Source organism: Pseudoalteromonas sp. RWi3 (assembly GCF_054960735.1).
Genome location: NZ_JBHNYL010000002.1, coordinates 346029 through 403699, shown reverse-complemented (window position 1 = coordinate 403699; position 57671 = coordinate 346029). Strand labels below are relative to the sequence as shown.

Below are 57671 nucleotides of genomic sequence, written 5' to 3'. Positions count from 1 at the left end.
AAGGCAGTAATGCTGAGTTACAACTTGTTGACGAACGCATTGTTGGCCGCGCCCCTACTACATTGAACGACCCAGAAGCTGCGGCTCTTCCTTTAACCAGTATTACTGCATGGGAGCTTTTATTTGACCGCCTTCAAGTTTCAAAAAATCACTCGGCAAAACCGGCATCACTTTTAGTCATTGGTGCTGCAGGAGGTGTGGGTTCTATTTTAGTGCAGCTAGCAAAACAGCTTACTAATTTAACCGTTGTGGCTACAGCATCACGCGCTCAAAGTGTTGATTGGCTAAATAAGTTAGGTGTCGACGAAGTGTTTGATCACACACAAAGCTTAGATGAACAACGCACCCAACGTAACATGGATGAGTTTGACTATATAATTAGCTTAACGCATACAGATCAGCATCTTGATGAGATTATTAATGTTATTAAACCACAAGGTAAGCTGGCGTTAATCGACGACCCTGCCAGCTTTGATATTTTAAAATTAAAACGTAAGAGTATTTCACTTCACTGGGAGTTTATGTACACCCGCTCGATGTACCAAACCGACGACATAATAGCTCAACATCAGCTACTTACTGAATTGGCAGAGTTAGTTGATAACGGCACTATTAAAACGACCTTAGGCCAACACCTAGGAAAAATCAGCGTTGAGAATTTAGTCAAAGCGCACCAAATTTTAGAATCTCATCAGTCACGCGGTAAACTAGTACTAGAAGGGTTTTAAGGCAGCGTTTTTAAGTCATTATTGTAATGCCTCAATCCCTGAGGCATTAGCTTTACTGCCCACACTACAGGTTAGTTGCTTTTTTGTTTCGAATTAAGTTTGCTACTGGTTTTTCAAAATAGGTGTACGACACAAAGGCGACCATTATACTTGCAACCAAAGAAATGAATAACTTGAGCTCCACCGATACACTCAGTTTATTGACCAATAAAGTGATTGGCATATGCAATAAATACAATGAATATGAAATCTTACCTAATAAATCACCTACCCCGTTAGCTAATACTCGATTGTTATCCGGTACTAAAAATACAATGGCAAAAAACACACTCGACATCACAAAAAGTACTTCATAACTTAGCCACATTCTATATTTAGCATCACTCGTTACGGGTGAAAAAGCCGGGTAAAGTAAAGGAATTAAGCAAAGCGTTAGTACAAAGCCATGGCTTTTTAAGTAATTAGGAATTGTTAAAGTTGAATAATTTAGCCCAAAAATAACACCTATAAAAAAGTAAGGTAAACTCCTAATGGTGTTAAAAAAGTTGTACGGGATGCCATTAACATCACTACTTATTCTGGGGAAATTAGTTAAAAATAATAAAATCATTACTGCAATGCTAACGATATAAATATACCCAAGACGATTTTTAGCAAGCGCCCAAAATATAATGAAAACAAAATAAAAATGTACCTCAGGCGGTATTGACCATAACACGCTCTCGCCATGCAAAAATAACATATGGCCAATTAGCACGTTAACGTTAGCAATGTCATACAACAGAGAGAAATCTAACAAGGTAAAAATAAAAGAGCCTAATACAACCGCTAAATATAACGGTACTACCCTTGCTGCGCGAGCCAAAAAGTAGAGTTTTACGGTTGTTTTATTGAACGCTTTTTGTGAGTACAGGTGCGACATTAAAAAACCACTTAACATAAAAAACAGCATCACACCGTAAGCACCTGAACCACCGCCTAATGCGCCATCAAACCATTGAGTAATATCACTAAAATGGGTAATAAAAACAATAATTGCAGCGAGTCCTCGCAGCGAATTCAATTTTCTGATTTGCAAAATAGCTCCTTAATTTGCATCTTTAAGCCATTTTTTAACGGGTTCAACCCACTGCGGTATTGGAGTATAAAAAGCCCCATGCTCTTTAGATGTACTTATCGCAATTTCAGTAAAATGCGTAACCTGTTTACTACGATCAATCAAAAACTGACATGAACCCACTTCATCCGAGGTTTCGTAAATTGATAAAACATTGCCGTACATTTTTAAACTGGGTTGGTTACCCACATAGCGACCACAAGCCGCCAAAAGAATAAAATTTACCTCTGCATTCGCTAACAAATTTGATGTCTCGATAGTAATCGCGCCACCACGAGAAAAGCCAATCAGTGAAATATTACTCGCAGAAACCCCCTGTGCGATGAGCAAACGAACATCGCTGACGAGTTTTTGGGCAAACGCTTTAGGCTCGGTATTTTTAGCTCTGTGATATGCAATCAGATTATAATCAGTATCGGCTAAGGCTTTTATTATCATTGGAAATTCATACTTTCCCCACCGAGCGTTAACAGGTGTCGGGTTAGTGCCCTCAACAATTAAGCCATGAGAATAAAATACATATTTTTGCGAACCTTCTATTTTGTCGGGAAAGTGATCAAACACGTTTGTTGCAAAGAGCGTTGAGGGGAAAAATGCAATAAACAGTAGTTTAATATTCGTCCAAAACATGTTGCTAGCCGAATTGGCGTCAAAGACCATAAAAATACACTCTCCATATTTATATAATTAATTATAAAACAATACCCTAACCGAGGTTTTTTACCAACAGGCGCTGACTAACTGATTGCTTGTTTGCAAATTTGGTACTCAATTAAACAGCATTTAACTTACCTTTATTTTATTGCGCCAGCAAAGTGCAGTAACTTAAAAAGTTTCACCGTTTTAGTGCTTCTGTGGTTTTTGGGGCTCTTCCAAAGAAAATAAGCCATTGATTTAAAGTAAGTAAAAATAATTTAATGGCTGGCATGGATCTTTCATTAGTAATGATAAGTCTTTTGAAACGTTTCATACTTTTAAAAGATGAGTGGCTAGGGATTTATATAACCTAGCTACATAACATGCGAAATTATACCTCTTCTACAGGGAGCACGAGCAATGACTAATTTTTACCACACTCTGTATCTATTATGGCGCTTAGATGTAAGCGTTTGGCATGTCCATGAAGCAAACGACACACATACAACATCCGAAAAGGAGCGTCGACATGTTAAATAACGTCCCTCATCTAGATGAAGTGCTACAAAAACTCAGTGGTTATCAACTAACAATTACTGAAGCGGCTGAGCAGTATGATTTACCAAAGCGGGTAATATATAAAGCGTTACGACAGCAACAAGCTAAAAATACGAAACAAAAAGCGTACTTAATCGCAGTAAAAAAGCGTTTGCAGCAAACATTGCAAACTGTAGAGCTAGAATTAGCAAATTTAAATTGATCAAAAACGTATAAATTTCACTATAGTTATACAAAACCTAAAAATGTTGTCTCATAATGATTAAAGCAGTAGAAGTAAACTTTGATGGCCTTGTAGGCCCGACTCACAATTACGCAGGATTATCATACGGTAACGTCGCATCACTAAATAATGCGACAAGTTATTCCAATCCTAAAGAGGCGGTGCTGCAAGGTCTCGCTAAAATGAAAGCCATGCATGATAAAGGCTTAACCCAAGGTGTGTTCGCTCCTCATGCAAGGCCCGATGTGGATGTGTTACGCCACCTCGGTTTTAGTGGCAGCGATACAGATGTAATAAGCAAAGCCTTTAAGGTTGACCCAATCCTGCTACGCGCATGTTATTCAGCGTCAGCAATGTGGACAGCAAATGCCGCAACTGTCTCTCCCTCTGCAGATACTCTCAATGGGAAAGTGCATTTTACTGCCGCGAATTTAAATAATAAATTTCATCGCTCTTTAGAGCCTGCAACGACTACTCGCTTATTAAAAGCTATGTTTAACAATGACAATTACTTTAGTCATCACACTCATCTTCCTGAACAAGGTTTTTTTGGCGATGAAGGTGCAGCAAACCACACTCGATTAGCGGATGATCATGCAAGCACTGGGCTTGAAATGTTTGTATATGGTGCCAGCGCATTTAATAGCGCGTTACCAAAACCCGCCAAGTTTCCAGCACGTCAAACCCTTGAGGCCTCACAAGCCATCTGCCGGTTACATGAACTAAAGCCCACCAGCCAAATTTTGTTACAGCAAAATCCAGATGTAATCGATCAAGGTGTGTTCCATAATGATGTTATTGCCGTGGGTAACGCAAATGTCCTACTGTGCCACGAACAAGCCTTTATTAATCAGCCACAAGCTATTGAACAAATAAAGCGTGCTTATTTAGGCGAAAAAACACTGCATATCATTGAGGTGCCAACAGCTAAAGTAAGCATCCAAGACGCTGTTTCAAGCTACCTTTTTAATAGCCAACTTGTGAGTTTAAATAATGGCAACATGCTGCTAGTAGCGCCGCAAGAATGCCAAAATAACAACGCCGTAAATACCTTTATAAATGAAATGATCATAGCGGATAACCCGGTTAATCAGGTTCAATTTTTTGATTTAAAGCAAAGTATGCAAAATGGAGGCGGGCCTGCTTGCTTACGGTTACGTGTTGCACTTAATCAACAAGAACTCGCAGCAGTTAACCCAGAGGTTATCTTAACAGATGATAAATACCACCAGCTGTGTGCATGGGCCAACGACAACTACCGCGATAGACTGACCAGTGATGATTTTGCAGATCCGAACCTACTACTGGAAAGCCGACAAGCGCTCGACGAATTAACGCAAATATTAAAACTGGGCTCTGTATATTCATTCCAGCGTTAACTTGTACTGAGTGTTGATTTTAACGCTCTATCTAGGACTATCGCTGTTAGTAATACGTAACTTACAGCGATATAAAAAGGTTTTTTAGCAGTAATCATTACGATTTTGTAATGTTATAAGCCATTCATATAAGCCATTTTCATAGCGTTTTAAACGTTGTTGGTGCTTATTTGTAATCGTATAGAAAGGCGCCACACAAATAAACTTCTCACCTGTAATAATCACACCTTTTATGCCACATATTGAATAAGGACGAATATGGTTAATTTGTTTAGCCGAAAAAATAATTTGCTCGCTTAAAATAGAAAGCGTATGCACACCATGCTTACATATAGTGAGTGTTTTTTTGCCATTACCAAGCAATACAACAATAACCGCTGTTACTAACACAGTTAAACTATAGGTTAGTATGTTCAGCCAACCATCAGGGCTGATTAGGTTAACCAATAATATCAATAAATTGATGAGTACTAACGTCATTAATGTGTTTACTTCACCTTGTTTTTCTAAATCTAAGACGTTCATTTTTATTCCTGATTTTATGGGGCTGGCGCTAACACCGTAAAATTACCCAACAAATGTGGAGCAAAAATGTAGAAATGGCGAATATGGTTTAAGCAAATACGAGTAATGAGTTTCATCAGCAAATATAAGTGCTAACCATTATCTAGGCCTCCAATTAAACCGACTAATACCAATTCGCTTAATTAAGTGATCTATTATGATTAAGTATTATTGCGAATTGGTATAAATCTAATAGCTATTAATCAACCTTAATTCAAGTTGTGTTAAGTATTAACTTCTATACTGACGCCAACACTGAGAAGGAAATGGTTAAATTATGAACATCAAAACAACAATTTTAAGTAGCACTATTTTAGTTGCACTCACGGCATGTGGTGGTTCAGACAATATTGATTCGCCAACAACTCCGCAATCGGCAAAATTTAGCTTGGGTGTTTCCGATGCACCGGTTAGTGGCTTACGCGAGGTTAACGTTGTATTTAACTCTATTACCCTAAGACAAGCTAATGGCGCAGAAGATATTACCTTTGAAACACGCCAGACAGATGACCAAACTAAACCTGAAATGGTAAATTTGCTTGATTACACTGGCGATGATGTTTTCTCATTACTAGATGATGAAGACGTTCCAACTGGGCAATATTCATGGATCCGTGCCGATGTTATTAATGGCGATGAAAACAACATTACTATGACCTCACACGTTATGTATGAAGACGGAAGCATTGCACCTTTGGTTGTAAAACGTAAGGGTAACGACGGTATTGGTGAGATTCAACTTGACGGCTTTACTCTAAATCAAACTGATAATGATTTTGTACTTGAATTCGACTTGAAGAAGTCGCTTGTAAATCCACAAAACAGCGATGAAATATTCTTAAAACCTCGCGGCGTTCGTTTAGAAAACTTAGCTGAGTCAGAAGAAATTGAAGGTACTATAAGCGACGCACTTATTGCCAACTGCGAAACAGACAATATCGCACTGGCTGCTGAAGATGGCTCATTTGATCATGCTGTTTACCTTTATAGCAATGATGTAGCCGAGCCACTGGATAATTACGAAGTAACCGAAGATGAAACTCCTGCTGATGCGCCTTTAGCGACAGCCAATGTGGTATTTGATAGTGACGACAATGAATATGAGTTTGAGCTTGCCTTCATTACTGCTGGTGATTACCAATTAGCTTATACCTGTGCAGCACATATTGATGATGCTGAACTACGCGATGAGGCATTTACACTGTATCAAGTTAAACCGGTTACGGTAACTGCGGGTGATGATCTTGACGTGACTTTTACTGTTAGTCAGTAACAATAAAATTTGCTCTGTTTAAGTAAAAAAGCCCATCAGTTAACGCTGGCGGGCTTTTTTATCTACGCTCTTGTACCCATTATGGAACGCCGGCTCTGCAATGTGCAGCGTACGTTGCGAAAATATTAAAAGCTTACCTTTCACGTTTTAATTTCTTTGATTATTGCTGTAACTCAGCACAATATAAAAATAAGCAAACCTCCATAGCTCCTAGCTTACAGGCCCCTACTTTACATAAGCTAGCTCAAATTTAACCATCAAATAAAAGTCGCGCGAGTATGTGGCGATAACGCATTTAAAACTATTTCATTTCACATATCCAAAATTAGCCACTTAAATTTTTATAGTTATATTTTCTTAACATTAGCTTATTCAATTTGAGTTAATCGAGGGATGTTAATGTGATCAACACGCTCTAATTAAAGTTAATTAGTATCACACTATTTTGAATATGTAATTAAGGAGAAATAAACATGGTCGAAGCAAAAATAGTACTTATTACAGGTGCCTCAAGCGGTATTGGAGAAGCTACAGCAAAAACATTAGTTAAAAATGGCCATAAAGTCATTTTAACCGCACGCAGCAAAGACAAATTAACAGCTCTTGTAGATGAGTTAGGGGCTGAAAATGCCTATGCTATTACTGCTGACGCAACTGACTTTAATGAGTTAGAAAATGTCGTAAAAAAAGGCGTTGAACACTATGGCCGCCTTGATGTCGCTTTTGCTAATGCGGGAATGGGTGTCAATAAGAGTGGCACCGAAAACGGCGACGTCGATGAATGGCGCCAAATGTTAGATATCAATATCAACGCGCTACTTTATACTGCTAAACTTACTCTGCCCCACTTACGTGAAACCACTGGGCATTTTATTTTAACCAGTTCAGCTGCGGGTCGAGTAACCATACCTGGGTCGATTTACGGTGCAACAAAGTGGTTTGCGTATGGCTTTGGTCAAAATTTAGCTGAAGAAATGAAACAGTGGCAAGGCCGCTGTACTACAATAGCACCAGGCATGGTAAATACCCCATTCTTTGATGAAGCCAAACCAGACAAACTCGACCCAAATGATGTAGCCGAAGCGGTTTTATTTGCTATTGGAGCCAATCCTCGCTGTAACGTACGCGAGTTATTTTTAATGCCAACAAACTAGTATAAATAGTAGATAGGCTATAAACCTATCTACCACTTCTCCTTTATTAATCACCAAAAGCATGAGTGTCTGTTACAAAAAATTTTAATGAATAACTACTAAAAATCACTTTTTTTTGTCTATGCTTAGAGTAGTTCAATCCAATGATAGGACATCACTTAATGGCTCTGCATAATACCCAAAATTTGCCACCTGTTCAGTATGTGACTAACGACACGTTACATCAACTTTTTGATGCTATCGATTCTATCTCGGTGCAAGGCTATGATGAGCAACGCCGTGTTATATATTGGAACAAAGGCAGCGAAATACTGTATGGGTTTACTTGCCAAGAAGCGATGGACAAAAAGCTCGAAGATTTGATTATTCCAGCGCCTATGCAAGAACCGGTTATAAAAGCACACAGTGACTGGGTTAATCTAGGGATTGAAATTCCTGCTGCAGAACTCACCTTAACTCATAAAGATGGCAGTGAGGTTGCGGTATTTTCAAGCCATGTCATGCTAACAAATGAATACAACACCAAACAAATGTATTGCATTGATATTGATTTGTCTGAAGTGCATAAAGCACAAGCCGAAGCGACATTTAATGCCACCATGTTACAAACACTATTTGAAGCCATCCCTGACTTATTTTTTGTTTTAGAGCACGACGGTACAATTACCGACTACCACGCAAGTGATAAAAATGACCTGTACGTGTCACCTGCACAGTTTATTGGTAAAAAAATGGCTGAGGTGTTACCTGAAAAAGTGGCACAAATGTTTGACCTGCATATCGAAAAAGCAATCACACTTGGAGGCATGGTCAGTTTTGAATATGATTTAAGCATGCCTGATGGGATTTATTATTACGAAGCGAGGGTACGCTTGCTGCCCAAAACAAACCAAATAATGATGATCATTCGTGATATTACCCAGCCGCACCGCTCAGCAGAGCTCATTCGTCGTCAAGCGCACTTTGACCACTTAACCGCATTGCCTAATCGTTTTTTATCCCTTGACCGGTTGTCACAGTTACTGGGGGCTATTCAAAAAAAACATGAAAAAGCAGCTGTTTTGTTTTTAGATTTAGACGACTTCAAAAAAGTAAATGACTCTTTAGGGCATGAAGTGGGTGACAAAATCTTAATAGAAGCAGCACATAGATTACAACATGCTTTAAAAGAAGGAGACACCGTAGGTCGATTAGGCGGCGATGAGTTTATTGTTTTAATTTCTAATTTAAATGATGAAAGTAATGCCAAATCGATTGCTGAGCGCCTACTCAACGCGTTTAGGAAACCTTTTAAACTAGAGGGTAGAGAATTAATACTTACACTCAGTATCGGCATTGCTATTTCACCAAAAGATGGAACAACAGCCTCCATGTTATTGCGCAATTCTGATACAGCGATGTATCAAGCAAAAGCGCAAGGTCGAAATACATTCTCATTTTTTACAGCGCAAATGAATGCCACTATGCAGCGCCGTTTTGAAATAGAAGTGCACATGCGCAGCGCACTTAAAAAAAATGAGCTTGAAGTCTATTACCAGCCCCAAATAAATGTAAAAACAAACAAAGTTATTGGTGCTGAAGCATTACTGCGTTGGCATAACGAAAAGCTGGGTACGATCACCCCTGAAGAATTTATACCGATTGCTGAGCAAACAGGTTTGATCATACCTATGGGTATGTTTGTTATTGAACAAGCTCTAAAGTTTTTAAACGAGTGGCAAGCCATGAATAAACAAAACTACACCATGGCAGTTAATTTATCACCGTGCCAATTTAGGGATTCTGAACTGGTCAATACAATCATACATGCATTGCATAAATACGAGGTTAAAAACGAGCATTTAGAATTAGAAATCACCGAGGGAGTATTAATGAATGGCCAAGACTCTATACGTGACGCACTAACAAAAATTGATGAACTAGGTATAAAATTGTCAATGGATGACTTTGGCACAGGGTATTCATCTTTAAGTTATTTGCGCCAATACTCGTTTGATGTATTAAAAATTGATCGCAGCTTCATTAGTGCTATCACCGACGATAAGGCTGATTTTAATTTAGTAAAAGCCGCGATTGCCATGTCACATAGCCTAGAGATTAAGGTCGTGGCAGAAGGCGTTGAAACCAAAGAGCAACTTGATTTACTCAACACGCTTGAGTGCGACATCGCACAGGGATTTTATTTAAGTAGGCCCTTACAGGCTTCTCAGATGCTTACTTTTTCATTAACGTAGCGCTCGAGCACTCCAATATTGATAAAAGTGAGTGCTTTGGCGTGTTCAGTTAAACCCCTGTACTATCCGTTATTTTGTATGTATGCCAATGCAGTCATTGACTTGTAACTCACATTTGGATGCATAACATGAGTAGGCTCAGGATCGACGATGTCTATCGGTATATCATTACTACGTGCAATGTCCAATGCCATTTGGGTTATGTTGACACTAAACGACGTCCCCATAAATACGATTTTATCAGCATCAAGCATACGTTGTTGCGCCTCACTGATGCGATAAAGCTCCGTGTAGAACTCATCAAATAATAACACATAGGGTTTTAATGATTGGTTGATCACAGGCTGGTGATTTTCAATTTTAAACAACTCAAGCAATGAATCATGCAAACGGCTTTCATCTACGTTATCCCAAGGGGTCGTTTGTTGTATTACCTCATCACCCTGATGATGAAACAACGTCATTTGATCAAGCCGCCCATGAATAGCAATGTAATCTTTATTCCCAGCTTTTCCGTCCAAACCATCAATATTTTGGGTGATTAAGTTTTTATCACTCAGCCAATGATGCACCTCATTAGGGCCATGGTTACGATAAGTCGCAAAACGATGGTAATACCACGCTAAAAATTCACGTGGGTTACTTTGATACATTGCCCGTGTCGCCATCTCCATTGGCGTATAATTTTTACTACCAATAGTCCAAAAACCATCTTCACCACGAAAGGTCGGGATACCACTTGCTGCACTCACCCCTGCCCCTGTAATATACAGTGTATTCATTGTGAATCCCTTACGGTATATGCTGACACAGAATTGATAACCTGTTGGGTGTTGTTCATACCCCCCACGGTGTATAACACACCTTGGTGTTCTAATAGACCGCGGTGATCCATACTGGCGGTGTCCATTGGGGGGAGTATCTCCCAACGATTACCCTTGATATCAAAACGCCATACATGCGCACTTGCAGGCGCAGGCTTACCGTTATATCCCATCCCATTGTAATTATAGGGGTTGGGTGAACCACCCAACATATAAATTAACCCATTAAAGTGCGTAGCCGCCATACGGTAATGGGCGATACCTGTGGGGTGAGGCAGTGTTCGCCAGTCAATTTTAAGCGGATTGGTGTGATCTATCGTGCCTTTTAAACACTGAGCAACTGCTGCAAATGAGCGCCGTTTATCTGGATTAGCCTGTGTTTTTACGCCATCACAAATCACAATTGTATTATCACTGATTGCAGCCGCTTGACCAAACACCGGCTCCCCTAAAAATGGCGAGGCTTGTTGCCACGTATCTGTTTGCGTATCGTAAACCTGTACAAGGTTTACATTACCATCATTATGCCAACCACTAACGAGGTATATATAACGCTGTTTATATTCAAGCGCTACACTATCATCAACAGGCACCGGCATAGAGGCAAGTTGAGTGTAACTGTCGTTTTTTAAATCATAACGATAGACATCTGGGCTGGATATTTCTGTGTGATCACTACTTACCGTATAGCCGCCAAATACATAAGCGTATTCGCCAAGGCCAACAGCGGTGCTGGCTAAACGCCCTTTTGGCTGCAAACTACTAGGCACAGATGATTTTGCCTGCCATTGTTCATCACCCAGCTTTAACGCCCATACTTTGTTATGCACGCTATGGTGACCTTTATTTGCACCTAAACCCATAAAACTTAAAAAGTAAGGCTGTTTATCTACAATAACTTTAGCGACTGCGTTGTTAGCAACAGGCTCTGGCAAGGCTGGTAAACTTGCTAAAGCAAGGGAGATTAATAGGCTCATATAAACCACTCAATAATAAATGTAATTTAAGAATATCACTTTGCATTTGTCGTTCACATATCCTTAAACGATATTTGCTTTAATACACTACCAATCAAACGTGTAGTATTGACATATTACCCGTTCCCGATTTGTGTATGTTTTACTAGAAATCGACAATGCGTAGGATACTTTCCCTACGCTTATTTACACACAAAAACGGAGCATAAAATGGCTAAAGTACTTATGATCACGGGTGACTTTGTAGAAGACTATGAAAACATGGTGCCTTTTCAAGCGTTATTAGCAATGGGACATGATGTTGATGCTGTATGCCCTGATAAAAAAGCCAGTGATACCATAGCAACCTCAATCCATGATTTTGAGGGCGATCAAACTTATACAGAAAAACGTGGTCACAACTTTGCACTCAACGCGACGTTCGCCAATGTAAATGCCGCTGATTACGATGCTTTGTATTTACCTGGTGGCCGTGCCCCTGAATATTTACGTTTAAACCCTGCTGTGATTGAAATCATCCAAGATTTTGCCAAGGCAGACAAACCAATCGCCTCTATTTGCCATGGCCCGCAATTATTAACAGCTGCTGGTGTTATTGAAGGGAAAAAAGTATCTGCTTACCCTGCATGCCAACCTGAAGTAAAAATGGCCGGTGCAGAATATGTTGAACTACCTATGGACGGCGCAATAACCGACGGCCAATTAGTCACTGCGCCTGCATGGCCTGCCCACCCTGCCATGTTAAAGCAATTTGTGGCATTGTTATAAACATAATATCAACGTATAAAGCATCAAGGGGTGAATGAGATGTGCCAACTTTTTATAAATGCTGACAGCCGATTATGGACATGTCGTACCAAATCTTTACGCATTGATGGCGTAGTCACCTCTATTCGTCTCGAAGAGTTCTTTTGGGATATTTTAGCTGAAGTGGCGTTTCGTGACCAAATGACCGTTAATCAAATGATCACCAAACTATACCTTGAATCCCTAGATGCTGACCATGATATTGGCAACTTTACGTCCTTCTTGCGGGTTTGTTGCTCACGCTATTTATCGCTGGTGGCAGATGGCGATATAACGCGTGAGGAAACAGCGGCTCTTAACGATATCGATGCCAAACAGGTTTTACAGCAGGAACAACTTCGAGCAACACTTCGCAAAACACGCTTTGAAGACTCACCTATAAAACCAGCTATAAACTGATCTGAGAACATAAATGTCACACTTATCACTTATTGCCTCGTTAAAAGACCTAGTAGGCGCGCGGCATGTACTAACTTCTGAACGCGCAACAGCCCCGTACCGTAAAGGCTTTAGAGAAGGTCATGGCCCGGCACTTGCAGTTGTAAAGCCTGAGACGTTATTACAGCAATGGCATATTTTGCACGCCTGCGTAGACGCGGGAGTGATTATTATTATGCAAGCTGCTAATACAGGGTTAACGGGTGGCTCTACTCCTACTGAAAACTGCGACCGTAATACAGTGATCATTAACACCACGCGTATTAAAGATATCCAGGTACTGCCCGCACAGCAACAAATTGTCGCATTGCCAGGTGCCAGCTTATTCTCATTAGAAAAAGCACTCGCACCGTTTGGACGAGTACCACATTCAGTCATCGGTTCATCATGTATTGGGGCATCAGTTGTCGGCGGTGTTTGCAATAACTCCGGAGGCGCACTGGTAGAACGAGGTCCAGCCTACACAGAGCTGGCCTTGTATGCACAAATAAACGCCGATGGCACAGTCAGCTTAGTTAACAACCTTGATATTGAGCTTGGCACCACGCCCGAGCAAATACTCACTAACTTACAAAATAAAAATTATACTCAGTCTGATATCAAAACCACCTCAAAACAAGCATCCGACCGCGACTACGCCGATTGGGTAAGAAAAACAGATCAAGATACGCCAGCACGTTTCAACGCAGATCCTAGGCGCTTACATCAAGCCAGTGGCTGTGCAGGTAAACTCGCGGTATTTGCTGTGCGTGTAGACACCTTTGCTAAAAATGAGCTTGAACATACATTTTATTTGGGCACTAACTCCAGCAGCGCATTGCAAGCTGTACGTAAAACAGTACTTGAGCAAGCCACCAGCCTGCCAGTTTATGCTGAGTATTTACATCGTGATATGTTTGAACTTGCTGATGATTATGGCCGCGACACCGTGCTTTTAATCAAGAACTTAGGCACTAACTGGCTGCCCAAATTTTTCAATATAAAACGCCAGTTGGATACAGTTTGCCAAAAACTGCCTTTGTTACCAAAAAACGCCGTCGATAAGCTCGTTTACCGATTTAGCAAGCTATTCCCAAGCCAAACGCCTCAAACACTAAAACAGTATAATACGCAATATCAACATCAATTAATCTTGACCGTTAAAGGCAATGCTTATCAACACACCTTAGCGTTACTTGAGCAAGTACAAAAAGAATATCAGCTCGACTTTTTTCAGTGCAGCGAACAAGAAACTAAAGCAGCCTATTTACTGCGTTTTGCAGCCGCAGGCGCTGCTGTGCAATACGCCAAAATAAATCACCACCAAGTAGAAGATATACTCGCACTGGATATTGCCTTAAAACGTAACGACACCGATTGGTTTGAAAAACTGCCACCTAGCATCACCAATAAGCTCATTAGCAAACTCTATTACGGCCACTTTTTATGCCACGTATTTCATCAAGATTACTTAGTAAAAAAAGGTGAAGACTGCGCAGCAGTTAAAACCGCCCTGCTTGAGCTATTAGAGCAACGCGGCGCTGAATATCCAGCGGAACACAACGTAGGGCATCATTACCATGCAAAACCCGCACTGGCTGATAATTACCGCAATTTAGACCCAACCAACACCTTAAATGCAGGCATCGGCGGTATGTCTAAAAAACGTGATTACGCTGAGTGAGTTTTTGGCAATGAGTCCATGCTTAAAAGCGTACAGTACTCAATAGCTTCAGTACGGTGCACTAAAAGTTAGCCCGTCAACCTGACATATTTCTCTGCCAGTTCATCGATACTTTCGCGATGATTAGGATCAGGTTTAATACAATCAATGGGACATACACTCACGCAAGTCGGCTTGTTGTAGTGGTCAACGCATTCAGTGCATTTCTCTGGGTCTATCTGGTAAATTTTAGCACCCATGTAAATGGCTTCATTTGGGCACTCGGGGTCACACATGTCACAGTTAATGCATTTACTATTTATGAGTAAAGCCATGATTTAATCACTAACCACGGCTTTTTTAAACGGATTGCGGGTATCTTGGTTTTCATCAAGATTACGCATTAAAATGGCGTGTTCTAAATCAATACTTTCTGGCAGTGGTATTTTTACAACGTGGCCTGACCCTTTTGCATCAGTAATTTCCTCGCCTTTTTTGTTTTTCATCGTTTGTAGCGTGAAGTTAAAATTACCAAGCGGTGTCATTAATTCCAGTGAATGCCCCACGCAAAACTTATTTTTTACGTCAATCTGCACTAACCCATCTTCATCTCGGCCAAGCACTTCACCAACAAACTGCTGTTTATCAGAGACCGAGTGGCCGTATTCATAGTTTTGGTAGTCTTGATGGGCGTGGCGCTTTAAAAAGCCTTCCGTGTAACCACGATGTGCCAAGCTTTCAAGTGTTTTAAATAAGTCTGCATCAAACGGCTTACCTGCAACGGCATCGTCAATTGCTTTACGATAAACCTGTGCAGTACGGGCTACGTAATAAAATGACTTAGTACGCCCTTCTATTTTTAAACTGTGCACGCCCATTTTTGTTAATTGTTCAACGTATTGCACGGCGCGTAAATCTTTCGAATTCATGATGTAAGTACCGTGCTCATCCTCAAACGCAGGCATGTACTCACCTGGGCGGCCTTGTTCTTCAAGCATAAATACGTCGTTACTTGGAGTACCCTCCCCTAACGTAGGTATAACTGCTTTAGGGTCAATTTTATGTACCATTTCACCGGTTTCGTTTTCAGTGCCAGGTTTTACGTCGTATTCCCAGCGGCATGCATTGGTGCAAGTGCCTTGGTTAGGGTCGCGTTTATTTATGTAACCTGAGAGCAAGCAGCGCCCTGAATAAGCCATGCATAACGCACCATGCACAAATACTTCTAATTCTGTTTCAGGGCATAATTCACGAATTTCAGCAATTTCTTCAAGTGATAACTCGCGCGATAAAATAACGCGCTCTATGCCTTGCTTTGCCCAAAACTTAACGCTGGCGTAATTAACTGCGTTGGCTTGCACTGATAAATGAATGGGCATATCAGGCCATTTATCTCGCACTAACATAATTAAGCCCGGATCAGACATGATCAAGGCATCTGGCCCCATCGCAATAACCGGTTCAATATCACGTAAATACGATTTCACTTTGGCGTTATGTGGCGCAATATTGGATACCACATAAAACTTTTTACCTTGTGCGTGAGCTTCGTTAATGCCTGTTTTAAGGGTATCGAGATCAAATTCATTATTTCGCACCCGTAAACTGTAACGAGGCTGCCCCGCATACACGGCATCTGCACCGTAGGCGAATGCGTAACGCATATTTTTTAAACTGCCTGCTGGCGATAGCAACTCAGGCACAAAAAGATCTGGGGTAGATGAATTAGGGGTAGAAATAGCTGACGGCATGCGCGCTCCATACATCGAACTGAGTGCAAATCAGTTGCATGAAAATTGAGATTAAATGAAGCGCGAGAGTGTATGGTGTTTAAGGTAGCTTTATGTTGATCAGAATCAACAAAAGCCATTTTTGTCTTAATTTGTTTTTATTATCCCCATACGCTAAATTACATAAAACGTGAAGACATAAATTTATGTTGATTTTACCCGATTTGTTAGACATAATTTGTGTTAATAGTTATGTAGCAATTTAGAGGAATAAGTATGTTTATTTCGGTCTACAGTCCTGATGAAGAGAAATGGACTTAACTCCATCAATATTAAAAAGAAGAGGCTTTGGCCTCTTCTTTTATTACTAGTTGAGGATAAAAATTGAGTATTAAACCAATTTTTCTATTCATACTAACCTTAGCCGCTTTGGTCTTATTTAATCATTCATTCCCAATACCGGCCCCAATTCTAGCGTCTATTATTGCTTCAACTGTTGCTATCCTCGGTTTTACATTACAAAAACAAATATCTAGAGAAAAAAATGCTTTAGATTTTGAAGCTTCTTACAAGCACAATAAAGAGATCGTGAAGGCATTTAGAGCTACTCGGGAACTTCGATTAGCAAAAAACCTACCCATAAGTAAATATATTCATCATTCAGATAACTTAGACTTGCTGTTGAATGAATGGGAAAGTGTAGCTAATGGTATATTAGCCAAAACATTTGATGAAAAACTTCTGTATCGGGCGTATGGTTCAACTGTAGTGATTATGTATGAATCATTTCAGCCTTATATTATTTATTCACAACAAGAAAACCCCAAGTATTTCTTGATGTTTACTCGTTTAGCGATCAAATGGAAAATTCAACGATTAAAAGAAAAAGCAATTCAATCTAGCCTGTTACAAACTAGTTTACGTGAATTGCATACAACAGCAACCAATTTAGACTTGATCCTTGATAAAAGCTCACCTCATAATTCTTGCAAACAACAAAAAATCAAAGAATTATCTCAAAGGGAAAAAGAGCTAATAAATACGACTAAAAATCTAACATAGGTTCTGTGAATAAATACGAACCCAAACAAAGCATCAGTTGAAATTAATCAGTCACTAAACTGAAATCAAGCTAGTTTTTAATAAAACTAGGATTTCTTGCCTAAAACGCGTATAATTCGCGCCCGTTAATATTCACACTTTTACTTAAAAATTATTGGAGCATAAAGATGGCTTTAGAGCGTACTTTCTCAATCGTAAAACCTGATGCAGTAGCTAAAAACCACATTGGCGCTATCTACAACCGTTTCGAAACTGCTGGCCTTAAAATCGTTGCAGCTAAAATGGTTCACCTTTCACAAGAGAAAGCTGAAGGTTTCTATGCTGAGCACAGCGAGCGTCCTTTCTTTGGTGCTTTAGTTTCTTTCATGACATCTGGCCCAGTAATGGTTACCGTTCTTGAAGGCGAAAACGCTGTTCTTAAAAACCGCGAAATCATGGGTGCTACTAACCCTGCTGAAGCACTAGCTGGTACTTTACGTGCAGACTACGCTGATAGCATCGACGAAAATGCTGTTCACGGTTCTGACGCTGTTGAATCTGCTGCTCGCGAAATCGCTTACTTCTTCGCTGACGAAGAGCTTTGCCCACGTACTCGTTAATTCGAACGCGCTGTGCAAAATAAAAAGGGCTTTCGGGCCCTTTTTTAGTGATTAGCTAAGCAATTTAAAATGTTTAGCTAATGACTAAACTGGTCGAATTGTGTACAATTCATCCCCGTAAATTTTATCACCACCGTCACTGATTGAGGTTGTTTCATGACCGAGCAAAAAAAGATTAACTTATTAGATTTAAACCGAGATGCAATGCGCGAGTTATTTGTGTCATTCGGTGAAAAGCCATTTCGTGGCGATCAGGTGATGAAATGGATTTATCATTTTGGCGTTGATAACTTTGACGACATGAGCAACGTAAACAAAAAGCTAAAAGAAAAGCTAAAAAACGAATGTGAAATCGTCGCGCCTGAGATCTCAGTACGCCAACAAGCAAGTGACGGAACTATTAAGTACGCTTTAGTACTTGAAGGCGGTCAAGAGGTTGAAGCTGTTTGGATCCCAGAAAAAGAGCGTGCAACGTTGTGTGTATCATCACAAGTTGGCTGCGCCCTTGAATGTACTTTTTGTTCAACAGCTCAACAGGGCTTTAACCGTAACCTAAAAGTGTCAGAAATCATCGGTCAAGTTTGGCGCGTTGCCAAGGATATCGGCCTTGATGGCAATAGTGAAAAGCGCCCAGTCACTAACGTGGTAATGATGGGCATGGGTGAACCATTACTCAACGTTAAAAACGTAGTTCCAGCAATGGAACTAATGATGGACGATTGGGGTTTTGGTTTATCTAAACGCCGCGTAACGTTAAGTACCTCAGGAGTAGTACCTGCACTTGATTTGTTAAAAGAAAAAATCGACGTTGCTTTAGCTATTTCGCTTCATGCGCCAGATAACGCACTGCGTGATATTTTAGTACCAATTAATAAAAAGTACCCAATTGAAGAGTTTTTAGCTGCCTGTCGTCGTTACATTGATGGCTCTAAAGCCAACAAAGACGTTACTATTGAATACGTTATGCTTAATGGCGTGAACGACAGCACTGATCAAGCGCACGCACTGGTTAAAACGCTTAAGGGCACACCATCTAAAGTAAACTTAATTCCATTCAACCCTTTCCCAGGTAATGAATACACCCGTTCAAGCAACAGTCGTATAGACCGTTTTTCTAAGGTGTTACAAGCTGGCGGCATTACATGTATTGTACGCCGTACTCGAGGGGACGATATCGATGCTGCTTGTGGTCAATTAGCGGGTGATGTGGTTGACCGTACTAAGCGTATGGCGAAAAAGAAAATGCGTGATGAAAACGCAATTTCGGTCAATATCCAGCAAGCCTAACGGCTCAAGCCCTAAAGTACTTGTGTTTAAACATTAAAATTTGAAAAAGTTGATGCAACACAAGTGCTTTTCGGTAAGATAGGCTGATATGGATAATAATAAGAGATAAGGTAATGCGATCTTTACTTGCTTTAGCGGCCAGTGTCATTGTGCTAAGTGGCTGTGTGACTGAAAACAGTTACGAAGGCAATGATAAACCCGTTGTCGAGAACACCATCAATAATACTGGCGCAGCGCGCACACGTATTGCACTTGCATTAGAATACCTCAATACCGGCAACAGCTCTCAGGCCAAGTATAACTTAGAACGCGCAGCCTCATTTGCGCCAGACTTGCCTGAAGTACACTACTCGTTTGCTTATTATTATCAACAAGTCGGTGAAGACAGCCTAGCAGATGACGCCTATCAAAAAGCGCTAAAAATTAATCCTAATGATCCAAATACTCGTAATAACTATGGAGTGTTTTTATGTGGTATTAATGAATACGATCGCGCAACTGAACAATTTATAAAAGCCATTGAAATCCCAAGTTATATCCGTGTTGCAGAAAGTTATGAAAACTTGGCCTTATGTGCAATTGAATTTAACGACTTTGAACAAGCTGAGAAGTACTTTCTTTCTGCAATCAAGCACAGCTCGATGCGCGCATCCTCAATTATTAGCTTGTCTGCGCTGTATTACGCAAAAAGTGATTTACATAAAGCACAAGAATTACTCACTCGATATGAAAAATCAGGTCAAGTCTCGCCACGCTCACTACTTTTGAATTATTTAATTGATCAACGTATGGGCCATATAGAAAAAGCCCAGGCCACCGCTGCAACCATATTACAAACGTACCCTGTGTCAAATGAAGCCGTTTTAATTCGCGAACAACGCTTAAAACAAAGTGAATTTGAAATTCTACGATTTAAATATCGCCAAGCAAAACTTGATGAGTTTAAGTCTGAAAATTCAACTGTTATGGTGAATGCAAACCCGAAAATGCGCATTGTAAAAAAGAAAAAGGCGCCTCAATTTGCAGCAGCAAAAGTAGAGCTTGCAACTGAGTCGACAAAAGCTACACAAAATGACTCATCTACTCGCACAGCAGAAGACGCCAGCGCTTCAGTTACCAAAATACAATCAAACAGTGAAGAACCACAAAAACCGCAAACAAATGAAGCAACCTTGATCCCTGCAAGTATTCATATCGATGACACGCCAATTGATACTAACGCGGTAATAGGTGCATTAACCGCTGTAGCAACCACAGCTCCCTTGTCTTCTCAAGAAAGCGAGCCTGTTCTTGCAAAAACAAACTCTAATGCACAAGCCGTTTTTTCTGCGCTATCGGTGGCAAATTTAAATAATGAAAAGCAGGCCCCAACACCTGCCTCTGATGGTTTTTTTACGTCAAATGTAGAAACGTTAGGCGTGTCTGCTTCTACGCCTGCAAAACCCAGAGTAGCTAAACCAACTCGCACCGCAAACGAGCCAAAAGATGGGGTTAAAATTGTTTCATTTGGTGCACCAAAAACCGAACAAATGCTAAGTGCACAAACGGATGTCAAGACAACGCAACCGAGGCAAAATGATGCTCAATCAGTAGGTGAGCAAGTTGAGTTTTATCAACCAGTAAAAAATGCAGCTGTGTTTGCATCACGAAATAACCGCCAAGCTACAGTACAATTTAATACAATTGACCCGATTGACGAAGCACCACTGTTAAACTCACGGTTATCACCTCCTGCTATTCCGTTTCATATTTTACAGGCCGGTGAAAACCTATTTAGCATTTCAGTACGATACAATGTTAGACTACAAAAATTACTCCAATGGAATGGGTTAAGAGAATCTGATCGACTGGTCAATGGAACTAAAATTTACCTTAATAACCCCAATATATTTTATAAAATAAACGCAGGCGATACTTTGTATAGTATTGCCACAGAGCGTCGCTTGTTAATTGATCAGTTAATGCGATGGAATAAATTAAGCCCAGATATTGCTCTCAAACCTGGGCATAGACTCTTACTAGTGGATCCCGAATCATACGCATTATGAATGATGAAAATACAGAATCAACTCAACCAAGCTTAGGCCAAACATTAAAAACAGGCCGTGAAGCGGCAGGTGTTAGCCTTGAACAATTGGCTGAAAAATTAAAACTATCGGTGTTGCAGTTACAGCATTTAGAGAATGACGAACACCACTTACTCGGCCCTGCAACTTTTGTAAAAGGGTATGCTAAATGTTATTGCCGCGAGTTTAATTTAGACAGCGCAGCCGTAATGGCATTATTTCCTGAAAGCCAGGAGACCATAAAAAAATCGAATATGCAGAGCTTCTCAAAGCGCACTGAAAAAGAAGCACATGACAGTCGATTAATGCTTGTCAGTTATATTATTTTAGCTATAGCAATTGGCTCATCAGCATTGTGGTGGTGGCAAAATTCAACCCCATTAAACCAACAAACTGTAACCAAGCCATTGATTGATTTGAGCGTAAGCGACATAACGCAACCAGAGCCTCAACAAGTTAACACTGACGAAGCAGAATCAATTCAACCTGAGCTTGAATACAAAGCTCCTGAACAGCCAACAAAAGTGCTTGAACAGCCAGTTACTGAGCCAGCGCAACAAGAACAAAATGGCTTAAGTACGGTTGTAATGTTGTTTAACGAAGATAGCTGGGTAGAAATACATGACGGTGAAGGCGAAAAAGTCGCTTTTGGCGTAAAAAAAGCAGGCTATGAAATGACCGTAACAGGCACGCCTCCTTTTTCAGTGGTATTAGGAAAACACCAAGTAGTTGAAATTACACTCAATGGTGAAGCCATCGATATTTCGAACTTTCCTAAGAATCGTTTAGCCAAATTTAATTTACCATTAGCAGAGTAGTCGCTATGTTTTCAGAATCTCCAATCAAACGCAGAAAATCAACCCGTATTAATGTCGGAAATGTCCCTATTGGTGATGGCGCACCTATTGCTGTGCAGTCAATGACCAACACCGATACCATGGATATTGATGCCACTGTAGCTCAAATTCAAGCGATTCAAGATGCGGGAGCCGATATTGTTCGCGTATCCGTGCCAACCATGGCTGCCGCTGAAGCATTTAAAAGCATTAAAGAGCAAGTGACTATTCCACTTGTGACCGATATTCACTTTGATTACCGCATCGCTTTAAAAGTAGCGCAGTATGGCGCTGATTGTTTGCGTATAAACCCAGGTAATATCGGCAGTGAAGAACGTATTCGCGCTGTGGTCGATTCTGCACGTGAGCACAATATTCCGATTCGTATTGGGGTAAATGGCGGTTCTCTTGAGCGTGACTTGCAAGAGAAATACGGTGAACCAACGCCTGAAGCATTACTTGAATCAGCCATGCGCCATGTTGAAATTTTACAACGTTTGGACTTTGATCAATTCAAAATCTCAGTAAAAGCGTCCGATGTATTTTTAGCTGTTGGCGCATATCGCTTGCTGGCTAAAGAAATCGATCAGCCATTACATTTAGGTATCACTGAAGCTGGCGGAATGCGCTCAGGTTCAGTTAAATCGGCTGTTGGTTTGGGTATGTTACTCGCAGAAGGCATTGGCGACACATTGCGCGTATCACTAGCCGCAGACCCCGTACAAGAAATTAAAGTCGGCTTTGATATTTTAAAATCATTGCGTATCCGCTCTCGTGGTATTAACTTTATCGCCTGCCCAAGCTGTTCGCGCCAAGAGTTTGATGTTGTAAGCACCATGAACCAACTTGAAGAGCGCCTTGAAGATATTATAGAACCCGTTTCGGTTTCAGTCATTGGTTGTGTAGTTAACGGCCCAGGCGAAGCTCTCGTTAGCGACATTGGTTTAGCCGGCGCAAATCGTCGTTCTGGTTTATATATCAATGGCGAGCGCCAAAAAGCGCGAATCGATAATAATAATATTGTCGATCAACTTGAAGGCTATGTGCGTGATTTTATCGCGCAGAAAGAGCAACAGACCCCAATCGACGTTAAAATCGTCGAATAAAGTTAATATAGTCGGCAAACTGGGTGGTTTGCCGCACGCATGCCAGCTATAATAGCGGGTCAATTTTTAGCATTTTTGTTGTCGCACCCCTGTGCGCAAATACAGTTTTTAGGATTTATCAGTGGCAAAACAAATTCAGGCAATACGTGGAATGAACGATTGTCTGCCGGGCGACACCCAAGTTTGGCAGAAAGTAGAAAGCATTTTACGCGAGACGGTCGCATCGTTCGGTTATCAAGAAATTCGTTTTCCAATTGTAGAATCAACCGATCTTTTTAAACGCTCTATTGGTGAAGTAACCGATATCGTAGAAAAAGAAATGTACACTTTTGCAGATAACAATGGCGATAGCCTAACGCTTCGCCCAGAAGGCACTGCAGTGTGTGTGCGTGCTGGTAACCAAAACGGATTACTGTATAACCAAGAGCAACGCTTATGGTACATGGGTCCAATGTTTAGACACGAACGTCCTCAAAAAGGCCGTTATCGTCAATTTCACCAATTTGGTTTAGAAACATTCGGCATTGCAACAGCCGATATTGACGCAGAAGTTATCTTGCTTACTGCGCAACTATGGAAACAATTTGGTATCAGTGACCATGTTCGCTTAGAACTTAACTCACTGGGTTCAAATGAAGCCCGTGCAGAGTACCGTGATGCGCTAATTAGCTATTTAGAACAGCATGTTGACGTATTAGATGAAGATTCTAAGCGTCGCATGCACTCAAATCCATTGCGTGTACTTGACAGCAAAAATCCAGATGTTCAAGCCATCTTAGTCGATGCACCAAAACTGTCAGAACATTTAGATGCTGAATCAAAAGAACATTTTGAAAATTTATGTGAACGTTTAGACGCTGCAGGCGTCATATACACGGTAAATGAACGACTCGTTCGTGGTTTAGATTACTACAACCGAACTGTATTTGAGTGGGTTACCGACAGCCTAGGCGCGCAAGGCACTGTATGTGCTGGCGGTCGTTATGATGGGTTAGTTGAGCAATTAGGTGGTAAAGCATCGCCCGCTGTTGGATTCGCCATGGGCCTTGAGCGTTTGGTATTACTGTTACAAGCATTAGAATGTGTAGGTGACATACGCCGCAACGCTGATGTATATTTGGCTGCAATGGGTGATAAGGCAAGTATTCAGGCCCCACTAATCGCAGCTCAACTACGTGCCGATGTACCAGGACTTAGAGTCATGGTTCACGCTGGCGCTGGTAACTTTAAAAAACAGCTTAAACGCGCAGATAAAAGTGACGCAGTTGTAGCACTTATTATCGGTGAAGATGAATTAGAACAAGGCGTAGTGACTGTTAAATATTTACGTGAACGTAAAGAACAAGTCACCTTAGAATTAGAACAAGTTAAAACGCTTTTAGCTGAGCTAGTACAAAGCTAAAACACTAGAGGTAATAATGGATATTTATTCAACAGAAGAACAACAAGCAGAAGCAATTAAACGGTTTTTCCGCGAAAATGGCGTATCACTTGCGCTAGGTATAGTTATCGGTTTAGGCGGTTTATACGGCTGGAAAGCATATAACCAACACCAAATTACAACAGCAGAAAGTGCATCTGATGCTTACACTACATTAGTAGAAAGTGGTGAAGTATTAGGCGCAGCCGATACATTTATTGCTGAAAATAAAGACTCTAATTACAGCGTACTTGCGTCATTTGTTGCAGCAAAAGAAGCGGTAGAAAAAGGTCAACTTGACGTAGCAAGAGAGAAATTAACTTGGGTTATGGCAAATGTTGATAATGCTGACTTAAAAGCAACAGCAGTTACGCGTTTAGCGCGTGTACAAGTTGCTCAAAAACAATACGATGATGCATTAGCTACATTAGACAAAACACAAAACGACGCATACAAAGCGGCTGTTGCCGAAATTAAAGGCGATATATATTTAGCGCAAGGGAACGCTGAGCAAGCACGCCTTGCTTATCAAACAGCAGCCGATGCAGGTGGCCTTGAAAACAACCCATTATTGCAAATCAAACTTGATGACTTAGCAGTAACTAGCCCAGCGGCATAAGGGGTTACCATGAAAAAGTTAACAGCGGCAAGTATTGCTTTATGTATGGCCACCCTTGTTGGTTGCTCATCAAGTGATGACGAAGAAGAACTTGTATTGCCTGAAATCGTTAATCAGTTTGAAACTAACGTCGTGTGGCAAGAAAGCATTGGTGATGGAGTAGAACATTACTTTTCTCGCTTAACACCTGCAATTTATAAAGATCACGTTTTTGTAGCCAGTCGTGATGGTGATATAGAAGCGCTATCAGTTGAAACTGGCGATACGCTCTGGGAAACAGACGTACGTGAGAATTCTACATTTTGGCCATGGGAAAGTGATATCAGCGCCAAGTTATCTGGTGGTATACTACAAGCCTACGGCAAATTATTTGTTGGTTCAGAGCATGGTTTTTTAATTGCCCTTGATCGTGAAACCGGTGAAGTAGTATGGCGTAAAAACGTACCAGGTGAAGTACTTGCTTCTCCTGCTGCCGGTGATGGATTAATTTTTGTTAATTTAGGTTCGGGCAAACTACTTGCGCTTCATCCAGATACCGGTGAAGAGCGTTGGAGTCACGAGCAAGAAGTCCCCCCATTGACACTTCGCGGTCAAAGTTCACCGACTGTGGCTAATGGCGGTGTTCTGGTTGGGCTTGAAACTGGAAAGCTAAGCGTACTTATTTCTGAAAGTGGTTATTCTGCATGGAGTGCTGAAATAGCGACGCCTAAAGGTGCATCTGAGTTTGAACGTCTTGTTGATGTTGACACTCGCCCACTTATTAGCGGCCCATATGCCTATGCTATCGCCTATAATGGTAACTTAGCAGCGGTTGATATTCGCTCTGGTAATGTTGTGTGGAAACGTGAATACAGCAGCTACCGTGAAATAGCGATGGACGCTTTGACTATCTACGTTGTTGATAGCGATGGTGTTGTATACGCATTAGATAAAACCTCTGGCATTGAACGCTGGAGTCAACCCGCTCTTCGTGGTTGGTATTTGACAGGGCCTGCGGTAGCAGGGAATTATTTAGCATTAGGTGACCAAGAAGGTAACTTACACTGGCTAAATAAAGAATCAGGCGAGCTTGTATCGCGCGAAGACTTCGACAGCTCAGGCTTTTTTGTTGAGCCAGTTGTTGCAGACGATAAACTGATTTTATACACCCGAGATGGTGAAGTTAGTGCGGTAACCATACCTAACTAACACACTAATCTACATGTATTTTTACAAGGCTTCGCACTGCGAAGCCTTTTGTTGTTTTTTAAAGAGGTAGTTTATGCTTCCCGTGATCGCTCTAGTTGGGCGACCCAATGTGGGCAAATCCACATTATTTAACCGTTTAACACGTACTCGTGATGCACTCGTTGCCGATTTTCCAGGCTTAACACGAGATAGAAAATATGGCCAAGCTAACTATGATGGCTATGAATTTATCGTGGTAGACACGGGCGGTATTGATGGTTCTGAAGAAGGTATTGAAATCGAAATGGCCGATCAGTCGCTACTAGCGATTGAAGAAGCGGATATCGTATTGTTCTTAGTTGATGCCCGTGTGGGTATGACGGTTGCCGATCAAGCCATTGCAAATCACTTGCGCAAGCAAGAGAAGAAAAGCTTTGTTGTTGCCAATAAAACCGATGGTATTGATGCTGATTCAAATTGTGCAGAATTTTACCAATTATCATTAGGTGAAGTGCACCATATCGCAGCAGCTCATGGCCGTGGTATTACACTTCTGCTAGAGCACACTTTACAACCTGTAATCGCTCAGCTAAGTGCAGAGAACGATGATGGTGAAGACAACGATGACGAACTCATTGATTTATATTCTGAAGAAGACGGTGAAGCAGAACAACAAGCGTTTGCAGATAAACCGGTCAAATTAGCAATCATTGGTCGTCCAAATGTAGGTAAGTCAACACTCACAAACCGCATACTTGGTGAAGAACGTGTAATTGTTTACGATATGCCAGGCACAACCCGTGACTCGGTTTATATCCCGATGACACGCAACGACAAAGAGTACATACTAATTGATACCGCGGGTGTGCGTAAGCGCAAAAAAGTAAGCGATGTCGTTGAAAAGTTCTCTGTAATCAAAACGCTTCAAGCTATTGAAGATTCTAACGTCGTACTTGTGGTTGTTGATGCACGCGAAGGTATTTCAGATCAAGACTTGAGCTTACTTGGTTTTGCATTGAACTCTGGTCGTTCATTGGTAATTGCAGTAAACAAATGGGATGGCCTAGACACCTACGTAAAAGATCGCATCAAATCAGAGCTTGATCGTCGTTTAGGTTTTATTGACTTTGCTCGTATCCACTTTATCTCAGCGTTACACGGTACGGGGGTTGGTCATTTATTTGAATCAATTGATGAAGCGTACGAGTCAGCGACTAAGCGTATCAGTACTGCTATGCTGCGCCGAATTATGGATATGGCACAAGCAGACCACCAGCCACCACTTGTACGTGGTCGTCGTGTGAAGCTTAAATATGCCCACGCCGGTGGTTATAACCCGCCACGTATCGTCATTCACGGTAACCAAGTTCACGACTTACCTGATAGCTATAAACGCTACTTGATGAACTACTACCGTAAAGCGTTAAAAATTATGGGCACGCCAATCAAAATTGAATTTAGAGAAGGCGACAACCCGTTTGCTGGGCGTACAAACAAAGTAACGCTTTCGCAAAAACGTAAGATACGCGCGTTTAGTAAAGAAAATCGTAACAAATAGTAGGCTTTTCAGCGCAATTTAAAAACCTTGTTGAGTAAACTCGCAAGGTTTTTTTATGAATAAAATTAATAGTTTAGTACTTTATTTTTCGCAAATACGCTAAAACTGTGCTTTATTTAAAAGATAAATGAACACCAGTGAGCTGTATATGGAATTAATGAGCCAGGTTATCTATGTTGATGACGTTGAAGAAACCTTAGACTTTTATTACCAAGCATTTGGCTTTGTTACTTTTTCGCTAAGTGAAAATGCTGAATATGGTGAGCTGTCTACGGGTAATATAAAAATAGCATTTGCAGCGCACCCCTACGCGCAAGCGCATTTTAAACAAGGGTATATTCGCGCGCATCCAAAGCAACCTGCACTAGGCTTTGAACTTAAGTTTAGCTGCACAAACCTCAATGAAAGTTATGATAAAGCCGTACTTGCTGGTGCCGAGCCACTTAGCCCTCCAAGCTTAAGAGAAGCGCAACATTTTGCATATGTACGGGCAATAGAGGGAACGTTAATTTGCCTATACCAAGCATGAGCTGTCACCCTTCATCGAAATACCATGAAAGCTTAACCAAGTAGACATATTAGAAACACCGTTTTGTCATCAACTTTAGTTAATCTATACCCAACTAAACAAGGAGATGACAATGAACACATTACTACTGAGTTTATTACTACTTACCCCTACTGACATCGCATTAGATAAACAGATAAAACAGCAAACCACACAGACTATGAAAGCGTTAAATACAACCCAAAAATTACAACTCAAAGCACAAATTGCAACTACTTTACAAAAGGCAGAGCCGGTATTTTCAATCAAAGTGGATAAGAATACGTTGGCAAAAGTACACAATAAAGAACAGCCACTAACACAAGAGTAGTGGCTAATTAATCTATTGATTAACCACTTTTAGCCAATAGCCTCGTTAAAATTTCGGGCACAAACTTTCGCTGAGCAGTAATTGCGTAAAACAGCTCATAGGCATCAGTTAGTCGCTGATACTGCGATAAAATACCCTGCTCTATTTCATCTTTAATAACAACTGGCGGAAGTACCGAAAAAGCACCACTGTCGCGTACAAGTAGACGTAACATTGCCATATCATCTGCTTCGGCTTTAATTTCAGGCTTGTATTGCCACTGAGCACACAGTGCATTAAATGAGTCTCTAATTGCCGATGTTTTACTAGGTAGTACCCATTGCGCATTTTCATAACCAACGGGAAAGTTACTCATTACTTTTTTATTGGCAGGTCCAACAATCGCTAATGGTTGGCGTGACACAAGTTGACTCTGCCACAGCTGATCGTAATGCTCTGTTCCCACAGGTTTATTTGTTAATACAAGATCTAACTCATGCTCTGCTAAGCCATTCAATAAGCCATCCATACGCCTTGCGGTGAGTGAAAAACTAATGTCAGGGTCATTCAACAGCGGGTTTATAAACTCTTCAATAAAGTTACGCGAAAGCGTATTAAGTACGCCAATCGACAAATGCTGCTTCTGCGCAATGACTCCCTTCGTTAAAAAAGAAGATAACTCTTCGCCTGTATTAAAGATATCGTTTGCGTATGTCAGAACACGCTTGCCCATATCCGTTAAATTTAAGCTGCGCCCTTTGCGCTCAAATAAACTGACATTCATAGTTTGCTCGAGCTGTTTTATTTGGCTGGATAAGGCTGATTGAGATACGTGTAATTCTTTTGCAACGTGGGTTAAATTGCCCTGTAACGCTACGCGCCAGAAATAATATAAATGATGGTAATTAAGACGGCCCATATATAGTTAACTAAAACAGAACAATTGATTAGATTATATCTATTTTTCTTTGATTTACAACTTTGCCATACTGGCTCCATTATTAAAAGGAGTCGACAATGAATGAATTAATTATGTCATTATTGGTTTTAACAATCCCCATTAGCCTAATAATGACAGCGTATAAAGTAGGCGTTAAAACTCAACCAAGCGATGGGAAACATCTATTTTATTTGCTCATTGCCAATACGGCTTTACTAGCAATTGTTGCTGTAGCACACACTGTATTCTCATTTAGCCCCCATTCATTTTTATCTTTATCGCCCACACGGCTTATCATGCTTGCGCTGATTGTGTTTATAGGGACAAGCCTGGTCAAATTCTGTCAAAATTACATGGCTGGAGAGCCCCGCATTAATCATTTTTGGCGCTGGTTACTCACTACATTGTCTGCAGTAACCTTGGTGGTGGTCAGTAATCATTTAGTGCTGTTTTGGCTCGGCTGGGTATGTATTAGCTTGGCATTGCATCAACTCCTTATGTTTTACCCAAACAGACCCCGTGCAGCACTCGCAGCGCACAAAAAGTTCATTGTGGCTCGTGTAGCCGAAACCTGCTTACTACTGGCCTTCGCTTTACTTTATAACGTTCATAACACGTGGTTTATTAGCGATTTGAGCCTTGCCTATGCCAACAACAGCGGCCCGCTCAGCGTCAGTGAACAACTTGCGGGCGTGCTCATTGCGATTGCTGCGCTAATAAAATGTGCCCAGTTGCCTCTACATGGTTGGCTAATACAAGTAGTAGAATCGCCAACGCCGGTGAGTGCATTACTGCACGCTGGTGTAATTAACCTTGGGGGTTTTTTACTTATCTTATTTGCCCCTTTGATTATGCAAGCAACGATTGCACAGTGGTTAGTATTAGTTGTTGCAGGTTTAACCACAGTTATCAGTGCGCTAGTAATGACAACACGAGTCAGTGTTAAAGTAAGAATGGCTTGGTCTACCAGCGCGCAAATGGGGTTAATGTTATTAGAATGCGCGCTAGGGCTATTTGAACTAGCCTTGCTCCACTTAGTCACCCACTCCATGTACAAGGCCTATGCTTTTTTAAACGCGGGCAATGCGATAAATGAAGATATAAAGCGCCGTCATGCTCCGGAACACGTACCCACTACAGCAAATTGGTTACTGGGTTTTGGTGTGTCTTCAGTGCTTGTTGGTTTAGCTTGGTATCTCAGTGGGTACAGCGGGGCTATAAGTATTTGGTTATTATTAACGTGTGCTTTGACAATGCTCATCGCAACAAAACATGGTACTACAAATGGCTCAGTCATCATCTCCATGATTATGGTAGCTGTGATAGCAACACTTAGCTATATAAGTTTGAAAGCCGTTTTCACTCTAGCTATCGGCACCACTGTTTGGCGAGAAGCTGCTTTCAGCCCTGCTGATAACTGGGCTACCCTGCTCATAGTTATGTTAATAGGATTGAGCTATCTACTAAAAAATCAAAGTAAACACCCTAAGGTAAAAGCACTCTCAACTCTGTTATTTGCAGGATTATATTTGGATGAATGGTTTACCCGCTTCACATTAAAAGTTTGGCCTATTCGCCTACCCGTTAATGCACAATCTAACACCAAAAACCACTCTAAAATAGTGACAATAATGGAGTCAAATTCATGAATACGGCTGTTGCACAGTTCAAAAAAACCACTCTCAGCGCAAAGTATAAAGAGATGTTAAACACAGTATGTGGCTATATTGCACCTAGCTGGCCGTTAGACCAAATGATTGCCGTAAACCCATTTTGGCAAATGCGTACTATGCCGATAGAGCACGTTGCTGCGCGCATTGGCACACTTAGCAATGCCAAACTACAAATGCCCAAAGCGTATTACCAAGAAAAATATAAACAGCATGCTATTACCGATAAACATCTGCAGGATGCCGCCTTTGTACTTGGCGTCGATATGACGATTGAGCAGCTGAAAGACTCTCTTAATATTGAATTACCAGTTAAGCATTGGCATAACATTTCAGATTTGCTTGATACCCAACGAGACCCTCATAAAATGGCTTGGCATGATGAAATCATTCAGCAAATTAGTCAGTTTTGTGCAGCCCATTATCAGCAACTTGGCCCCATGCTGCATCGCAATGATGTGTCGCAGGTTGACGACCTTTACGCTCATTGGCTAAAAGTAATCAAAGCTGACAAGGGTGTGAGCATTATTATGGATGAAAAACACCTTAACCATTATTTTGCTAAGCTGCCAGACACAGCAGATGAATTAATTGCCATGGCAATTGATTGCTTGGAAATAAACGAAGACACCTTAGAATATTATGCTCACTCATTATTACTCGATATTAATGGCTGGGCATCCTGGCTTGCTTATCTACGTTGGCAGGGAGATTTGTATCAGCAGCCTCATGAGGAAATGCATCAGTTACTGGCAATTCGCATGGCATGGGATGTGGTTATGTGGCAATACGTTGAGCAACATGACTCCAAAAGCTTTCAATTACTGCGTTCGCAATGGCGACACGAAAAAGCCGAGCTATTTGAGCGTTTAAACAATCATAAAATAGCACAACAACCAGGATGGGTATGGGCTAAAGCTCATGAGTTAAGTTATCAACAATCACTGAATGAAACCCTAATTAATTCAAGCAAAGCCGCTGCGGCCAAAGCGCAACTGCAAGCGGTATTTTGTATCGATGTACGCTCCGAAGTTATGAGACGTGCCCTAGAAGCACAAAGTCAAACAATTGAAACCTACGGTTTTGCTGGTTTTTTTGGTTTACCTATTGAGTATCAAGCAAATGCAAGCGCGCTAAAGCGCCCGCAATTGCCTGGTTTATTAAAACCAATCATTCAAGTCAGTGAGCAAAAAAGCAACCATAAAACAACTGCAGAGCGCAGCTTAACAGCCGCATGGCAAAACTGGTCTAAAGCAGCTCCTTCAGCATTTTCGATGGTTGAATCAATGGGTTGGCTCTATGCACTTAAGTTGATAAAAAACTCCTTTTTAGCAAACAATACGTCAAACCACCACTCCCATGACACTCAGTGGCAACTGAGTAAAGACAGCATTCAACTCAATACAGAGGACAAAACTGAGCTTGCTTACACCGTGCTTAATGCAATGGGGCTTACTGAATATGCAGAAAAAATATTACTCGTAGGACACGGCAGCCACAGTACCAATAACTTACATGCTGCTGGCCTTGATTGCGGCGCATGTGGAGGGCAGACAGGGGAAGTAAATGTGCGTGTATTAGCGTCATTACTTAATGAACCCGATGTACGTAAGCAACTACAAAACCGTGGTATATCATTGCCTGATGATTGCCAATTTGTAGCCGCTTTGCACAATACTACAACTGATGAAATCACCCTTTTTGATTCATCACTCAATCCAACCATGTCGCAATGGCTGCGAACAGCCACTAAACGAGCTCAACAAGAACGTTTGCAATACATCGAACCACATTTAGCGAGCGCCTCGCCGAGTCAAATCAATCAAGCTTACCAAAAACGGGCGAACGATTGGTCACAGGTTCGCCCTGAATGGGGACTAGCAAATAACGCCGCATTTATTGTGGCACCGCGTAACTGGACCCGCGACGCTGACTTAAAAGGGCGCAGCTTTTTACATGACTACCAATGGCAACATGACACCGAGTTTAGCTTATTAGAATTGATAATGACCGCGCCCATGATTGTTACAAACTGGATTAACACCCAGTATAACGCCTCCGTGACTGATAACTTTAAGTACGGTAGTGGCAACAAAGTATTACACAATGCGGTTGGCGGTAATATAGGTGTATTTGAAGGCAATGGTGGCGACTTACGTATTGGTCTTGCCATGCAATCTCTGCACGATGGTAACCAATGGATGCATGAGCCTTTAAGACTGAGTGTTTATATTGCTGCACCGCGTGATGCAATCTTTGCCATTTATCAAAAACACGACATGATTAAAGACCTAGTAGATAACGATTGGTTAACATTATTACGTTGGGGAGATAACAATGAAATTGAACGTTTGAACAATGACACATGGCATAGCCTAGTAGCTGGGGCCAATTAAACATGCAGCGTATTGTTATTGCAACTAAGCACGAAAAAGGACGTTTGGTTGCACCTGTACTAGCCCCATTAGGCTATGATTTGAGCGAAACAGATACCTTTGATACAGATTCTTTAGGTACATTTAGTGGTGAAATTGCACGAACATGTTCACCAGAACAGGCAGCATATTTAAAAGCCAAACAAGCATGCCTAAAAAGTGATACTGAATTTGGTCTTGGCAGTGAAGGTAGTTTTACCAGCGGCCCTTATTTTGGCTTAATGACGCATAACACAGAAATACTATGTTTATATCAACGAAGCACAGATAGAACTATTTATGCCCAAGCATCAGGCGCTTTTGCCCCACGAGGTTTAACAATTGATGAACAAACAACCTCTGAAACGGTGGCACAAACATGTGCAAAATTTGAAGATCAGCACTGGATATTAACCTTGCCTAATGCTTTGGAAAAAGGGCTGAGCCTGTGCCAACTTCAAGCACGATTGAATGATTATAAACCACAATCAGGGCATATCACGCCAGACTTAAGAGCAATGAACAGTCCGCAACGACAACTAATGATTATTAAGGCTGCAAAGGATTTAGTAAGGCGGCTTAACGCCAAATGCCCTGAGTGTGATACAGCAAACTTTGTAATTAAAAAGGCGCTACCAGGGCTAATATGTGGCCAATGCTCACTACCGACCAAGCAAATTAAAACGTATGTAAGCCACTGTGATCATTGCCAGTTTAGCTTATCAGTACCCAGTAAAAACACAGAAGGAGACCCGACATATTGTCAACTCTGCAACCCTTAACGATTCCCCTATTTGTACTGATAACTTAGCCTGAACACTGGCTAATTTAATTACCTGACAACGCTTTTTCAATCAAAGGCACTAGAGGCGCTGGTAATGTAATATTGCCAGCCAAAACAAAGTCATGTGCCTTTGGTGACATTTTTTGCCATGTACGCTGTAAAATACCTATCCACTTTTGCTCATCATAATCTGGCTTTGTTTGGGCAAAGGCCAACATGTAATGTTCAATAAACACGAGACTTGCGATATCTTCGACTAGTTGGCTGTCAGGGTTGGCTTTTATCTGCTTTTTTGCCACAGCGTTATAAACTCGTTGGCATGCGTTGTCATCAAACCCAACTTGTTGCATTAGCTCAACAACTCGACCAGCATGAAAACCATACAGCGCCGTGCGCCATTGATAATAGCCTTGTTTACCTAGAGCAAAATCACTGCGTGGTGACTGCCAACGTTCAATATGCTGCCCGCGAACGGCAATATACATCAACTCATCGGCGCTTGGCATAAACCGATTTAGCATGTTTGTCATGCGATCTGAATATAATCGCTCTTTTGGCCACATCGCGTTTTTATGCAGCTCTTTATTTGGATCGTGACTATTTGCCTCATCAATTAATTGTATTACTCGCTCTAACATACTAACGCTACTGCCCTCATTACTTATTTAACCAGAGTTTAGGTTATTTAAAAATCACACCCAATCTGACTTTAACTGGGTGTACCACACTAGAGTGAGTTAAATTGACTCAGATCGCTGACTAATGAAACCTTTGGCTTTTCAATCATGCGTGCAATCTCTTTACCATCCTCCAGCACAATCATTGTTGGGGTGTATTTTAAATTGTATTGCTGTGCAATTCCTTGCGGGTCACGCTTGTCGTAACCTACGCCAACCAAGGTTAAACTTTTAAGTGCCACCTCAGACTGCGCAATGAGTTTAAGCAACCGAGGTACTTCACGTTCGCTATCGTGGCACCAGGTTCCAAACAGAACCACAATATCTTTACCATCAAGCTTTTGAGTTTTTATAAGTTCATCCTTTGAAGGAGTATACGCCGTGTATTCATTATTAAACTTTTCATAATCAGCCAGTAAACGTGCCGTAGAAATTTCGCCCACAAATGGGCCTTTATCTGCCATGGCTAAAGGTGTCACGAAAAGTGCGAGTACCAATAGAAATTGTTTAAACATGGTATGTTCCTTTATTGTTTTTTTCATGCTGAATGTTTAGCACGACGTTGTTCTTTTTGTAGATACATGCGTTTATCTGCTTGTGATAAACACTGCGAAGGCGTGTTTTGCTCAGTACTATCACAGATACCAAAGCTAATACCCGCTTGCGCCCACTTCTCTTGAATTTTTGTGGGTAACAAAACCAGTAATGCTTGCGTACTCTTTAACGTATTGCTTAATTGGTTTAAATTAAGCTGAGGTAATAGAATAACAAATTCATCGCCACCCGTTCTAAAAACACTACCTTGGCTAGAAAAAGTTTCAAGTAAATATTCAGCCGCGAAGGTAATCAGTTTATCGCCTTCACCATGACCTAGATTATCATTGGTTTTTTTAAGGCCATCGATGTCTAGGTATACCACCACATAGTGGGATCCTAGCTTTGAGATCCCCTCATTCAATGCATAGCGATTACCTAACTTTGTCAGTGGATCTAAGCGCGATAAATAAAAATTACGGTTATATTCTGACTGTTTTATCTTAAACCACTCGGTGAGGGAAAGCATAATACAAATGCAATCAATGGCCAATGCAGACACAACCAACGACTCAGCATAGTCCAGCTCACCAAAAGTATCACTGTGAGATAGCATGTAATAAATCAGTGACAACCCATAAAGCAGATTACCAAATAAGAAATACTTTGCTCTAAAGTCTTTTAGTTTGAGCATATGAATGCCAATCACAATCGTCACAGCAATCCATAACACTGCAAGCATATGTGAAACAGCAAATGCAAAAGAGAAAGAAGTCAATGCAATCACACCCGCAGCCACGCCACTAGCAACACTCAACCAATATAAGAACTTAAACGTTTTACGATGATTGTGCTTACATTCAAATAGATCCGACACAAATTGGGCAGCAAAGGCGATAGCCAATGGAAAAATATACATCCCTAAATAAACAGTATTGATAGAGAGGTTAAATACATCATCAATCAACCCTGATGCCGCCGCCCACCCGATCCCATGAAATCCAAGGTACCCAGCACACGTTATAGCAATACGATTGCGAGTACCCAAATAAATAAACAATGTTAATAAGGCTAACAATAACATGGCAAAAATAGCCGCAACCGACAGCATATTATTCATACTTTGAAAACGGTAAAACGCTTCACTATTTAATAACTTAATAGACACTGATGACGGGTATTTTTGCGCTGAAATAACAACCCAAAGCTCGCCCTTATCACCTTTATCCATCGTAAGATTAAATGCTTGAAAATGCAGTAATTGAGGCGTTTTATTATCCGCTAATTGGGAGAACTCTTGTGCAGCCTCCTTTAAACCATTGGCGTTAAAATAATACGAGAGCCCGTGATCAATAAAGTTAGTTTTAGGCACTAAAAACCAACGATCAGCGCTATTAGCAGAGACCGTTAACTTGGTAACAAAACGCCCTGATTGGCCAATAATGGAATCCACTGTTTGCTGCTTATCATACCACAGGCTCATCGCCTTGATGTTTTGTGGATCAAACGTATCCGGTAGCCTTTTCCACAAATTTTTATCATGAATCACCAGCACCGTATCGCTATTAAGTTCAATTGTTTCAGCGCAGACTCTGTAGGAAAAACTCACAATAAGTAGAAAGGCTAAACTAAGAAAAATATTTATCGTTGTTCTCAAGAAAAACTCCATCCAGAAGGCATGATTTTTAACGTCGCGCAAAGCGATGCATTTAGCACCAATTAAGTGGATAAAATACGTCAACACGTTACTTATTCACCATAATTACTACTAATATAAATATAGTATTAAACGTACATAAGCCCCTAAGTAAATTGAAATAAAACACTTTGAATTGCGCGTAATCAAATAATGTTTCAAACGCTGCTCAAACTTTGTCTTATTGTTTTTTAAATAACCAATAGAGGCCTTGGGTGGCGGTTGTTGGAAACGCTGTTTCATGGTTTGCACCTGAAATGACATTGAGCCTCACTTGTGTATGTGGCAATAGCGGATCAGATAACTTCAACTGTAACTGTTTGGCGCCAAGAACCATGTCGTGATCTGGCGAGTCAAATTCAGGCGTTTCATACTCCCCCACACCAATATACACTTTATGAGGGTGCAAGCTTGGCGTAATTTTAACATTCAATATATCGTTATTTTTATACCACGTTGAAGGACTACCCAGCACATAATTATCAAACATGGTTGGGTCAGTAAAAAGAATATACGCGCCAAATAAGCCACCGAGTGAATTACCAACAAAGGTGCGCGAGTCATTAATTCTGTAGTGCTTATTGAGATAGCCAAAAACAGATTTTTTAATAAACTGAGCATGCTCTGCGGCTTTACCCGTTTCTAGTTTCCAATTGGGAGCGACCTGATGAGTATAATCGCGCACACGGCTTGATGGACCTCGTGATCCTTTTGAATATGAAATACCCACAATTATGGCTTCATCCATTTTTGCACTGTTCATCGCAAAGCGGGTAGCGCCAGACACAACCTGAAAACTATACATCGCGTCCGTTAAATAAATAACAGGGTAAGCTTTGTTACTGTTCGCTGTATAAGACCGCGGTAATTTGATAAAAAGAGGATAAGTGCGACCAGAATGAGGGTCTTTAATTTCGACGATATTACTGCGAGGTATTTCAAATTTAATCTCTGCGTTAGCAGTAAACGCAAATAGCAATGAAACAATAATAAAAATAGGCTTCACAGGCACATACTTATTTAATTATAAAAGTGCGGCTAGTCTATTAAGCCAATTTTAAATAAACAATACCTATTACCAATACAGCAACGATATAAAACAAAAATTGTCTGCCGGCACGGTGGTGCTTTAATGCATTTTCACGCACTATAGTATCAGTTACCTGTTTCAGTAATTGATTGCCTTTGGCTGAAACAAACACGATCGGGACTTTAACAAAGCGAGGAGCACCTAGCTGCTGCCATATCTGCGGCTCACGAGTTTTAACTGATTGATAATAAGTATATTCAGCCATCACTGAGCGTAACAAAAGGACTGCCCAAACAGTTACTAACGTAACTAAAATTACCACCTCCAAATCCTGTCCCCCCCCTTTAGGTTGCAACCAGATAAAATGCCACATGGCAAGTAATAATAAACTTAGCACATCCAAAAGAGCCTCGCTATGTAACACTCTAATAATAAACTAGCGACCTCACTTTACGTACAAAAAGAGCGACTTATTTGTCGCTCTAAGATTACTTAGTCATACTCTGAAGAGTATGTTTCTTCATAGGTATGAGAATAAAGTTCAAATAAGTTGCCGAATGGGTCTTCTAGATACACCATTTTTGCAGGTCTATTGTCATCTTCAGGGTGATATCGCATGACATCCATTCTAACTTTGCCACCAAACTCCTCTGTCTTTTTCATTACACCTTCAAAATCGTCAGTTTGTAAGCAAAAATGAAAAATCCCCAGCCGCGAAAAATCAACATGATGACGCTCATCACGCTCTTTCATTTCAAACAACTCAACGCCGATACCATCTGTTGTTACTAAGTGTGCAATATTAAACCCTTTAAAACCTTCACCAAAAACAGCAAGGCACATTCTGCCAATGGCGGTTTCACGTTCTTCTTGCACCTTGGTATTATTCATTATTATGCGTAAACCAAGCACTTTAGTGTAAAACTCAACCGCCTTATCCATATCACCAACCATCAGGCCTACATGATTCATCTTCATAATTTGCTCCTATAAAAGTTTACTTAACAATTAAACCAGTAACGCAAGTGTAGAGCAGAGTGTTGATTAAATTAAATTATCAAATATAATCATCTTAATAACTTAAAATTATGGTAAAACATGCTAAACCCAATTTGGTTAAATACGTTTGTAACCTTAATTAACACTGGGCACTTTACTAAAACAGCTGAAAAGCTATTTATGACTCAACCAGGTGTGAGCCAACAGGTAAGTAAGCTCGAGCAAGCATGTGGCTTTACACTGATAAAAAGAGATAAAAAAAGTTTCGATTTAACTGAGCAAGGTCGCCTAGTTTATGATTATGCTACCACCCTGAAAAAGAACGAGCAGACACTCCTTGAAGCATTAGCATTTGATAACCCACATGCTGGAAACTGCACCATTGCCTGTTCAGGCTCAATGGCGCTTTTACTGTATCCTGCTTTGTTAGATTTACAAATGAGTCACCCTTCACTTATTATCAAATTAACTGCAGCGCCTAATCACCAAATTTTAAATGACATTCAAAAAAGTAACATAGACTTGGGCATTGTCACCGACGTACCCAATATACGTGAGTTTGATATAAATAAGCTCGCAAATGAAGAGTTATGTTTAGTGCTACCTAAAAATATCGCACCAACTGGCACATTAGCAGAAACACTTATAAATCAAGGCTTAGTCGATCATCCAGATGCCAAGCATTACCTATCGATGTACTTCGAGCAATGCCAAGAACCTAGCCTAAAAAAATTAGTTCCCACAGACATTCCCGTTGTCAGCTACATTAATCAGCTCAGTCAAATTCTTTCACCTGTCGCTAAAGGCTTAGGTTTTACTGTATTACCAAAAAACGCGCTTGAGAATTTTGCTCAAAAAGAACTGCTCACAGTTATTAAACCGACAACCCCGGTTATTGAAACGCTTTATACCGTGAAAAAGAAAAACAGAACGTTGCCTGAACGCTATAAAGCGCTCATAAACGTGATACATAAACTAACGGGTGATTAGCGTATAAAAAGGTGTCGCTTAAAAGTAAGAGTTTAAAGGTTTGTCCACTGTTGTTTTAAGCCAATTAAATGAACTACGCCCAAACTTAGGCATATTAGCGAACTCCAAACCCAAAAATCAGGCGAGCGCCCTAATGGGTTATTAATGAATAAGAACCCGGCAACGCCTCGTGCTAAATAAACAAATGTAATAAGCATCAAAACTGGGCGCACAAATGGCAATTTCAATATAAGTCCAGCGGCAGAAAAAGCAAACAACGACCATGTTAAGAGCACTAATGCTATGGCAGATGTTATTAATGTAGGCTCAATGCTACCCTGCTCTGCACGTATTGCCATATATTCGCCAGCACCAAAAAAACGATACCAAGTAGCACCAAAGTAAATACAACCCAAATGCAACAAAGCAGCAAGTGCACTTAATACACCCGCAATAATTAGCCAAATATTCATATATCTGCTTCCATGTCAGCAATTAACGTCTGTGCCTCTATTACACATAAACTAAAACATTAGATCAATACAATACTTTACCTCAGGCTAAGATAAGTATCATACAGGTTGCTTTTACTTTGCAAAGCAAAGCTCAGTTGCGATAAATTCATGCGTCTAATACACTAAATAAGTAATGTTTTTAACCTATTTTTACTTATAGAACATAATGACTTATCTTTTTTTACTAAAATAGTTTATCTTATCAATAAGTAATATTAGGGAATAAATTACGTTGAATATGATCATAAGAACAGTAATATGTTTTCTTGCATTGAGCTCCAGCTTTCTATTTGCATCAACTAGCGAACTTAAAAGCGGCACCTGTAAGAAAAATTTATCACAGTGCATCACTGATCTAACAACAAATTTAGAGCATACCCCTGAAGAGACTCACCTTTGGTTCCATCAAAAACTCACATTAATGGATCTGCTATTTAAAGCACAAGAATACAAGCGCTTAAATAAAGAAGTGGATAACTTACTCAATCGCCCCTCTTTGCCTAAACGGGTTGAAATACATAGTAATATGTACAAAGTAAAACTTGCAAGCCAAGGTGAAAAAGAAGATTTAAGAGAATATATTGAAAGTGTAGATGCCACATTTTCAAACATGGCACAATGGGATGCGCAAAGTATTATTGATTACGCCACCTTTCAACTTTATACCGGTGATTATAAAAAAGGGACGTCACTGCTATTAGAGTTAGAAGAAAAATTTAAGAGCCATCCAAATAGCCATTTAAAAAAACAAATTTACACAATATTGGGCTACTTAGCTCATAAACAAAACGACTTAGACTCAACACTGGCTTATTTACAAGTTGCATTAGAAAATGCAAAGAAAGATGATGATATTCACTACTTGGTCATGGCGCACTATAACATTGCGCGCGCTCTGCATTTTATGAATCGCTTGGATGAGGCATTAGCGTTATTCCAAGATGTAGTCTTGCAAGCTAAGAAGATAAATGAAGCCTCCTACCAAAGCTTAACAAATTTACGTATTGCTCAAATCGCTATCGCGCAAAAACAGTTCAAGCTCGCGAAATCCGCAATAGCTAATATTGAAACCAAGCACTTATTATCTCATGATCTCGCTCTGTATAATAAACTCAAGTTACAGTATTAATCTTTTTTACAAAACGGTTCCTGCTCAGCTTTTGTAATCATGATTATCAGGAACTACACTTTTATGCCAAATCCGATACAAGGAGACTAAAAACACACACAGAAATAAAAGGCTAATTGCTGTTAATTTTTCAGCACCAAAGGCATCAAACGTCGCACCAAAAATGTATCCTCCTCCAACTAAAATAATAACCCACAATAGTGCTGAGCAAAAATTTAATATACTAAAGCGTCGCCATGAAATATCAGTTAATCCAACAGGGAGCGCGCCGATTGTCCTCAACCCTTTAGGGTAACGATACAAAAACATGTACGCAGTGCCATAGCGGTTAGCAAGCTCACTCGCTCTTTTGAATAACAACCCTAGCCTTGTCGGCTTCTCGAGCCAACAAACACCATACTTTTTAGCAACGGCAAAACGTAACTCGTCACCTAAATAGCCCCCTAAAAAAGTGGATAACGCCACAATACTGATTTCAAGTGCACCGGTATGTGCAGCATACCCAGCAAATAAAGGTAACCAGCCACTTTTTAAAGCACAATAGGCAAAGAGTAATGCATAAACAAAAGTGCCATATTGCTGAAGCAACACCAAAAAACCTTCCATCTCTTTTCCTTAATGTGAAAACTTTAGGATGAAAGTACTCACCCTATCGTCTTTATCAAACGAATAAGATGCAGCGAAGGATCTTAGCTTATAGATAGATAAGTAAATGCTTATTTTTTAATTACGACTCTACTTAACAGTAGAGAGAATAAGGCTATCAATTTCATTATTTACAGCACCAATACTGCTGTTATTTAAGATCACATAGCCAAAATTTAAGTCAGTAACAGAGCGTGATAGCGAAACCCAGCCTCGATTAAATCCAGCAAAGCCGAGACTACTATTCTCAGCGTCCACGACATAGCTCATACTCCAACGTCCATTAGTGTTCGGTGCTGGCTTTGTCATCAAATCAATAAGTTTTTCTGGCAACAATGTTAGACCATTATAATGACCATCCTTGTTGCGCAATACAGCCATATTAAAGCGTGCTAAATCTATAGCCGTAGTTTGTAAACCTGCCGCCGCTTTTTCGTTGAAGTACACCATACCCGTTATTTTACCACTATCATCATAAGGTGTTGCCGACCTATTCATTACCTTTTCAGTAACATTAAAAGTAGAATCCTGCATATTTAGTGGGCCGAATACATATTTCTGCATGTAGCCATCAAATGTCATGCCGGATACATCTTCAATTAACAGCTGCACCACTGAATACCCACCACCAGAATAAGACCACTTTGTATCTGGCGCGTGGATAAGTTCAACGGGTCCAGCATTATTGTTATCACCATTTAGTGAATCAACAATAGAGGATAACTTTTCACGAGAGTCCCATCCTGAATAGGGTCCCAGTGACAAACCCGAAGTGTGAGATAGGATATTTCTTAACGTTACTTTTTGTACGTCAAACTCAGAGTTAGGAATCTGCCAACGTTTAAGATATTGATTAATTGGCGCATCTAAATCGACTTTACCTTGGGCTACTAGCTGCATTGCCCCCCACGCAGTCACCAACTTAGAAATAGAACCTACATTAAACATTGTACGTTGAGTTATTTGTGTTTTAGTTGCTACATTGGCAAAACCATAGGAGCGAAATTTAACGATTTCTTTACCATTGACGAGCGCAATGGCGACACCCGGTGCTTTGTGTTTATCTAAAATTTTGGGAACCGCGTCGTCCAAACGCTTTGTAAGCTCAGACACATCTGTAATTTCTTCGGCAATAACTAAATTGGCTGAAACAAGCGCAGATATTACTAAAATAGATTTAATCATAACTTTCCTTGTGGTTAAAACGCTAAAAAACACTGAAACTATTGAATATTCTATTTACTTTGAATTTCACTATTAGCTTTTTGGTTTAGCTTAATAAATCAAATCATGTGATTTAAACAACCGTCTATTTATCTAAGGGTATAGCCGACCAAATGTAAATCACTTAAAAAAAGGGCAAAAAGCAAGATTTTACCCAATTCATTTATTGGCTGTCCTAGCTAGCCATTTTAGATAAAAATATAAAAAAACCACCAATTAAAACTAAAGCGACAATCACTATAACTGTAAGTGTTTTTGACTGTGACATTGATTCAATCAAACCTACTTCTGTTTGCATCTTTATTAATTCCTTTGAATTTACGCCACCTCTTTGCCTTGACTTATTTGTAACTGATTCCATTGGCAACTCCAAATGTGAAATATTTATTAGCTAACGAATTAACTCGCACTTACCACCCGTACTATGTTTATCTAGCCTTTTTTGGCATTGTGCAAGAGCTTCCTTTTTCGCTTTATGAGTTGAGCTATAACCTTCAGAGTAACCGTAGAACTCCCAGCCATCAGATGTTTGTCCAAGTGCAAAAGCTTTGTTAGATTTTCTGCTTTTAAACTCTTTTAGCGCTTTTTTTGTACTATATTGATAGTTTTTTTGATTACATAAATTTGAATCAGGCTCTTTTTCACAAAAATTAGGCGTAGATTGACATCCCGCCAATAGTATTATTGATAACAATCCTAGATATTTCATTGATACTCCTTTAAAAATATAACGCTTAACATGGAGGGGTTTAGCTGCGCTTTTTCAGCAAGTAAACTTTCCAGCATGCTATTTTTATTATTTTAAGTTAACGAAACTATTTTGCGTAAACGCTTTTTAATTAACAACTGTTCACAATAAAGAGAAACAAAGCTACCAACCAAGAAAGATGCTAGCAGTAACACCCAGTATAACGGCGACTGAATTCCTGAAGCCAAAAGAAACAAATTAAATGGTATAACGAAAAACAAAAAACCCAATACTTTTATAAACTCCCTGAACAGTTGACTATTAGATTTTGCTTCTGTGATATATGAATGAACGGTTTCCTCTGGCGTATCGCACAAATTAGGAAATGTCTTTTTTAACCATTTTAAATAATTCAATTTATTATCCTTAACTAATTAGTAAACCTAACGAACTTGTAGATTAACTCATCTTAACTTTATTTCTATTGATTCATCAAAAATAACCGAGTTCCTGTTTTGGGTCAATCACTTCAAATTTACGAAAAATATAACAAGAGGATTTGCTATTGTTTAGAGGGGATTTCTAGTGCTTGAGTGACATGTTTTGATGATAAGGCCTGTTGTTAGTTAGCGCATCCAGTTTTTAAATCAACGTATCAACGACTAGTAGCTGCTGGAAAACCTAAAAAGTGGTTATAGTTGCTAGTATTAGAAAAACGAGATGCGCTAATTGATTAAAAATAGCTATTTACGCCATAAGCACTTGTTATATTTTACTTTTTTGCGGTGCACTTTGACCTATAATTCTATTTGTTTCTTTACCCGTATTTTGATGAATAGCCACAAAGAATTCTAAAGGGTAATTAATCGTAGATAATATTTCTTCGGGGGTATTTAGGCTCTTATCAATTGGAGTTGGCCAGTTTATAGATATACTCCCTGATTCAGAATTTATTTCACATGGATTTTTCGAGCCTCTATGGCTGGTCATTGTTACATCATTATTTACAATAAATTGAACAGAGCAATGGTATAGCCCATCAACATCATTAAATTTTGATATCTCATAATCAAAGGAAGCTCTAATTTTGTGCTTCCTCTTTTTTAAGTTTTTAATTTCTGTAATTTCGAGATTATTAATTACGGCGGTACTTGATTGATATTTAAAGTAATCAGTTGTTGAGCACCCTGAAAGAAAAAAAACAAATATTAATAGACTAAAAACCTTCATATTATCATCCTTAAAATATAACGAGCCTAGGTTCACTCGCTTTAAATTTATTTTTTATTTGTGAACTAACATATCTTGGTTCCTATATTGGGTCAATCAATCACTTCAAATTTACGAAAAATATAACAAGAGGATTTGCTATTGTTTAGAGGGGATTTCTAGTGTTTGAGTGACATGTTTTGATGATAAGGCCTGTTGTTAGTTAAAACTATCTGCTAAAACGTAGGCAGCACACTGCTAAAAATGCTTACTATTGCAGCCTTATAAGAAACCATTCCCGTTTTGGAACAGAAAAAACAAAAATTCATGTTTTGGCCAATAAACTATGCCGATTTATTCAACAGTCATAATTCTGTAATCTAACTAAAGGATAATTTCTATTCAATTTAACTAACGACTAAAAGACGACTGAATTAAATGAACACCGCTCATGTGAGATTGAATTTTGCATTACAATCTCTTGAAGATCCATTATCTGCTGCAATGGCCCACACATCTGAATTCGATAATTTGCATTTAGTTGCTAATGATCAGCACGAGATAAACCTTGTCTGCGCTTTACCAGATGACGCCCATGAGAATGACGTTATTTCAGTTAATCTTACCCATTTGCTTGCAAGAAATGCGCGTTACACAGTGGCACACACAATTACCCAACAAGATCTTGAAGCTGGTGAAGTCAATTTAGTGTTATCTAAAATAGATGTGCCTGAAGGCAGCAATGAGTTTGTGATGCAGTTAATGCTGCATGGTTTACATGCAACATTGAAAGACAGTGCCCAGTTTGATGTTGTGATTACCCCGCACAAAAAAGGCTATATTGAGCAGATACCTACGGCAGCCTACGCGCCTAAAAACCTCTCGATTCGCCATTTTTTTGCTAGCTGTAGCAGTGCGTTATTATCTATTTTTTAGCACTAGCAAACTGGGACTAATCAGCAAAACTGACTTTGCCCATTGTTACATTAGGAATACCTTGAGCTGTATTACCAAAACGCATTTGCCCCCCGCTGAGGCATTCATTCGCTAAAATAGCAAACAAAACCGCTTCTTTTGCGTCAGGGTTAATACCCAATGCTTGCGTATTTTGAATCGCCGTTAACTGAGGGCATAAAGATAGAATATGTTCCATCAACAATGGGTTGTGAACCCCACCTCCACTGGCATATACACTCACACTATCTAGAGCAGCACTACTACGGTTAATTGCATCGGCAATTACCTGCGCTGAAAAGCGTGTTAAAGTGGCCATTACATCATTATGTTTCAGCTCTGTTGTATTTGATAAGGCCTGTGCACGTGCTAAATATTGCATGTTGAAAACTTCAGGGCCGGTTGTTTTTGGAAAAGGCTGTTGAAAAAACGGGTCATCACACAGCGCATTTAATAAAGCTTGGTTTATCTGTCCTTGGCGCGCTATTTTGCTGTCAACATCGTAGCTTAGTGGCTTAAAATATTGCTGAATGTAGGCATCCATAATTGTATTGCCAGGGCCTAAATCTGAGCTAAATACGGCGCTTGCTTCAGCGGATTTAGGGAGGAAGGTTAGATTAGCAATACCTCCCATATTAAGCAAAATTCGATTTTCGTCACGACTGGTAAAAAATAAATAATCACCATAGACAGCTAGTGGGGCACCTTCACCACCAGTAGCAATATGCTTTTGGCGAAAATCGCCAATAGTAGTGATACCAGTCATGACAGCAATATGATCGCTATCACCAATTTGTAATGTCCCGTTACCAAAATCAGGTCGCCCATGTTGATTTTTAGGGCAGTGATAAATTGTTTGCCCATGACTGGCAATCACATCGATAGAATCAGCAGCGACTCCCCATTTTGCAAGGCATTGGTTCACCATGGCGCCATGTACCTGGCCTACCCAGGGATGCAACAGAGTCACCTGCTCTAAGTCGCATTCACGCTTGGCAAAGACGGTTCTTATTTTTTGTTTATAATTGTCATCATAGGCTATGGTATCAAACGCTATCAACTCTATATTAGTGTTCATGCCATGGTTTGATATTTTGCACAATGCCACATCAAGGCCATCTAACGAGGTGCCACTCATCAAGCCAATAATCAGCTTATGCGGCTTGTTCGCACTTTCATAAAGCTTAGCAATGTGTGGGTGCATGTAGGTTACCTTTTAAATATGCAATCAATTAAATTTAGCGAATATCATACTAATGATAAAAATAATTACTGCAATAAATAAAATGGGTTATAAAAGGTGTGGTTATGTTGTTATTTCAGTGTTTTAACCTAAGCTAGCATTAGGTTGGGTGTTTTTTCAACGATACCAAGCGTAAAATAATGTGTAACACGAATGATATAACCAGCAATTCCCCCTAAAGCGCACACTGCCCTGTGCGCTTTTTAATGCGCGTTACCTCAGTATTACGTCACGCCTTGTCTCTTCATCTACTCAACGTTGTTACTGGTAAATACAGACAATATCGGGTAATCAGCCTCACCAAACGACACCGTAAAAGAACGCCGCTCACCTCGGGCTAATTTAACCCCTTCTGTCATCGACAAAGGCGTTTTTAGCTGACCGTCAGCAAACAAGGCCATAAGATGAGCCCCTTCGAGAATACGTGAACCCGATGCATCATTACGTACAGTAACAACCGCTACGCGCTTACCTTGCTCGCTGCTCATGAGCACGGTATTAAGCAGCGTAAAATCACTGTTTTTAGGTTTACTTTGTGCATCATTTTCAAACGCGAACTGCATACCTTGCAGCGCCACTTGGTCAACAGATAGCACGTGGTTATTTGCATTAACGCTGAACCCCGCACCCAGTAAAACAATGCAAGGGAGTAATAAGTATTTATTCATGTCATTCCTTAAAAATGAGTAACCCTGTATGTTACCCAATTCAATAAAACCTCACGTTCATGGCTAACGCTGTTGTTTCGTTACAGTAAATAGCCCTAAATACGCCTAACTTCAACAAACTGTTGTGATTCAATAAAACCGGGCACTAATTTACATGTGCTCAAAATATAAATTAATTTCGGCTTCCTTAGCCAGTTCAATTATCTCTGTGTGTTCATTTTCATGGCAAATAAACAAGATTTATGCATCTGAATCATCGTTTATTGCCAGCATTTTAAGTTTCAATGATTGCAAACAATCAAACAGCGTGGGTGAATGCTCAACACTCCCTCCTCCCACTAGTGAGCCAAAACCATAATTCGTCTCCCTGTAAAAAGTCTCAAGATCTTTAAATAAACCTGATGCTTCAAAACGAATAGGCGTGAGCTTTTGCAGTAGTGGCAAAACACGTAAAGGCTCAGAGCGGTTATCTACACAAATAACAACACCTGCGCTACTCAGCGCTCTCACCAATGCATCAACAGGGGTTATATCGTCCAAAGACTCAATAAAACAATTGTCTTTTTCAAATTCACTGATACCGTCGAAATAAGCATCAGAGGAAAAACAATATAACTCGAGCGACTTAACTACCGCGTTATTGTTGTTTGATAGCTTCTTCCCTAACACGATGAGTGGATGAACCTTTTTGCCCAAACCGAGCTTAAGCAATAACGTGTTTATTAAATCCATGTTCTTCACTGAGTACCAAGTTAAAGTAGTGACATGTTTTATCGTGCATTATTAGGTACATTAAAACAATAGCTAGTTTGATGAATTACCAGCGATTGCGCTACGCACTATGAGTAAGTAATTTAATCCATTCATCTGCGTTTGACACAATGAATTGATATTTATTGCCATCTTTTAATACGATTTCAATTGCATCATGTGTATAAGGCAAAATACCCGCAACTTTACCTGTGCACTTACTCACCCTTACAATTTCACGCCGTGAAAACGTATAAGGCCCTAACCCAAATTGTGTGTTAAAAGCAGTAAAATGAACATCGTTATTGCTTACCCAAAACTTACCATCGGCTTTAATCGCCCCTTTTTGAATCGTGGCGGTTGTCGATTTGATTGTTATTGCTTGCATAATAATATTCCTTTATGTAGTGATGTTTTTAAGTCATTAGCAAGTAACGACATTTAAGCTGGCTGTACTCACTTTCTCTTGGTTCGCCTACCGTTAAGTAGTGCGCCTATCCACGTATTTTTTACAATTAATGAATAACTCATTTGTCCTATTAGTAAGGTCACAAACACGCTGATAATAAATTTAACCCAAACAGGCAAATCAGTGTTAATCAATGGCATCTGAATATAAATCAACACTGGCACATGTATCAAGTAAACCCAATATGACGCATTTGAAATGCTGCGGCTGAGCTTACTTTGGTGATTTAAAAAACGATGCCCAAGTAAAAACGTTATGGCGGTTAACAAAATAACACTCAGTCCTTGTGATAAAACATGCAATACATGTAGCTCTCCCGCTGCGGCAAAATAACCTGTTGTTGCGGCGGCAATCACTTCATCTAAGCTTGGCGCGGCTGGTAATAAAGAAAAGTAACCAGTCAGTGATATTACAACACCCAAAATAAGAGGCCATAAGTACTTATGATATGACCAAATGAGCTGCTGTTTTTTATAAAGCCCCACTCCTAACAAATAAAAACTGCCGTAAAAACCATACGACCATAACTGTGGTAAGAGTTTATCAGGAGCAGGAAATGGAATAGATTGCCCCATTAATGAGAGCGTTAACACGATAGGAAGCACAATCCACATAAATAAAGGGTGAACGCTAAGCGCATCGAGTTTATTACCTAAAAAGCAACTTGTTTTCAACAGCCAGTGAACAAGACAAAACTGAAATAAGTTCCACAAAAACCATAAGTGCATAGTGCTAATAACAGGCTCTTTAATGACTTGAAACACAGCAAAAATCGGCGGTATTGGATTAGCTATACCGGCTCCAAAACTCAAGGCATGGTAGTAAACGGCAAAGCTTAACGGTAAAAATATAAGAAAAGGCAGTAGAATATGTTTACTGCGATGATGCAAAAAGCGCGCGTTGCTCGATTTATCTATTAAAAGTGCACTGCAAAACCCCGCAATAATAAAAAATAACGGCATCCGAAATAAGTGCAGCGTATGCGTAATATAATCAAATAGACCATGTGTGCTTGGGTCTACCGTAAACCAAATATTGCTAAAGAACGGACTGTAAGCTAAAGCGGCATGAAATACGATGCCGAGCAATAGCGCGAGGCTGCGTAAATTATCAATGTAGTGTAATCGACTGTCTTTATTCATTAATGTGCCCAACTAACTTTTATTAATCAAGCATAAATGAATGAGGTTTCATGGCACTAGTCACAAAGCTCATAGCCCGAGCTATGACAGATGTCACTGTTTTTACAACGCGAGTTCTGCAATAATTGCTAAAAAAATATGGCCACAGTAATGGAATCAACTATACGACATACAACCGATTGGCGTTTCTCAACATTGGCATCGTGGCTTGGGGTTACATCGGCGTGTGCATATTATGCAAACTCTGAGTTAGCACTGTACTTGCAAATCATAGTAAGTGGTTCCATTTTAGCTATTTTGCTGTATGTGTTAAAACAGCCCAACAAATTTGTTCATGGCGTAGCGCTTGGCTATTTCCTGCTCATTTTAGCAATGATGCAACTTAGCTCAACGTCCCTAGTTTTTATTCACTTGGTTATGTTTACCGCTGTTTTTAGCCCTCACTTTTCACTTCCTAAAATACTGGCTTGTGTTGTGGCGGCAATGCTGGTGTATGGTTTAACGCATTATGCGCGCTGGGAAAATGGCATTCCTTGGATCACGTTTACAATTTGGTTTTTCTTTTGCTTGATGAATTGGTTTGTCAGTCGCCGGATTGTCGAAAGTTTAAATACACATTACCAATCCCGCCAAAACTACAAAGAGTTAAAAGCCACCCAACACATGATGGGCGCCATGCATGCAGCGCAAGAGCGACAAAATATATCACGGGAGCTGCATGATTCACTCGGCCATAAGCTTACCGCGCTCAGCATTAATTTAGATTTTGCTAAAAGAGCTGCAAATGAAGCAACCGTTGAAACCCTCTCTCTTTGCCACCAGCTTAGCCAAGAAGTATTGGCTGAGGTGCGCGAAATCGTTTCCACTCAGCGCAATGACAAAACGATACTTAAGCAAGCTCTTGAGGCCATTTGCGAACTGACACCTAATTTACACTGTGATCTCCAGCTAAGTAAGGAGACAGAGCAACTCCCGCAAGACTTCGCCCTGTGCGTATTGCGGTTTACCCAAGAGATGATCAGCAACACCCTTAAACATACCCAAGCAAACCATTTTACTTTGCATGTAAATGTCACCCACGTTGGCCAACACCCGCTGTTAATTGCAAAAGCGTATCACAATCAACCAGAGACCCATTTACCAAAACAAGGCAATGGTTTAGCAGGATTAAATGAGCGAATGGCACAATTTGGCGGTGAATTTTCACAACACCTTGAGCAAGAAACACTGATCAATACCATGACACTACCACTAAATTTAGAAGAAAAAAGCCATGATAAAGTGCCTACTAGTTGAAGATCAGACATTAGTTCGTTTAGGCCTCGCTAATTTACTCAACCTCGATAGCGCCATTAATATTGAAGCCCAAGCTGAAGATGGCTTACAAGCGCTTACACTATTAGCTGAGCATAGTTTCGACATTGCTTTACTCGATATGAGAATGCCGAATTTAGATGGGCTCGGCGTGTTGCAAAAAATGCGTGAAAAGGGTGATAAAACCCCTGTGCTGATCATCACCACATTTGAAGATTGTGATGTATTAGTCAAAGCCCTTAATCTAGGTGCTCGTGGGTATGTGCTTAAAAACATTGAACTTGAAGAACTCATTAGCGCTATCAAGCAAGTCGTCGCAGGTGAGCGAGTATTGCAAAGTGCGGTGACTGATTTTTTACTCAAAAAGCAACTAAGCCCTCAGCTCTGCTTAACAGGCAAAGAACAAACCGTATTGCAGTGTTTGTCTTTGGGTATGTCGAACAAAGTGATTGCCAAAAAGTTAGATAACTCTGAGGGGACTATTCGTAATCATGTGTCACAAATCCTTGCTAAATTAGAGGTAAAAGACCGCACTCAGGCCGTTATAAAAGCCATTAATCAAAACCTAATTTAACGCGCTAACAACACCAAATTACTATTTTTGATTAGGGTATATTGATGAACACAAAACGCTTTTTAAGTGCCACTATTTGTCATTAGGCTTAAGTGGTGCAATCAACATAAATAAGAGTAAACAAAACCAACTAATAAACAAACAGGCGACTATCCATGCGAGCTTTTCTTGGCGTCCCACTTTTTGTGACCTAGCAATGAGTATAATTGGCATCACCCACATAATGAATAAAACAAGCAGCAAGGGAAACCAAGAAATAAACATTTGAGAAATGTTATCCATTATAAATTCCTTTTTTAGCCTCTGATGAGCCCATAAATTTACCCATTCTTATGGTTTAACCATAACCAAATTCCTAAACCTATTCAATAAGTAAGCTAATTTTCATGACGGATAGTTTATATCTTGTTTATTTAAAACTATTACAGTGAGTTTTATTCACCAAGCCATCTAAATTTGGCCTTTTTCGCTATGTCATCAAATTCAGCTTGCGTGATGTTTCCGCCGGCTAAATCATTTTCAGCTGACAAAACGACTTTCTGATAGTCAAACTCTATAGCGGCAAGAATATAACCAAGTTTTCTTTCAGTAATCGTGTTTTTTTGAAAGTGATACATCGCTAATTGTTTATTCCACGACTCACCGTCTGGCGGCGGCGGCAGTGTAAAATCAAGCGTAAGTAGTCTTTCATCTGATATTTTTAAACCGTTTGCTATTGCCCCTTTAGCACACTCATAAAGCATATAATCAATTGAGTCTTGTAAGCCATAAAAGTGCCAATCATAACCGACATAAATGCAGATCGCTCCCCATGCCGTATTAATGGCAAAAAAAGATATACTAGTGACTCAGAATTTACGGGGTTATGTATCAAGCTATTGGTAGCTCAACACGCTGATTCTAAACCCTATCAGAAAAACCCAAATAGGGAACGTTAGCAACTCTTCTGTAGGCCTTGTTTCATATGACTCTGCATTCCAGCGTTGTAAGAAACCTGGACTGGACTTACAAGCTTTCACTAGACAGTTTTTAATTCAGAATAATGGAATAGGCAGGACTTTCTGTGCGCTATTCATTTTGGGCAAAAGCCTATTACCGGCAACAAGAAGCCAAAGGAAAACCTCATAATACCATCATCAGAACATTGGCATTTAAGTGGATACGAATCCTATTTAGGTGCTGGAAAACACATACACCCTACGATGAATCAACTTACTTAACGGCATTGAAAAGTAAGGGATCACCGTTGTTAAATTTGCGGTGGAAAGTGGGCTTTAGTGCTTGCTAGCCACCTAAGGGCGTGTTGTTATACTTATTTACAACTTACCTTTTTTAAAGAGCCATCTTTCACAGGGACGCTTTGATGAGATTTATGAGTTGCATTCCAATCATTAGTTTTACGAATATTAGCCCTTATTGCCGCAGCTTGGCATTCATTTACACTTTTATGGGTACTAATTGGAGTACCATTTGAACTTGCAAGAGTATATGTTTGAGATTGATTTGAATTAGTACTACAAGCCGAAAGTAAAATTATTGAACCAATTAAAATAATATTTTTCATAAGATATTCCTTTATTTATTAATTAATTGTTAATAAGAGTCAATTTACGAGATAAAATATAACTGACTATTAAGTGACTATGCAAGATAAAAGCATAACAGCTTTATCAAAGTACACTTAACCTATTTTATCGCGCAAACGTCCTCATTTTATGAACGCATATTAATTAAAAATACTATAAGTTATTGCCAAATATAAATATTATGCTTTTTTTAGCTTACATAAACATGTAAAAAAGCGGGAAGTTTACTCTTAGTTCTCACTAATTTAATGACGACTTACCTGAAAGACCTTTAATCGCTTATACCTGCTCCATACATTTTAAAATTCTAAATACTACATTCACAACATTCCGCATAAATGCAGATAGCTCAACACGCTGATTCAAAGTTCTATCAGAAAACCCAAATAGGGAACGTTAGCAACTCTTCTGTAGGCCTTGTTGCATATGGCTCTGCATTCCAGCCTTGTAAGAAACCATTCCAACTTTGGAACAGAAAATTCAATAGCCCGCTAAAACCACTCCAGAAGGAGACTATTGCAGCCTTGCAATAGTGATTACCCACACAGAGATAAACCAACAATTGAATTAATACTCTAAAACCCCACTTCTTTATTATTGAAGATCACAAAGCAACATATTAGTCCTTACAACGGATAAAGAGGTTTTATGCAGACCATTGAAAACAGACAATTTACTTTAGCATCGCGTCCACATGGGGCACCTACAAACGAAAACTTTTCATTGAAAACCGTGGCTGTTGATGCCTTAAAACAAGACGAAGTATTATTGCGTACTATTTATTTATCGCTCGACCCCTACATGCGTGGTCGCATGAGCGACGCAAAATCATATGCTGAACCTGTGGCAATTGGTGATGTGATGGTAGGCGCTACCGTGTGTCAAATAGAGCAGTCAAATAACGATAAATTTGCCGTGGGTGAATGGGTGCTGGCCTATACAGGTTGGCAAGACTACGCCATTTCAGATGGTGAAGGCCTGATGCCGCTGGGTAAAAATCCAAGTAACCCTTCTTATGCACTGGGTATTATGGGCATGCCTGGTTTTACCGCTTATATGGGGCTACTTGATATTGGCGCTCCTAAAGAAGGGGAAACCGTTGTTGTAGCAGCGGCTACAGGGCCAGTCGGTGCTACTGTTGGGCAAATTGCTAAACTTAAAGGCTGTAAAGTTATTGGTATTGCTGGCGGCAATGAAAAATGCCAATACGCAGTTGATACGTTAGGTTTTGATGCCTGTATTGATCACCGTAGCGACAATTTTAATGAGCAATTAGCCAACGCTTGTGACGCCGGAATTGATGTTTATTATGAAAATGTAGGCGGAAAGGTGTTCGATGCCGTATTACCTCTACTAAACACTGCTGCTCGCGTACCGCTATGCGGATTAGTATCGCAATATAACGCGACTGAGTTACCACAGGGCCCAGATAGAATGGGCGCTTTAATGGGTCAAATACTTACTAAGCGTATAAAAATGCAAGGCTTCATTATTTTTGATGACTACGGCCATCGCTATGATGAATTTGCCACTGACATGCAAAAGTGGCTGAGTGAAGGAAAAATTCACTACCGTGAGCATCTAGTTACAGGGTTTGAAAACACAATATCAGCATTTAACGATATGATTGACGGCAAAAACTTCGGCAAAACAGTCGTGCAAGTCAATCAACCACTTTAAATTTACCCTGCGCAGCAAAGGCTGCGCTTTTAAGGACAACCATGATTAAATTACACCACCTAAACAAATCGCGTTCTAAACGCATTATTTGGCTACTAGAAGAGCTTGAAGTAGATTACGAAATTGTTGCATATCAGCGAAACAGTGAAACCTTTTTAGCACCTGATGAATTAAAAAACGTACATCAACTGGGTAAGTCACCGGTAATAGAAGACGACGGTTTAATTGTCACCGAGTCAGGCGCTATTACTGATTATCTTATTACTAAATACGGTAACGGCAAATTTACGCCACAAGCTGGTACCGCTGACTATGTTGATTATCAACAATGGCTACACTTTGCTGAAAGCTCAGCTATTTTACCGCTTTTGCTAAAAATGTTTGTGCAAAAAGATGGCGCTAAAACACAGTTTTTAGAAGGTTACGCCGATGCTGAAACCGCTAAAGTAATTAGCTATTTTAACAGCCGCCTTGAAGGCAAAAAGTACTTAGTTGGCGACACGCTCACTGGCGCAGATTTTATGATGTCGTTTATTATTGAAATTGTGAAAAACTCAGGTCAATTAGGCCACTTTAAAAACCTAGTGAAATACGACGAGCAATTACACTCTCATGAAAAATTTCATACCGCTGAAGAACTTGAGTAGAAATATGGTTAATGTTTTTTATAAACGTTTAATCAAAGGGGTGTAAAGCCCCTTTACAACAAAAAAGGGTTATATCCCTGCAATATCTCGTTCGGTTATGCACTCGTCTGAGGCCATTTCAAATTCGCGGCATATAAGCGGGCGGTTTTCGTAGATTGAACACATTAAAGTATTACGGTCTAGGGCTTGGCACCAACCGTCATCCGCGCGCTTCATCACTTCACTGCCCCATTGGTCATAATCAATATAATGAAAAGGCACGCCGGTGTCTGTGAGTATTTGCACCTCTAGCTGGCAACAACACGCTTGGCAGTTACTGCATAAGACAGGCTCATTTTCATTACTGACAACGATTGGGATCTGATTAGGTATGACGGTCTGGGGCATAGGTGCTTACTTTTAAGAATAAGCCCCTAGCATACCTGAGTGAGCCTAACGCGCCAGTAATTTTGCTTTTATTTCACTGTAACGCTGCTGCTCGCATAGACCAAAACCGCTGAGCTGACGTACCTTATTGCGCGCAAAAAGAGGAACGCTCATTCCCGCTAAAAAACGACATTGAGTTTCAATGCCAACCTTATCAATACCTTTGCTAGCCAAGTGGCTAAGTAACTCATCTACTTTTTGATAAATCACCTCATCTGCAGCAAACTCATGCGC

Annotated in this window: 61 protein-coding genes and 1 pseudogene (2 of these 62 cut by a window edge); 32 read left to right on the top strand and 30 right to left on the bottom strand. The window is 40.1% G+C overall.

What is annotated here, in order from left to right:
- A protein-coding gene (locus ACFI4Z_RS05330; RefSeq protein WP_462669662.1) for a zinc-binding alcohol dehydrogenase family protein crosses the window boundary here: on the top strand, positions 1-728 show its 3' portion. 283 nt of this gene lie to the left of the window's left edge; the window shows 728 of its 1011 coding nt (coding positions 284-1011); its start codon lies beyond the left edge, outside the window; its stop codon occupies positions 726-728.
- Positions 729-792: 64 nt separating this feature from the next.
- On the opposite strand, the gene ACFI4Z_RS05325 is transcribed toward ACFI4Z_RS05330, so the two are convergent.
- Positions 793-1806 (bottom strand): acyltransferase family protein, encoded by a 1014-nt coding sequence (locus ACFI4Z_RS05325; protein WP_462669661.1) that lies wholly within the window; start codon positions 1804-1806, stop codon positions 793-795.
- Between the two features lie 9 nt (positions 1807-1815).
- Entirely contained in the window at positions 1816-2475 is a 660-nt protein-coding gene (locus ACFI4Z_RS05320; RefSeq protein ID WP_462669660.1) for an alpha/beta hydrolase, read from the bottom strand.
- A 535-nt stretch (positions 2476-3010) separates the two neighbouring features.
- Here ACFI4Z_RS05320 and ACFI4Z_RS05315 point away from each other — a divergent pair.
- Together ACFI4Z_RS05315 and astB are read left to right on the top strand one after the other, a co-directional pair.
- On the top strand, positions 3011-3241 hold the full coding sequence (locus ACFI4Z_RS05315; protein ID WP_462669659.1) for a hypothetical protein: 231 nt from the start codon (positions 3011-3013) through the stop codon (positions 3239-3241).
- A gap of 59 nt (positions 3242-3300) precedes the next feature.
- Positions 3301-4641 (top strand): N-succinylarginine dihydrolase, encoded by a 1341-nt coding sequence (gene astB, locus ACFI4Z_RS05310; RefSeq protein ID WP_462669757.1) that lies wholly within the window; start codon positions 3301-3303, stop codon positions 4639-4641.
- Between the two features lie 84 nt (positions 4642-4725).
- Here astB and ACFI4Z_RS05305 read toward each other — a convergent pair whose 3' ends face one another.
- A complete protein-coding gene (locus ACFI4Z_RS05305) occupies positions 4726-5166 on the bottom strand; it encodes a hypothetical protein (RefSeq protein ID WP_462669658.1) in 441 nt (146 codons plus the stop codon).
- Positions 5167-5482: 316 nt separating this feature from the next.
- On the opposite strand from ACFI4Z_RS05305, the gene ACFI4Z_RS05300 reads away from it, so the two are divergent.
- From ACFI4Z_RS05300 to ACFI4Z_RS05290, 3 genes are all read left to right on the top strand, one after another.
- Positions 5483-6478 carry a DUF4382 domain-containing protein gene (locus ACFI4Z_RS05300; protein WP_462669657.1) on the top strand — a complete coding sequence of 332 codons (996 nt, stop codon included), beginning with the start codon at positions 5483-5485 and terminating at the stop codon, positions 6476-6478.
- Between the two features lie 473 nt (positions 6479-6951).
- On the top strand, positions 6952-7632 hold the full coding sequence (locus ACFI4Z_RS05295) for an SDR family oxidoreductase (protein WP_462669656.1): 681 nt from the start codon (positions 6952-6954) through the stop codon (positions 7630-7632).
- A gap of 161 nt (positions 7633-7793) precedes the next feature.
- Complete coding sequence (locus ACFI4Z_RS05290; RefSeq protein WP_462669655.1) at positions 7794-9866, top strand: sensor domain-containing protein; 2073 nt, start codon at positions 7794-7796, stop codon at positions 9864-9866.
- Positions 9867-9928: 62 nt separating this feature from the next.
- On the opposite strand, the gene ACFI4Z_RS05285 is transcribed toward ACFI4Z_RS05290, so the two are convergent.
- Both ACFI4Z_RS05285 and ACFI4Z_RS05280 read right to left on the bottom strand, forming a co-directional pair.
- Positions 9929-10648, bottom strand: coding sequence for an SIR2 family NAD-dependent protein deacylase (locus tag ACFI4Z_RS05285; RefSeq protein ID WP_058561528.1), 720 nt, complete (start codon positions 10646-10648; stop codon positions 9929-9931).
- Positions 10645-11667 carry a Kelch repeat-containing protein gene (locus tag ACFI4Z_RS05280; RefSeq protein ID WP_462669654.1) on the bottom strand — a complete coding sequence of 341 codons (1023 nt, stop codon included), beginning with the start codon at positions 11665-11667 and terminating at the stop codon, positions 10645-10647. Before ACFI4Z_RS05280 ends, ACFI4Z_RS05285 begins: the two co-directional genes overlap by 4 nt.
- Positions 11668-11877: 210 nt before the next feature.
- On the opposite strand from ACFI4Z_RS05280, the gene ACFI4Z_RS05275 reads away from it, so the two are divergent.
- From ACFI4Z_RS05275 to dld, 3 genes are read left to right on the top strand one after another with little or no spacing between them, the layout of a single operon-like run.
- Positions 11878-12435, top strand: coding sequence for a DJ-1/PfpI family protein (locus ACFI4Z_RS05275; RefSeq protein WP_462669653.1), 558 nt, complete (start codon positions 11878-11880; stop codon positions 12433-12435).
- A gap of 39 nt (positions 12436-12474) precedes the next feature.
- On the top strand, positions 12475-12873 hold the full coding sequence (locus ACFI4Z_RS05270) for a ribbon-helix-helix domain-containing protein (protein ID WP_394189124.1): 399 nt from the start codon (positions 12475-12477) through the stop codon (positions 12871-12873).
- A gap of 13 nt (positions 12874-12886) precedes the next feature.
- A complete protein-coding gene (gene dld, locus ACFI4Z_RS05265) occupies positions 12887-14575 on the top strand; it encodes a D-lactate dehydrogenase (RefSeq protein WP_462669652.1) in 1689 nt (562 codons plus the stop codon).
- A gap of 68 nt (positions 14576-14643) precedes the next feature.
- On the opposite strand, the gene ACFI4Z_RS05260 is transcribed toward dld, so the two are convergent.
- Both ACFI4Z_RS05260 and trhP read right to left on the bottom strand, forming a co-directional pair.
- Positions 14644-14889 carry a YfhL family 4Fe-4S dicluster ferredoxin gene (locus ACFI4Z_RS05260; RefSeq protein ID WP_462669651.1) on the bottom strand — a complete coding sequence of 82 codons (246 nt, stop codon included), beginning with the start codon at positions 14887-14889 and terminating at the stop codon, positions 14644-14646.
- A 3-nt stretch (positions 14890-14892) separates the two neighbouring features.
- On the bottom strand, positions 14893-16293 hold the full coding sequence (gene trhP, locus ACFI4Z_RS05255; RefSeq protein WP_462669756.1) for a prephenate-dependent tRNA uridine(34) hydroxylase TrhP: 1401 nt from the start codon (positions 16291-16293) through the stop codon (positions 14893-14895).
- 375 nt (positions 16294-16668) lie between these two features.
- Here trhP and ACFI4Z_RS05250 point away from each other — a divergent pair, with 375 nt between their 5' ends.
- The 12 genes from ACFI4Z_RS05250 to ACFI4Z_RS05195 all read left to right on the top strand — a co-directional run bounded on the left by ACFI4Z_RS05250 (position 16669) and on the right by ACFI4Z_RS05195 (position 28882).
- Positions 16669-17346: a DUF4760 domain-containing protein gene (locus ACFI4Z_RS05250; RefSeq protein ID WP_462669650.1), complete on the top strand. Its 678-nt coding sequence runs from the start codon at positions 16669-16671 to the stop codon at positions 17344-17346.
- A 167-nt stretch (positions 17347-17513) separates the two neighbouring features.
- Positions 17514-17945 carry a nucleoside-diphosphate kinase gene (gene ndk, locus ACFI4Z_RS05245; RefSeq protein WP_008111339.1) on the top strand — a complete coding sequence of 144 codons (432 nt, stop codon included), beginning with the start codon at positions 17514-17516 and terminating at the stop codon, positions 17943-17945.
- 156 nt (positions 17946-18101) lie between these two features.
- Entirely contained in the window at positions 18102-19232 is a 1131-nt protein-coding gene (gene rlmN / locus ACFI4Z_RS05240; RefSeq protein WP_462669649.1) for a dual-specificity RNA methyltransferase RlmN, read from the top strand.
- Between the two features lie 113 nt (positions 19233-19345).
- Positions 19346-21280 (top strand): type IV pilus biogenesis/stability protein PilW, encoded by a 1935-nt coding sequence (gene pilW / locus ACFI4Z_RS05235; RefSeq protein ID WP_462669648.1) that lies wholly within the window; start codon positions 19346-19348, stop codon positions 21278-21280.
- Positions 21277-22116 (top strand): RodZ domain-containing protein, encoded by an 840-nt coding sequence (locus ACFI4Z_RS05230; RefSeq protein ID WP_462669647.1) that lies wholly within the window; start codon positions 21277-21279, stop codon positions 22114-22116. Before pilW ends, ACFI4Z_RS05230 begins: the two co-directional genes overlap by 4 nt.
- Before the next feature lie 5 nt (positions 22117-22121).
- Complete coding sequence (ispG, locus tag ACFI4Z_RS05225) at positions 22122-23240, top strand: flavodoxin-dependent (E)-4-hydroxy-3-methylbut-2-enyl-diphosphate synthase (protein ID WP_462669646.1); 1119 nt, start codon at positions 22122-22124, stop codon at positions 23238-23240.
- A 121-nt stretch (positions 23241-23361) separates the two neighbouring features.
- Positions 23362-24642, top strand: a complete 1281-nt coding sequence (gene hisS / locus ACFI4Z_RS05220; RefSeq protein WP_462669645.1) for a histidine--tRNA ligase — start codon at positions 23362-23364, stop codon at positions 24640-24642.
- A 16-nt stretch (positions 24643-24658) separates the two neighbouring features.
- On the top strand, positions 24659-25279 hold the full coding sequence (locus ACFI4Z_RS05215) for a YfgM family protein (RefSeq protein WP_462669644.1): 621 nt from the start codon (positions 24659-24661) through the stop codon (positions 25277-25279).
- Positions 25280-25288: 9 nt separating this feature from the next.
- Positions 25289-26467 (top strand): outer membrane protein assembly factor BamB, encoded by a 1179-nt coding sequence (gene bamB / locus ACFI4Z_RS05210; protein ID WP_462669643.1) that lies wholly within the window; start codon positions 25289-25291, stop codon positions 26465-26467.
- A 73-nt stretch (positions 26468-26540) separates the two neighbouring features.
- Complete coding sequence (gene der / locus ACFI4Z_RS05205) at positions 26541-28004, top strand: ribosome biogenesis GTPase Der (RefSeq protein WP_394189229.1); 1464 nt, start codon at positions 26541-26543, stop codon at positions 28002-28004.
- A 148-nt stretch (positions 28005-28152) separates the two neighbouring features.
- Complete coding sequence (locus ACFI4Z_RS05200; protein WP_462669642.1) at positions 28153-28533, top strand: VOC family protein; 381 nt, start codon at positions 28153-28155, stop codon at positions 28531-28533.
- A 112-nt stretch (positions 28534-28645) separates the two neighbouring features.
- Positions 28646-28882, top strand: coding sequence for a hypothetical protein (locus tag ACFI4Z_RS05195; protein WP_462669641.1), 237 nt, complete (start codon positions 28646-28648; stop codon positions 28880-28882).
- A gap of 19 nt (positions 28883-28901) precedes the next feature.
- Here ACFI4Z_RS05195 and ACFI4Z_RS05190 read toward each other — a convergent pair whose 3' ends face one another.
- Positions 28902-29780 carry a LysR family transcriptional regulator gene (locus tag ACFI4Z_RS05190; RefSeq protein ID WP_462669640.1) on the bottom strand — a complete coding sequence of 293 codons (879 nt, stop codon included), beginning with the start codon at positions 29778-29780 and terminating at the stop codon, positions 28902-28904.
- Between the two features lie 98 nt (positions 29781-29878).
- Here ACFI4Z_RS05190 and ACFI4Z_RS05185 point away from each other — a divergent pair, with 98 nt between their 5' ends.
- From ACFI4Z_RS05185 to ACFI4Z_RS05175, 3 genes are read left to right on the top strand one after another with little or no spacing between them, the layout of a single operon-like run.
- On the top strand, positions 29879-31450 hold the full coding sequence (locus tag ACFI4Z_RS05185; RefSeq protein WP_462669639.1) for an NADH-quinone oxidoreductase subunit L: 1572 nt from the start codon (positions 29879-29881) through the stop codon (positions 31448-31450).
- Positions 31447-33867, top strand: coding sequence for a YbcC family protein (locus ACFI4Z_RS05180; protein WP_462669638.1), 2421 nt, complete (start codon positions 31447-31449; stop codon positions 33865-33867). Before ACFI4Z_RS05185 ends, ACFI4Z_RS05180 begins: the two co-directional genes overlap by 4 nt.
- Positions 33868-33869: 2 nt before the next feature.
- Positions 33870-34667 carry a DUF6671 family protein gene (locus ACFI4Z_RS05175; protein ID WP_462669637.1) on the top strand — a complete coding sequence of 266 codons (798 nt, stop codon included), beginning with the start codon at positions 33870-33872 and terminating at the stop codon, positions 34665-34667.
- 46 nt (positions 34668-34713) lie between these two features.
- On the opposite strand, the gene ACFI4Z_RS05170 is transcribed toward ACFI4Z_RS05175, so the two are convergent.
- The 6 genes from ACFI4Z_RS05170 to ACFI4Z_RS05145 all read right to left on the bottom strand — a co-directional run bounded on the left by ACFI4Z_RS05170 (position 34714) and on the right by ACFI4Z_RS05145 (position 39584).
- Positions 34714-35307, bottom strand: coding sequence for a DUF4202 domain-containing protein (locus tag ACFI4Z_RS05170; RefSeq protein WP_462669636.1), 594 nt, complete (start codon positions 35305-35307; stop codon positions 34714-34716).
- 89 nt (positions 35308-35396) lie between these two features.
- A complete protein-coding gene (locus tag ACFI4Z_RS05165; protein ID WP_462669635.1) occupies positions 35397-35861 on the bottom strand; it encodes a TlpA family protein disulfide reductase in 465 nt (154 codons plus the stop codon).
- A 23-nt stretch (positions 35862-35884) separates the two neighbouring features.
- Positions 35885-37537 carry a GGDEF domain-containing protein gene (locus ACFI4Z_RS05160; RefSeq protein WP_462669634.1) on the bottom strand — a complete coding sequence of 551 codons (1653 nt, stop codon included), beginning with the start codon at positions 37535-37537 and terminating at the stop codon, positions 35885-35887.
- Positions 37538-37757: 220 nt separating this feature from the next.
- Positions 37758-38582 (bottom strand): alpha/beta hydrolase, encoded by an 825-nt coding sequence (locus ACFI4Z_RS05155; RefSeq protein WP_462669633.1) that lies wholly within the window; start codon positions 38580-38582, stop codon positions 37758-37760.
- A 40-nt stretch (positions 38583-38622) separates the two neighbouring features.
- Complete coding sequence (locus tag ACFI4Z_RS05150; protein WP_462669632.1) at positions 38623-39003, bottom strand: hypothetical protein; 381 nt, start codon at positions 39001-39003, stop codon at positions 38623-38625.
- 95 nt (positions 39004-39098) lie between these two features.
- The gene (locus ACFI4Z_RS05145) at positions 39099-39584 is read right to left on the bottom strand and encodes a VOC family protein (RefSeq protein WP_462669631.1); all 486 of its coding nucleotides are present in this window, start codon (positions 39582-39584) and stop codon (positions 39099-39101) included.
- Positions 39585-39704: 120 nt separating this feature from the next.
- Between ACFI4Z_RS05145 and ACFI4Z_RS05140 the strand changes: the two genes are divergently transcribed.
- Positions 39705-40595 (top strand): LysR family transcriptional regulator, encoded by an 891-nt coding sequence (locus tag ACFI4Z_RS05140; protein ID WP_462669630.1) that lies wholly within the window; start codon positions 39705-39707, stop codon positions 40593-40595.
- 32 nt (positions 40596-40627) lie between these two features.
- On the opposite strand, the gene ACFI4Z_RS05135 is transcribed toward ACFI4Z_RS05140, so the two are convergent.
- Complete coding sequence (locus ACFI4Z_RS05135) at positions 40628-41047, bottom strand: hypothetical protein (protein WP_462669629.1); 420 nt, start codon at positions 41045-41047, stop codon at positions 40628-40630.
- A 280-nt stretch (positions 41048-41327) separates the two neighbouring features.
- Between ACFI4Z_RS05135 and ACFI4Z_RS05130 the strand changes: the two genes are divergently transcribed.
- Entirely contained in the window at positions 41328-42218 is an 891-nt protein-coding gene (locus ACFI4Z_RS05130; RefSeq protein ID WP_462669628.1) for a tetratricopeptide repeat protein, read from the top strand.
- A 24-nt stretch (positions 42219-42242) separates the two neighbouring features.
- Here the strand turns inward: ACFI4Z_RS05130 and ACFI4Z_RS05125 are convergent, their stop codons facing one another.
- The 5 genes from ACFI4Z_RS05125 to ACFI4Z_RS05105 all read right to left on the bottom strand — a co-directional run bounded on the left by ACFI4Z_RS05125 (position 42243) and on the right by ACFI4Z_RS05105 (position 46005).
- Positions 42243-42824: a DedA family protein gene (locus tag ACFI4Z_RS05125; protein ID WP_462669627.1), complete on the bottom strand. Its 582-nt coding sequence runs from the start codon at positions 42822-42824 to the stop codon at positions 42243-42245.
- A 129-nt stretch (positions 42825-42953) separates the two neighbouring features.
- Positions 42954-44048, bottom strand: coding sequence for a serine hydrolase domain-containing protein (locus ACFI4Z_RS05120; RefSeq protein ID WP_462669626.1), 1095 nt, complete (start codon positions 44046-44048; stop codon positions 42954-42956).
- Positions 44049-44262: 214 nt separating this feature from the next.
- On the bottom strand, positions 44263-44448 hold the full coding sequence (locus ACFI4Z_RS05115; RefSeq protein WP_462669625.1) for a hypothetical protein: 186 nt from the start codon (positions 44446-44448) through the stop codon (positions 44263-44265).
- A gap of 30 nt (positions 44449-44478) precedes the next feature.
- Positions 44479-44796, bottom strand: a complete 318-nt coding sequence (locus ACFI4Z_RS05110) for a hypothetical protein (RefSeq protein WP_462669624.1) — start codon at positions 44794-44796, stop codon at positions 44479-44481.
- A 744-nt stretch (positions 44797-45540) separates the two neighbouring features.
- A complete protein-coding gene (locus tag ACFI4Z_RS05105) occupies positions 45541-46005 on the bottom strand; it encodes a hypothetical protein (RefSeq protein WP_462669623.1) in 465 nt (154 codons plus the stop codon).
- Between the two features lie 417 nt (positions 46006-46422).
- Between ACFI4Z_RS05105 and ACFI4Z_RS05100 the strand changes: the two genes are divergently transcribed.
- Positions 46423-46920 (top strand): hypothetical protein, encoded by a 498-nt coding sequence (locus tag ACFI4Z_RS05100; protein ID WP_462669622.1) that lies wholly within the window; start codon positions 46423-46425, stop codon positions 46918-46920.
- Between the two features lie 16 nt (positions 46921-46936).
- Here the strand turns inward: ACFI4Z_RS05100 and ACFI4Z_RS05095 are convergent, their stop codons facing one another.
- The 5 genes from ACFI4Z_RS05095 to ACFI4Z_RS05075 all read right to left on the bottom strand — a co-directional run bounded on the left by ACFI4Z_RS05095 (position 46937) and on the right by ACFI4Z_RS05075 (position 51210).
- The gene (locus tag ACFI4Z_RS05095) at positions 46937-48142 is read right to left on the bottom strand and encodes an anhydro-N-acetylmuramic acid kinase (RefSeq protein ID WP_462669621.1); all 1206 of its coding nucleotides are present in this window, start codon (positions 48140-48142) and stop codon (positions 46937-46939) included.
- 287 nt (positions 48143-48429) lie between these two features.
- On the bottom strand, positions 48430-48849 hold the full coding sequence (locus ACFI4Z_RS05090; protein ID WP_462669620.1) for a hypothetical protein: 420 nt from the start codon (positions 48847-48849) through the stop codon (positions 48430-48432).
- 240 nt (positions 48850-49089) lie between these two features.
- Positions 49090-49581 (bottom strand): hypothetical protein, encoded by a 492-nt coding sequence (locus ACFI4Z_RS05085; RefSeq protein WP_462669619.1) that lies wholly within the window; start codon positions 49579-49581, stop codon positions 49090-49092.
- A gap of 100 nt (positions 49582-49681) precedes the next feature.
- The gene (locus tag ACFI4Z_RS05080; protein ID WP_462669618.1) at positions 49682-49987 is read right to left on the bottom strand and encodes a hypothetical protein; all 306 of its coding nucleotides are present in this window, start codon (positions 49985-49987) and stop codon (positions 49682-49684) included.
- Between the two features lie 68 nt (positions 49988-50055).
- A complete protein-coding gene (locus ACFI4Z_RS05075) occupies positions 50056-51210 on the bottom strand; it encodes an acyltransferase family protein (RefSeq protein WP_462669617.1) in 1155 nt (384 codons plus the stop codon).
- 150 nt (positions 51211-51360) lie between these two features.
- Between ACFI4Z_RS05075 and ACFI4Z_RS05070 the strand changes: the two genes are divergently transcribed.
- Both ACFI4Z_RS05070 and ACFI4Z_RS05065 read left to right on the top strand, forming a co-directional pair.
- The gene (locus ACFI4Z_RS05070; RefSeq protein WP_462669616.1) at positions 51361-52506 is read left to right on the top strand and encodes a sensor histidine kinase; all 1146 of its coding nucleotides are present in this window, start codon (positions 51361-51363) and stop codon (positions 52504-52506) included.
- Positions 52484-53098, top strand: coding sequence for a response regulator (locus tag ACFI4Z_RS05065; RefSeq protein ID WP_462669615.1), 615 nt, complete (start codon positions 52484-52486; stop codon positions 53096-53098). Before ACFI4Z_RS05070 ends, ACFI4Z_RS05065 begins: the two co-directional genes overlap by 23 nt.
- A 72-nt stretch (positions 53099-53170) precedes the next feature.
- Here the strand turns inward: ACFI4Z_RS05065 and ACFI4Z_RS05060 are convergent, their stop codons facing one another.
- Both ACFI4Z_RS05060 and ACFI4Z_RS05055 read right to left on the bottom strand, forming a co-directional pair.
- A complete protein-coding gene (locus ACFI4Z_RS05060; protein ID WP_462669614.1) occupies positions 53171-53380 on the bottom strand; it encodes a hypothetical protein in 210 nt (69 codons plus the stop codon).
- A 152-nt stretch (positions 53381-53532) separates the two neighbouring features.
- Positions 53533-53841 carry a hypothetical protein gene (locus ACFI4Z_RS05055; RefSeq protein ID WP_462669613.1) on the bottom strand — a complete coding sequence of 103 codons (309 nt, stop codon included), beginning with the start codon at positions 53839-53841 and terminating at the stop codon, positions 53533-53535.
- A 308-nt stretch (positions 53842-54149) separates the two neighbouring features.
- Here ACFI4Z_RS05055 and ACFI4Z_RS05050 point away from each other — a divergent pair.
- Positions 54150-54376: pseudogene (locus tag ACFI4Z_RS05050) on the top strand (IS110 family transposase); the annotation flags it as partial.
- Positions 54377-54410: 34 nt separating this feature from the next.
- Here the strand turns inward: ACFI4Z_RS05050 and ACFI4Z_RS05045 are convergent.
- Positions 54411-54662, bottom strand: coding sequence for a hypothetical protein (locus ACFI4Z_RS05045; protein ID WP_462669612.1), 252 nt, complete (start codon positions 54660-54662; stop codon positions 54411-54413).
- Positions 54663-55332: 670 nt separating this feature from the next.
- Here ACFI4Z_RS05045 and ACFI4Z_RS05040 point away from each other — a divergent pair.
- Both ACFI4Z_RS05040 and ACFI4Z_RS05035 read left to right on the top strand, forming a co-directional pair.
- Entirely contained in the window at positions 55333-56364 is a 1032-nt protein-coding gene (locus ACFI4Z_RS05040) for an NADP-dependent oxidoreductase (RefSeq protein ID WP_462669611.1), read from the top strand.
- A 41-nt stretch (positions 56365-56405) separates the two neighbouring features.
- A complete protein-coding gene (locus ACFI4Z_RS05035) occupies positions 56406-57011 on the top strand; it encodes a glutathione S-transferase family protein (RefSeq protein ID WP_462669610.1) in 606 nt (201 codons plus the stop codon).
- 69 nt (positions 57012-57080) lie between these two features.
- On the opposite strand, the gene ACFI4Z_RS05030 is transcribed toward ACFI4Z_RS05035, so the two are convergent.
- Together ACFI4Z_RS05030 and ACFI4Z_RS05025 are read right to left on the bottom strand one after the other, a co-directional pair.
- Positions 57081-57398: a YkgJ family cysteine cluster protein gene (locus tag ACFI4Z_RS05030; RefSeq protein ID WP_462669609.1), complete on the bottom strand. Its 318-nt coding sequence runs from the start codon at positions 57396-57398 to the stop codon at positions 57081-57083.
- Positions 57399-57443: 45 nt separating this feature from the next.
- On the bottom strand, positions 57444-57671 hold the final stretch of the coding sequence (locus ACFI4Z_RS05025; RefSeq protein ID WP_462669608.1) for a RecQ family ATP-dependent DNA helicase. The gene runs 1710 nt beyond the window's last position; only the last 228 of its 1938 coding nucleotides appear in the window; the start codon falls outside the window, past its right edge — the gene reads right to left on this strand; its stop codon occupies positions 57444-57446.

Bases quoted from the DNA above. Each gene is read 5' to 3' on its own strand.
- ACFI4Z_RS05320 (WP_462669660.1), bottom strand. From the start codon at position 2,475: ATGTTTTGGACGAATATTAAACTACTGTTTATTGCATTTTTCCCCTCA.
- ACFI4Z_RS05315 (WP_462669659.1), top strand. From the start codon at position 3,011: ATGTTAAATAACGTCCCTCATCTAGATGAAGTGCTACAAAAACTCAGT.
- ACFI4Z_RS05305 (WP_462669658.1), bottom strand. From the start codon at position 5,166: ATGAACGTCTTAGATTTAGAAAAACAAGGTGAAGTAAACACATTAATG.
- ACFI4Z_RS05300 (WP_462669657.1), top strand. From the start codon at position 5,483: ATGAACATCAAAACAACAATTTTAAGTAGCACTATTTTAGTTGCACTC.
- ACFI4Z_RS05295 (WP_462669656.1), top strand. From the start codon at position 6,952: ATGGTCGAAGCAAAAATAGTACTTATTACAGGTGCCTCAAGCGGTATT.
- ACFI4Z_RS05290 (WP_462669655.1), top strand. From the start codon at position 7,794: ATGGCTCTGCATAATACCCAAAATTTGCCACCTGTTCAGTATGTGACT.
- ACFI4Z_RS05285 (WP_058561528.1), bottom strand. From the start codon at position 10,648: ATGAATACACTGTATATTACAGGGGCAGGGGTGAGTGCAGCAAGTGGT.
- ACFI4Z_RS05280 (WP_462669654.1), bottom strand. From the start codon at position 11,667: ATGAGCCTATTAATCTCCCTTGCTTTAGCAAGTTTACCAGCCTTGCCA.
- ACFI4Z_RS05275 (WP_462669653.1), top strand. From the start codon at position 11,878: ATGGCTAAAGTACTTATGATCACGGGTGACTTTGTAGAAGACTATGAA.
- ACFI4Z_RS05270 (WP_394189124.1), top strand. From the start codon at position 12,475: ATGTGCCAACTTTTTATAAATGCTGACAGCCGATTATGGACATGTCGT.
- dld (WP_462669652.1), top strand. From the start codon at position 12,887: ATGTCACACTTATCACTTATTGCCTCGTTAAAAGACCTAGTAGGCGCG.
- ACFI4Z_RS05260 (WP_462669651.1), bottom strand. From the start codon at position 14,889: ATGGCTTTACTCATAAATAGTAAATGCATTAACTGTGACATGTGTGAC.
- ndk (WP_008111339.1), top strand. From the start codon at position 17,514: ATGGCTTTAGAGCGTACTTTCTCAATCGTAAAACCTGATGCAGTAGCT.
- rlmN (WP_462669649.1), top strand. From the start codon at position 18,102: ATGACCGAGCAAAAAAAGATTAACTTATTAGATTTAAACCGAGATGCA.
- pilW (WP_462669648.1), top strand. From the start codon at position 19,346: ATGCGATCTTTACTTGCTTTAGCGGCCAGTGTCATTGTGCTAAGTGGC.
- ACFI4Z_RS05230 (WP_462669647.1), top strand. From the start codon at position 21,277: ATGAATGATGAAAATACAGAATCAACTCAACCAAGCTTAGGCCAAACA.
- ispG (WP_462669646.1), top strand. From the start codon at position 22,122: ATGTTTTCAGAATCTCCAATCAAACGCAGAAAATCAACCCGTATTAAT.
- ACFI4Z_RS05215 (WP_462669644.1), top strand. From the start codon at position 24,659: ATGGATATTTATTCAACAGAAGAACAACAAGCAGAAGCAATTAAACGG.
- bamB (WP_462669643.1), top strand. From the start codon at position 25,289: ATGAAAAAGTTAACAGCGGCAAGTATTGCTTTATGTATGGCCACCCTT.
- der (WP_394189229.1), top strand. From the start codon at position 26,541: ATGCTTCCCGTGATCGCTCTAGTTGGGCGACCCAATGTGGGCAAATCC.
- ACFI4Z_RS05200 (WP_462669642.1), top strand. From the start codon at position 28,153: ATGGAATTAATGAGCCAGGTTATCTATGTTGATGACGTTGAAGAAACC.
- ACFI4Z_RS05195 (WP_462669641.1), top strand. From the start codon at position 28,646: ATGAACACATTACTACTGAGTTTATTACTACTTACCCCTACTGACATC.
- ACFI4Z_RS05190 (WP_462669640.1), bottom strand. From the start codon at position 29,780: ATGGGCCGTCTTAATTACCATCATTTATATTATTTCTGGCGCGTAGCG.
- ACFI4Z_RS05185 (WP_462669639.1), top strand. From the start codon at position 29,879: ATGAATGAATTAATTATGTCATTATTGGTTTTAACAATCCCCATTAGC.
- ACFI4Z_RS05180 (WP_462669638.1), top strand. From the start codon at position 31,447: ATGAATACGGCTGTTGCACAGTTCAAAAAAACCACTCTCAGCGCAAAG.
- ACFI4Z_RS05175 (WP_462669637.1), top strand. From the start codon at position 33,870: ATGCAGCGTATTGTTATTGCAACTAAGCACGAAAAAGGACGTTTGGTT.
- ACFI4Z_RS05170 (WP_462669636.1), bottom strand. From the start codon at position 35,307: ATGTTAGAGCGAGTAATACAATTAATTGATGAGGCAAATAGTCACGAT.
- ACFI4Z_RS05165 (WP_462669635.1), bottom strand. From the start codon at position 35,861: ATGTTTAAACAATTTCTATTGGTACTCGCACTTTTCGTGACACCTTTA.
- ACFI4Z_RS05145 (WP_462669631.1), bottom strand. From the start codon at position 39,584: ATGAAGATGAATCATGTAGGCCTGATGGTTGGTGATATGGATAAGGCG.
- ACFI4Z_RS05140 (WP_462669630.1), top strand. From the start codon at position 39,705: ATGCTAAACCCAATTTGGTTAAATACGTTTGTAACCTTAATTAACACT.
- ACFI4Z_RS05135 (WP_462669629.1), bottom strand. From the start codon at position 41,047: ATGAATATTTGGCTAATTATTGCGGGTGTATTAAGTGCACTTGCTGCT.
- ACFI4Z_RS05130 (WP_462669628.1), top strand. From the start codon at position 41,328: ATGATCATAAGAACAGTAATATGTTTTCTTGCATTGAGCTCCAGCTTT.
- ACFI4Z_RS05125 (WP_462669627.1), bottom strand. From the start codon at position 42,824: ATGGAAGGTTTTTTGGTGTTGCTTCAGCAATATGGCACTTTTGTTTAT.
- ACFI4Z_RS05120 (WP_462669626.1), bottom strand. From the start codon at position 44,048: ATGATTAAATCTATTTTAGTAATATCTGCGCTTGTTTCAGCCAATTTA.
- ACFI4Z_RS05115 (WP_462669625.1), bottom strand. From the start codon at position 44,448: ATGGAATCAGTTACAAATAAGTCAAGGCAAAGAGGTGGCGTAAATTCA.
- ACFI4Z_RS05110 (WP_462669624.1), bottom strand. From the start codon at position 44,796: ATGAAATATCTAGGATTGTTATCAATAATACTATTGGCGGGATGTCAA.
- ACFI4Z_RS05105 (WP_462669623.1), bottom strand. From the start codon at position 46,005: ATGAAGGTTTTTAGTCTATTAATATTTGTTTTTTTTCTTTCAGGGTGC.
- ACFI4Z_RS05100 (WP_462669622.1), top strand. From the start codon at position 46,423: ATGAACACCGCTCATGTGAGATTGAATTTTGCATTACAATCTCTTGAA.
- ACFI4Z_RS05095 (WP_462669621.1), bottom strand. From the start codon at position 48,142: ATGCACCCACACATTGCTAAGCTTTATGAAAGTGCGAACAAGCCGCAT.
- ACFI4Z_RS05090 (WP_462669620.1), bottom strand. From the start codon at position 48,849: ATGAATAAATACTTATTACTCCCTTGCATTGTTTTACTGGGTGCGGGG.
- ACFI4Z_RS05085 (WP_462669619.1), bottom strand. From the start codon at position 49,581: ATGGATTTAATAAACACGTTATTGCTTAAGCTCGGTTTGGGCAAAAAG.
- ACFI4Z_RS05080 (WP_462669618.1), bottom strand. From the start codon at position 49,987: ATGCAAGCAATAACAATCAAATCGACAACCGCCACGATTCAAAAAGGG.
- ACFI4Z_RS05075 (WP_462669617.1), bottom strand. From the start codon at position 51,210: ATGAATAAAGACAGTCGATTACACTACATTGATAATTTACGCAGCCTC.
- ACFI4Z_RS05070 (WP_462669616.1), top strand. From the start codon at position 51,361: ATGGAATCAACTATACGACATACAACCGATTGGCGTTTCTCAACATTG.
- ACFI4Z_RS05065 (WP_462669615.1), top strand. From the start codon at position 52,484: ATGATAAAGTGCCTACTAGTTGAAGATCAGACATTAGTTCGTTTAGGC.
- ACFI4Z_RS05060 (WP_462669614.1), bottom strand. From the start codon at position 53,380: ATGGATAACATTTCTCAAATGTTTATTTCTTGGTTTCCCTTGCTGCTT.
- ACFI4Z_RS05055 (WP_462669613.1), bottom strand. From the start codon at position 53,841: ATGCTTTATGAGTGTGCTAAAGGGGCAATAGCAAACGGTTTAAAAATA.
- ACFI4Z_RS05045 (WP_462669612.1), bottom strand. From the start codon at position 54,662: ATGAAAAATATTATTTTAATTGGTTCAATAATTTTACTTTCGGCTTGT.
- ACFI4Z_RS05040 (WP_462669611.1), top strand. From the start codon at position 55,333: ATGCAGACCATTGAAAACAGACAATTTACTTTAGCATCGCGTCCACAT.
- ACFI4Z_RS05035 (WP_462669610.1), top strand. From the start codon at position 56,406: ATGATTAAATTACACCACCTAAACAAATCGCGTTCTAAACGCATTATT.
- ACFI4Z_RS05030 (WP_462669609.1), bottom strand. From the start codon at position 57,398: ATGCCCCAGACCGTCATACCTAATCAGATCCCAATCGTTGTCAGTAAT.